48 protein-coding genes and 12 pseudogenes (1 of these 60 running past the window's edge) are annotated in these 57,671 nt (G+C 55.9%); 30 read left to right on the forward strand and 30 right to left on the reverse strand.

Translation table 11 applies throughout. The features are described 5' to 3' along the window. Positions 1-380: 380 nt before the first annotated feature. Both QF010_RS17880 and QF010_RS17885 read right to left on the reverse strand, forming a co-directional pair. Complete coding sequence (locus QF010_RS17880; protein ID WP_156363890.1) at positions 381-1,502, reverse strand: hypothetical protein; 1,122 nt, start codon at positions 1,500-1,502, stop codon at positions 381-383. Between the two features lie 85 nt (positions 1,503-1,587). Then, positions 1,588-1,821 (reverse strand): annotated as a pseudogene (locus QF010_RS17885) (Tn3 family transposase); the annotation flags it as partial. Positions 1,822-1,987: 166 nt separating this feature from the next. Between QF010_RS17885 and QF010_RS17890 the strand changes: the two are divergent. Both QF010_RS17890 and QF010_RS17895 read left to right on the forward strand, forming a co-directional pair. Next, a complete protein-coding gene (locus QF010_RS17890; RefSeq protein ID WP_156363891.1) occupies positions 1,988-3,223 on the forward strand; it encodes a hypothetical protein in 1,236 nt (411 codons plus the stop codon). Positions 3,224-3,368: 145 nt separating this feature from the next. Then, a pseudogene (locus tag QF010_RS17895) lies at positions 3,369-3,636 on the forward strand (Tn3 family transposase); the annotation flags it as partial. Between the two features lie 222 nt (positions 3,637-3,858). On the opposite strand, the pseudogene istA reads toward QF010_RS17895, so the two are convergent. The 6 genes and pseudogenes from istA to QF010_RS17925 form a co-directional block, all read right to left on the reverse strand. Continuing rightward, positions 3,859-4,711, reverse strand: a pseudogene (gene istA, locus QF010_RS17900) (IS21 family transposase); the annotation flags it as partial. 206 nt (positions 4,712-4,917) lie between these two features. Further along, a pseudogene (locus QF010_RS17905) lies at positions 4,918-5,787 on the reverse strand (AraC family transcriptional regulator). A 153-nt stretch (positions 5,788-5,940) separates the two neighbouring features. Further along, positions 5,941-6,795 (reverse strand): hypothetical protein, encoded by an 855-nt coding sequence (locus QF010_RS17910; RefSeq protein ID WP_429512123.1) that lies wholly within the window; start codon positions 6,793-6,795, stop codon positions 5,941-5,943. A 441-nt stretch (positions 6,796-7,236) separates the two neighbouring features. Continuing rightward, positions 7,237-7,437, reverse strand: coding sequence for a hypothetical protein (locus tag QF010_RS17915; RefSeq protein WP_156363892.1), 201 nt, complete (start codon positions 7,435-7,437; stop codon positions 7,237-7,239). Positions 7,438-8,013: 576 nt separating this feature from the next. After that, positions 8,014-8,169 carry a hypothetical protein gene (locus QF010_RS17920; protein ID WP_156363893.1) on the reverse strand — a complete coding sequence of 52 codons (156 nt, stop codon included), beginning with the start codon at positions 8,167-8,169 and terminating at the stop codon, positions 8,014-8,016. Between the two features lie 2 nt (positions 8,170-8,171). Beyond that, entirely contained in the window at positions 8,172-9,224 is a 1,053-nt protein-coding gene (locus tag QF010_RS17925; protein WP_033053908.1) for an NADP-dependent oxidoreductase, read from the reverse strand. 182 nt (positions 9,225-9,406) lie between these two features. Between QF010_RS17925 and QF010_RS17930 the strand changes: the two genes are divergently transcribed. Continuing rightward, positions 9,407-10,039, forward strand: a complete 633-nt coding sequence (locus tag QF010_RS17930) for a TetR/AcrR family transcriptional regulator (protein WP_033053909.1) — start codon at positions 9,407-9,409, stop codon at positions 10,037-10,039. Between the two features lie 195 nt (positions 10,040-10,234). Here the strand turns inward: QF010_RS17930 and QF010_RS17935 are convergent, their stop codons facing one another. Together QF010_RS17935 and QF010_RS17940 are read right to left on the reverse strand one after the other, a co-directional pair. Next, complete coding sequence (locus QF010_RS17935) at positions 10,235-11,260, reverse strand: MBL fold metallo-hydrolase (protein WP_033053911.1); 1,026 nt, start codon at positions 11,258-11,260, stop codon at positions 10,235-10,237. A 366-nt stretch (positions 11,261-11,626) separates the two neighbouring features. Then, on the reverse strand, positions 11,627-12,193 hold the full coding sequence (locus QF010_RS17940) for a TetR/AcrR family transcriptional regulator (RefSeq protein ID WP_033053912.1): 567 nt from the start codon (positions 12,191-12,193) through the stop codon (positions 11,627-11,629). Positions 12,194-12,786: 593 nt separating this feature from the next. Between QF010_RS17940 and QF010_RS17945 the strand changes: the two are divergent. The 4 genes and pseudogenes from QF010_RS17945 to QF010_RS17960 all read left to right on the forward strand — a co-directional run. After that, positions 12,787-13,083 (forward strand): annotated as a pseudogene (locus tag QF010_RS17945) (hypothetical protein); the annotation flags it as partial. Further along, a complete protein-coding gene (gene tnpB, locus QF010_RS17950; protein ID WP_197281700.1) occupies positions 13,080-13,343 on the forward strand; it encodes an IS66 family insertion sequence element accessory protein TnpB in 264 nt (87 codons plus the stop codon). The pseudogene QF010_RS17945 and the gene tnpB (QF010_RS17950), both read left to right, overlap by 4 nt. 133 nt (positions 13,344-13,476) lie before the next feature. After that, a pseudogene (gene tnpC, locus QF010_RS17955) lies at positions 13,477-14,448 on the forward strand (IS66 family transposase); the annotation flags it as partial. Between the two features lie 526 nt (positions 14,449-14,974). Next, positions 14,975-16,042: a hypothetical protein gene (locus QF010_RS17960; protein ID WP_429533635.1), complete on the forward strand. Its 1,068-nt coding sequence runs from the start codon at positions 14,975-14,977 to the stop codon at positions 16,040-16,042. A 969-nt stretch (positions 16,043-17,011) separates the two neighbouring features. On the opposite strand, the gene QF010_RS17965 is transcribed toward QF010_RS17960, so the two are convergent. Then, entirely contained in the window at positions 17,012-18,277 is a 1,266-nt protein-coding gene (locus QF010_RS17965; protein WP_050482854.1) for a hydroxymethylglutaryl-CoA reductase, read from the reverse strand. 974 nt (positions 18,278-19,251) lie between these two features. On the opposite strand from QF010_RS17965, the gene QF010_RS17970 reads away from it, so the two are divergent. Next, positions 19,252-20,724, forward strand: a complete 1,473-nt coding sequence (locus tag QF010_RS17970) for an anthrax toxin-like adenylyl cyclase domain-containing protein (RefSeq protein ID WP_197281776.1) — start codon at positions 19,252-19,254, stop codon at positions 20,722-20,724. Between the two features lie 314 nt (positions 20,725-21,038). On the opposite strand, the pseudogene QF010_RS17975 reads toward QF010_RS17970, so the two are convergent. Further along, positions 21,039-21,298: pseudogene (locus QF010_RS17975) on the reverse strand (IS630 family transposase); the annotation flags it as partial. 54 nt (positions 21,299-21,352) lie between these two features. On the opposite strand from QF010_RS17975, the gene QF010_RS17980 reads away from it, so the two are divergent. Then, positions 21,353-21,775 carry a hypothetical protein gene (locus QF010_RS17980; RefSeq protein WP_033060827.1) on the forward strand — a complete coding sequence of 141 codons (423 nt, stop codon included), beginning with the start codon at positions 21,353-21,355 and terminating at the stop codon, positions 21,773-21,775. Positions 21,776-21,780: 5 nt separating this feature from the next. Here QF010_RS17980 and QF010_RS17985 read toward each other — a convergent pair. Next, a pseudogene (locus tag QF010_RS17985) lies at positions 21,781-22,024 on the reverse strand (hypothetical protein); the annotation flags it as partial. 485 nt (positions 22,025-22,509) lie between these two features. Between QF010_RS17985 and tnpA the strand changes: the two are divergent. The 3 genes and pseudogenes from tnpA (at position 22,510) to tnpC (QF010_RS18000) (ending at position 24,797) form a co-directional block, all read left to right on the forward strand. After that, positions 22,510-22,836, forward strand: coding sequence for an IS66-like element accessory protein TnpA (gene tnpA / locus QF010_RS17990; protein WP_033060828.1), 327 nt, complete (start codon positions 22,510-22,512; stop codon positions 22,834-22,836). Further along, positions 22,833-23,168 carry an IS66 family insertion sequence element accessory protein TnpB gene (gene tnpB, locus QF010_RS17995; protein ID WP_033060829.1) on the forward strand — a complete coding sequence of 112 codons (336 nt, stop codon included), beginning with the start codon at positions 22,833-22,835 and terminating at the stop codon, positions 23,166-23,168. Before tnpA ends, tnpB (QF010_RS17995) begins: the two co-directional genes overlap by 4 nt. A 61-nt stretch (positions 23,169-23,229) precedes the next feature. After that, a pseudogene (tnpC, locus tag QF010_RS18000) lies at positions 23,230-24,797 on the forward strand (IS66 family transposase). On the opposite strand, the gene QF010_RS18005 reads toward tnpC (QF010_RS18000), so the two are convergent. Together QF010_RS18005 and QF010_RS18010 are read right to left on the reverse strand one after the other, a co-directional pair. After that, on the reverse strand, positions 24,794-26,125 hold the full coding sequence (locus tag QF010_RS18005; RefSeq protein ID WP_033060831.1) for a hypothetical protein: 1,332 nt from the start codon (positions 26,123-26,125) through the stop codon (positions 24,794-24,796). The pseudogene tnpC (QF010_RS18000) and the gene QF010_RS18005 sit on opposite strands and share 4 nt — an antisense overlap. 153 nt (positions 26,126-26,278) lie before the next feature. Continuing rightward, the gene (locus tag QF010_RS18010) at positions 26,279-27,178 is read right to left on the reverse strand and encodes a reverse transcriptase domain-containing protein (protein ID WP_231670581.1); all 900 of its coding nucleotides are present in this window, start codon (positions 27,176-27,178) and stop codon (positions 26,279-26,281) included. A gap of 621 nt (positions 27,179-27,799) precedes the next feature. On the opposite strand from QF010_RS18010, the pseudogene QF010_RS18015 reads away from it, so the two are divergent. Together QF010_RS18015 and tnpC (QF010_RS18020) are read left to right on the forward strand one after the other, a co-directional pair. Beyond that, positions 27,800-28,292, forward strand: a pseudogene (locus QF010_RS18015) (IS66 family transposase); the annotation flags it as partial. 1,552 nt (positions 28,293-29,844) lie between these two features. Further along, positions 29,845-30,404, forward strand: a pseudogene (gene tnpC / locus QF010_RS18020) (IS66 family transposase); the annotation flags it as partial. Between the two features lie 156 nt (positions 30,405-30,560). Here tnpC (QF010_RS18020) and QF010_RS18025 read toward each other — a convergent pair. Beyond that, positions 30,561-31,026: pseudogene (locus QF010_RS18025) on the reverse strand (transposase); the annotation flags it as partial. A 73-nt stretch (positions 31,027-31,099) separates the two neighbouring features. Beyond that, complete coding sequence (locus tag QF010_RS18030; RefSeq protein ID WP_050482856.1) at positions 31,100-32,746, reverse strand: hypothetical protein; 1,647 nt, start codon at positions 32,744-32,746, stop codon at positions 31,100-31,102. 291 nt (positions 32,747-33,037) lie between these two features. Here QF010_RS18030 and QF010_RS18035 point away from each other — a divergent pair, with 291 nt between their 5' ends. Both QF010_RS18035 and QF010_RS18040 read left to right on the forward strand, forming a co-directional pair. After that, a complete protein-coding gene (locus tag QF010_RS18035; RefSeq protein ID WP_033060835.1) occupies positions 33,038-33,535 on the forward strand; it encodes a CesT family type III secretion system chaperone in 498 nt (165 codons plus the stop codon). Beyond that, on the forward strand, positions 33,532-35,586 hold the full coding sequence (locus QF010_RS18040; RefSeq protein WP_050482857.1) for a hypothetical protein: 2,055 nt from the start codon (positions 33,532-33,534) through the stop codon (positions 35,584-35,586). Before QF010_RS18035 ends, QF010_RS18040 begins: the two co-directional genes overlap by 4 nt. Before the next feature lie 60 nt (positions 35,587-35,646). On the opposite strand, the gene QF010_RS18045 is transcribed toward QF010_RS18040, so the two are convergent. Next, positions 35,647-36,189, reverse strand: coding sequence for an RNA polymerase sigma factor (locus QF010_RS18045; RefSeq protein WP_033060836.1), 543 nt, complete (start codon positions 36,187-36,189; stop codon positions 35,647-35,649). 244 nt (positions 36,190-36,433) lie between these two features. On the opposite strand from QF010_RS18045, the gene sctW reads away from it, so the two are divergent. The 14 genes from sctW to QF010_RS18115 all read left to right on the forward strand — a co-directional run bounded on the left by sctW (position 36,434) and on the right by QF010_RS18115 (position 49,223). Next, positions 36,434-37,537, forward strand: a complete 1,104-nt coding sequence (sctW, locus tag QF010_RS18050) for a type III secretion system gatekeeper subunit SctW (RefSeq protein WP_033060838.1) — start codon at positions 36,434-36,436, stop codon at positions 37,535-37,537. Further along, a complete protein-coding gene (sctV, locus tag QF010_RS18055; protein ID WP_033060840.1) occupies positions 37,537-39,621 on the forward strand; it encodes a type III secretion system export apparatus subunit SctV in 2,085 nt (694 codons plus the stop codon). Before sctW ends, sctV begins: the two co-directional genes overlap by 1 nt. A 19-nt stretch (positions 39,622-39,640) precedes the next feature. Further along, positions 39,641-40,573 carry an FHA domain-containing protein gene (locus tag QF010_RS18060; RefSeq protein ID WP_033060841.1) on the forward strand — a complete coding sequence of 311 codons (933 nt, stop codon included), beginning with the start codon at positions 39,641-39,643 and terminating at the stop codon, positions 40,571-40,573. Beyond that, positions 40,570-41,919: a FliI/YscN family ATPase gene (locus tag QF010_RS18065; protein ID WP_033060843.1), complete on the forward strand. Its 1,350-nt coding sequence runs from the start codon at positions 40,570-40,572 to the stop codon at positions 41,917-41,919. The genes QF010_RS18060 and QF010_RS18065 overlap by 4 nt, the downstream gene beginning before the upstream one ends. Positions 41,920-41,921: 2 nt before the next feature. Then, entirely contained in the window at positions 41,922-42,368 is a 447-nt protein-coding gene (gene sctO, locus QF010_RS18070; protein ID WP_033060844.1) for a type III secretion system stalk subunit SctO, read from the forward strand. Positions 42,369-42,374: 6 nt separating this feature from the next. Beyond that, positions 42,375-42,941 carry a type III secretion system HrpP C-terminal domain-containing protein gene (locus QF010_RS18075; protein WP_033060846.1) on the forward strand — a complete coding sequence of 189 codons (567 nt, stop codon included), beginning with the start codon at positions 42,375-42,377 and terminating at the stop codon, positions 42,939-42,941. Beyond that, positions 42,938-43,660: a hypothetical protein gene (locus tag QF010_RS18080; protein WP_033060848.1), complete on the forward strand. Its 723-nt coding sequence runs from the start codon at positions 42,938-42,940 to the stop codon at positions 43,658-43,660. The genes QF010_RS18075 and QF010_RS18080 overlap by 4 nt, the downstream gene beginning before the upstream one ends. Then, positions 43,650-44,015 (forward strand): FliM/FliN family flagellar motor switch protein, encoded by a 366-nt coding sequence (locus tag QF010_RS18085; protein WP_033060849.1) that lies wholly within the window; start codon positions 43,650-43,652, stop codon positions 44,013-44,015. The genes QF010_RS18080 and QF010_RS18085 overlap by 11 nt, the downstream gene beginning before the upstream one ends. A gap of 1 nt (position 44,016) precedes the next feature. Further along, positions 44,017-44,670, forward strand: a complete 654-nt coding sequence (gene sctR, locus QF010_RS18090; RefSeq protein ID WP_033060850.1) for a type III secretion system export apparatus subunit SctR — start codon at positions 44,017-44,019, stop codon at positions 44,668-44,670. 7 nt (positions 44,671-44,677) lie between these two features. Further along, positions 44,678-44,944, forward strand: coding sequence for a type III secretion system export apparatus subunit SctS (gene sctS / locus QF010_RS18095; RefSeq protein WP_033060852.1), 267 nt, complete (start codon positions 44,678-44,680; stop codon positions 44,942-44,944). Continuing rightward, positions 44,945-45,739 carry a type III secretion system export apparatus subunit SctT gene (gene sctT, locus QF010_RS18100; protein WP_033060854.1) on the forward strand — a complete coding sequence of 265 codons (795 nt, stop codon included), beginning with the start codon at positions 44,945-44,947 and terminating at the stop codon, positions 45,737-45,739. Beyond that, complete coding sequence (gene sctU, locus QF010_RS18105; RefSeq protein WP_033060856.1) at positions 45,736-46,812, forward strand: type III secretion system export apparatus subunit SctU; 1,077 nt, start codon at positions 45,736-45,738, stop codon at positions 46,810-46,812. Before sctT ends, sctU begins: the two co-directional genes overlap by 4 nt. Before the next feature lie 66 nt (positions 46,813-46,878). Next, positions 46,879-47,814, forward strand: coding sequence for a CesT family type III secretion system chaperone (locus tag QF010_RS18110; RefSeq protein ID WP_050482858.1), 936 nt, complete (start codon positions 46,879-46,881; stop codon positions 47,812-47,814). A gap of 119 nt (positions 47,815-47,933) precedes the next feature. After that, positions 47,934-49,223 carry a hypothetical protein gene (locus tag QF010_RS18115; RefSeq protein WP_050482859.1) on the forward strand — a complete coding sequence of 430 codons (1,290 nt, stop codon included), beginning with the start codon at positions 47,934-47,936 and terminating at the stop codon, positions 49,221-49,223. On the opposite strand, the gene QF010_RS18120 is transcribed toward QF010_RS18115, so the two are convergent. The 12 genes from QF010_RS18120 to QF010_RS18175 all read right to left on the reverse strand — a co-directional run. Continuing rightward, complete coding sequence (locus QF010_RS18120) at positions 49,224-49,583, reverse strand: hypothetical protein (RefSeq protein ID WP_033060858.1); 360 nt, start codon at positions 49,581-49,583, stop codon at positions 49,224-49,226. 5 nt (positions 49,584-49,588) lie between these two features. Continuing rightward, a complete protein-coding gene (gene hrpT, locus QF010_RS18125; RefSeq protein WP_033060860.1) occupies positions 49,589-49,795 on the reverse strand; it encodes an HrpT family type III secretion system protein in 207 nt (68 codons plus the stop codon). Then, positions 49,792-51,861, reverse strand: coding sequence for a type III secretion system outer membrane ring subunit SctC (sctC, locus tag QF010_RS18130; RefSeq protein ID WP_033060862.1), 2,070 nt, complete (start codon positions 51,859-51,861; stop codon positions 49,792-49,794). Before sctC ends, hrpT begins: the two co-directional genes overlap by 4 nt. Before the next feature lies 1 nt (position 51,862). Continuing rightward, the gene (locus tag QF010_RS18135) at positions 51,863-52,285 is read right to left on the reverse strand and encodes a hypothetical protein (protein ID WP_033060864.1); all 423 of its coding nucleotides are present in this window, start codon (positions 52,283-52,285) and stop codon (positions 51,863-51,865) included. Further along, the gene (locus QF010_RS18140; RefSeq protein ID WP_033060969.1) at positions 52,272-52,496 is read right to left on the reverse strand and encodes a type III secretion protein; all 225 of its coding nucleotides are present in this window, start codon (positions 52,494-52,496) and stop codon (positions 52,272-52,274) included. Before QF010_RS18140 ends, QF010_RS18135 begins: the two co-directional genes overlap by 14 nt. Before the next feature lie 70 nt (positions 52,497-52,566). Then, positions 52,567-53,142, reverse strand: a complete 576-nt coding sequence (gene sctL / locus QF010_RS18145; protein WP_033060865.1) for a type III secretion system stator protein SctL — start codon at positions 53,140-53,142, stop codon at positions 52,567-52,569. Positions 53,143-53,164: 22 nt separating this feature from the next. Next, positions 53,165-53,707 (reverse strand): hypothetical protein, encoded by a 543-nt coding sequence (locus QF010_RS18150; RefSeq protein ID WP_033060867.1) that lies wholly within the window; start codon positions 53,705-53,707, stop codon positions 53,165-53,167. Continuing rightward, the gene (gene sctJ, locus QF010_RS18155) at positions 53,704-54,519 is read right to left on the reverse strand and encodes a type III secretion system inner membrane ring lipoprotein SctJ (protein WP_033060869.1); all 816 of its coding nucleotides are present in this window, start codon (positions 54,517-54,519) and stop codon (positions 53,704-53,706) included. Before sctJ ends, QF010_RS18150 begins: the two co-directional genes overlap by 4 nt. Positions 54,520-54,527: 8 nt before the next feature. Next, positions 54,528-54,842: a type III secretion system inner rod subunit SctI gene (sctI, locus tag QF010_RS18160; protein ID WP_419866203.1), complete on the reverse strand. Its 315-nt coding sequence runs from the start codon at positions 54,840-54,842 to the stop codon at positions 54,528-54,530. 481 nt (positions 54,843-55,323) lie between these two features. Then, positions 55,324-55,647, reverse strand: coding sequence for a type III secretion system major pilin HrpA (locus QF010_RS18165; RefSeq protein WP_033060874.1), 324 nt, complete (start codon positions 55,645-55,647; stop codon positions 55,324-55,326). Positions 55,648-55,839: 192 nt separating this feature from the next. Then, on the reverse strand, positions 55,840-56,742 hold the full coding sequence (locus QF010_RS18170) for a sigma 54-interacting transcriptional regulator (RefSeq protein ID WP_033060875.1): 903 nt from the start codon (positions 56,740-56,742) through the stop codon (positions 55,840-55,842). A gap of 83 nt (positions 56,743-56,825) precedes the next feature. Next, positions 56,826-57,671: the 3' portion of a sigma 54-interacting transcriptional regulator gene (locus QF010_RS18175; RefSeq protein ID WP_050482860.1), read on the reverse strand. 15 nt of this gene lie beyond the right edge of the window; 846 of the gene's 861 nt are visible here — the last part of the coding sequence; its start codon lies off the right edge, out of view — the gene reads right to left on this strand; it ends in the stop codon at positions 56,826-56,828.

Here is a 57,671-nt window from a genome sequence, read left to right on the forward strand (position 1 = left end):
GCGTATCGACACCTTGAGAAAAGGTTCGTGCTATAGGAATTGCCCAAGTCGTAGTAGAGATACGACTCACTGTCCTGCCGGGCGATGACGTCATGATCGATCTATACTGTCAACTTGAAGTCTTAGACCCTGTTCCGTCCATGCGCACCGATGAATTAGCTTGCTGATGTGGCATAGCCGCGAGGATGGATAGCTTTGCAGGACGGGATTTCTACCAAAACTAGCCCATGCCATTTGCAGATAATCTGATCTGAGAAATGGGATCCGAGCCCGCATGTTTTCAAACGCGAGCGACTACATCTACGCTCGCGGTTTGAGTGTCAGCGAAATCCAGGCGCACTGCAGGAAATGTACGGCACCTCCCAGCCTGATCTCGGCGATTACTGACGCACTCCGTAAAGGACAAAAGCTTGCTCCGCTGCCGGACGCGTGGCTAAGCGCAGCATAGCACCAGCGCTATGCCCCAGCGCCTGCAGGCGCGTTCCGTTGGCAAGGACAAAGGCTTGCTCCGCTGCGGGACGCGTGGCTAAGAACTGCGTCGCACCAACACTATGGCCCATTTCCTTCAGGGGCGCTCCGTTGGCAAGGACAAAGTCTTGCTCCGCTGCGGGACACGCGGCTAAGAAACGCATAACAACAGCTCTATACCCAAGCGCCTTCAGGCGCGCTCCGTTGGTAAGGACAAAGCTTTGCTGCGCTGCGGGACACGCGGCTAATTCCCGTATAGCAAAAGAGTTATGCCCCAACTCCTTCAGGCGCGCTCCGTTGGCAAGGACAAAGCCTTGCTCCGCTGCGGAACGCGTGCCTAAGAACTGCATATCAACAGCGCTATGCCCCATCGCCTCTAGGCTCTCTCCGTTCTGCACCAAAAAGCGCTGTCCGTCAGATAGCTGTCGGTCTGCTATGGCTTTCATGTGCCGATTGACGCCTCGCAGACTCACATTCACCCCGTTGTTGCGTTGGCCTGTCTGTTCGGCGATCTGTTGCAGGAGCTCGTTTGGAAGACTCAATAGAGAAGGTCGCGACCGGGCAATGCCCGCCGCCTCATCCCTCGGCTTGGGCAACGTCATCGACACCAGTTCTCCGGACGCCTTACGTAACCCCACGGCCAAAATGTCATATTCAGATTTTTCATTCAGCTTCGCCCGTACTACCAAGGTATTTTTATTTTCTTGCCTCCCATATTGAACAACGCCAGTAATACCAGTTTGTTGATGACCAGGCGATAGTTGCAAAAAATCACTCTGGATTAATTTTTTTACAAGCGTAGCAAGTTGTTTATCGCTTGCACGACCTTGACTCTCCATGGCGTTCAAAGACATAAATGAGTGATTGCTTAGATATGCAAGCGTTAGAGAACTCGCATGCAGGGATGGTGGCGTGTTCGCAGGCTCCGGTGTGCCCCCTTCAATATGGGTTGGTCCGACCTGCAAGTTAACTGAGACTCCGCCTCTAATGGGACCCATAAAATACTCCAGATGCAAAATATCAAAACGATGCATTGAGTGGCACGAATCTCCCTATCGGTTCCAATCCTGGATAAACTCTGAGTATGGGAAGGCCGCAGAATTCTGAAAAAATCGTACGCTAAGGTATTCCGGGCAACCGTAGCGGTTTGAACTTCCCGTCCTCCAGTCTGGGTTCTGCCGCCAGACGTAGTCGCCGGCCAGGTTGATGTGCTCCCCAGCCCAACCGCGACAGGTATTGCAATAGCTCGCCCTCCACCGGCCTGCCGATCTCGCTCAGGGAGTGGGTGGCGCGCTCCAGGCACATCGTATTCCACAGCACAATGGCCGCCGTTACAAGGTTGAGGCCTCTGGCGTCCGGGGAGCCGATGGCACTCGATGATCACGATACGCTTGAGCAGATACAGCGCGACCAGTGAACTGCCCACTTCGTCGTCCCAAGTGCGCTGCGATCAAATGGAACCGCGCAAGATTTCATACCACCCATGACTCAGTGTTAGCATCAATACTTGGGGAAGATAATGGATCCTATTAGAGGCTCAAGCGCCTACAATACTCAAGCCAGTTCAGCAAATCCTGCCGAAGCCGCGCAAACCGCGGCAGCACTGCATCCATCAGGGCATGCCCACCTGCTAACGTCGGCGATGTTGAGTCATCACACATTCGATGCGTTGAATGCCAAAGAGGCGCAAGGTAATAAAGAGGAACAGACCTTGGCTAGGTTTGCAAAAGAGGCTATTAGAAGTGGCCGGTTGCAGATTTCGCCCAATCAGCCCGAGAACGGGATCGCTCAATTTGGGATGCGGCGCAATCAGGATATATTAGTCATCCGAGCGAAGTTGAATGAACGGTCTGAGTATGACGTTCTGGGGGTAGGCTTTCGAAGGGGATCTGAGGCGCCTGCATCCATGACTTTGCCAAGCCCAAGCGCTGCGATGGCGCGCACGGCCCGGCAACCGTCTACCTTGTTAAGTCAGCAAGTTAGAGGCCGTCTTGAGCGCTCCGCCCACTCGCCCCATGATCAAGACGAACCTGATAGCAGTGATGACGAGCTTGTCCCAAATTTCGCAAGCCGAGTGCGGTCAAAAAATAACGCTTATCCGCCAGAACGTTGTACTACGCCAGATGAGCAGTCTTTATTAGAAAAGCAAAGGGCTTCGGATAAAAACAAAAACCCTGAAGATGCCAATAATTTCCAGGATGCTATCTTGGCCTATGTATCTGGTGACAAAGATGATGAGACGGTTGAATTTATTGCCTCCGAAATGAAAAATTTCGCAGTTGAATTATCGCCCATTCAAGGAAAGTATATTTTTCGAGGGATCGCTTGTTATGCGGAGAAAATGCCTGAGCTTACCAACTACAAAAACTGGGGCATGAATAAAAACCGAGAAGTTACGAAAGCGCTTATACACAGTGCAGAGTTTGCTCCTAATACGGCAGGTGACTACGGATTGGCTAGCATCACTACAGTCCAAGAAATTGCCAGTGAATTTGCAGCGTCTAGGCAACACGCTAACACGGACGATGGAAAAGCCTCGAACCAAGCCATCTTGAATATTTTGATTGATCCCTCTAATCCGCCAAGAGGTTACGTCTTGGACGAAAATTATCCTTTTGGGGAAAACGATATTTCTCTTCATGAAATTCAGTTATCTAAAGATAACAATGACTATCAGATTGTTAATGTAGATATTCAAGAGTCTGGCATGTCAAACATATTTATCTTGGCATCAGGTAAAAATCAAGCGGTTTAGGGTTCGATTATTTGCTACAAAATCTCATCGCGATGGGTCCCCAATCCCTGCCGACCATCTAGCCCATGAAGGCATCTTGCAGGGACAACGCATCGGTTACATCCAGGTCAGTAGCTTCGACCAGAACCCGGAACGCCAACTGGCGCTAATCGGCGGCATCCTAAACATAAGCACGTCCGCGCCCATTGGGATGACATCCTGCGCCGAGCCAGCTCGATCAAGCAGGGCACCATCACCGCCTCGCTGATGGTGCGCGAGCTCGGCAGCTATCCGCGCCAGAACGGCCTGGCCAGGGCGGTGTTCTTTAATCGCCTGGGCGAGATCAGGGATCGAAGCTTCGAGCAGCAGCGCTACCGTGCCAGCTGCCTCAACATGTAACGGCGGCGATCGTGCTGTGGAACACGGTGTACCTAAGAGCGCGCTACCCAGCGTCCTGAGCACAAAGATTGACTTAAATTCTGACCCCTAGATTTTTGGTTCATCATGGACGGTAGGCCGCCGGAAAATAGAGTTCTTTGAGCTCCGCCATAAGGTCACGCATTGCGAGCTTCCTCATCGGTCGTACCGAGCCGGTCGCAGCGTGCCCGTCACAACACGGCATCGAGCCCGGTGATGGGAACCGCAGCCAGTACCTACATCTTTACTCGGTCACCATGGGTGTGACGTATCAATCCGCGCTTGAGAAGCCGCAACGGCTTCGGCAGATTGGCAAACGGAGCGTCATTACGGCGCTCCCGGCTTGCGTTCGATCAGTGGGGAAGTGCTGCCAGTCAAAACTGACCTGATCTCGATCAAAGAGCGGCTCGTGACTGGCAATCATCGTTTCATCGGCGATCACAACCATGCGGGAGGGATACAGACGTTTCGCGCCATTCTCATCAGACAGGTGCTGGAGACGACACGGTGCGCTCGAAATAGCCGTCAAAATCAGTGGGCATTGGCATCATTTCCACCCGTTCCAGCTGACGTCCGCTACCGTCGCCCCGCTGTACTACGGACTAAGCAGCTCGCTCGAGAGCGCAAGGCAGCGTTGTCCGAGCCAGACATTCAGTTCTTCAAAGGTGTGGAACATGCAATCTTGAGCATCGAGCCAGATCCGTCGTCGGCTGTCTTGCGCGTTCTTTTCCACGATGTCTTTTTCCCAACTCAAGGCCACGTTGCAGAAGTCCGGATCGAACAGGTAGTGCGCGCAGACGACGGAAAACCGGGTATTGACCGTACGGTCGTTGCATTTGTTGAACTTATCGACAGCCGTTTTCATGTTGTCGTAGATGCCGCGAAGTGGCACTCCACCTAGCGCGCCAAACGAGCAGGTATTGCATCGAATAACATTTCGTGGCCTTGGCTGGGGTACGCAACCAACTAAAATGCACGACTAGCGCGCAGCTTCATATGGTAGATTTGGATGCGTCGGAACAGGCCGAAAATCAGAGGACCTTCTTCGCTCCAGTCGAACTGAAAGGCCTTACCGAGTGCAAACGTCAATGGCTGATGCGTTACTTGGTGCGCGCCTACAATGTGAAGCCCCATCGCAGCAAGCCGGACGCAGGAATTGAGATGACGCCTTTAAACCCAGACTTACCAGGTCGACTACGCACATCGGATTAGTATTACTGACGTAGCCGTCGAGGCTTTCGGAAAGTTAGGTGCCCTGGCCCCTATGTTCACCTTGAATAAACTGGCTGCCACCACCGCTATTGCAGCGGAATATAGATATCAGTTTGCCATTGATCCTGCGGTGTCTCGGGATAAACGCTCAGATACTCGAAGAACAACGTCTGGTCGCGACGTTCTTCCTTGCTAGCTGGAAGCCAGTCGCGGTAGATAGGATAGATAGTTTTGCCGACTTGATTCGGCGATCCCGAGTGTCGTACCACAACGCAGCGCCCGCCAGGAATGATGATCTCGCGCACACCGAACTCATTAGGCGATACTGCCTCGTGAGTCTCACCACAGATAGTGAAGCGGAATGCTTCCGGTGGCGTGATGTCCGGATTGCCATTGGGAATTCCGAAGGTTCGACTCGATGTCACGGGGGATTGTCCGCTCCACATGCGCCATTCGATGAACCTGCACACGCTCTCATCGAGAAGCCCGGCTGGGCCGCAATGTTCAAGCGCTGCGACCCGGACTTCGGGAAAGTCCACGATTCGTACCTTCATAATAATGCTCCTAGAAAAGTGAGGGGTTACGAACACCACATCACAGACCTTCCGTTTCGGTGTCAGACTGATGGCATTCGGCGTCACACCCATCGACCGTTTGAGCGCACAGCAACTGCCGAAGGACTTTCAATGCAGGCACCAGATTCGGCCCCAGAAACAAGTAATCTGTGAGATAGCCCCGGGTCATGTGCCGCCCGCTGCCGCCGCATGGATTTCACATATCCTACAATGGTCACGCCCACGTGCGTGGTGAATTACCGATGGAAGTGAATGCTGGAAAGCGCGCTACATGGCTCAACGTCTTTATCGACACAGATCACTTACGAAGTTGGCGTCGATACGGGCGAGCACGGCGTTGAAGTATTTTATGTAGCCGACGTTGCTCGACATGTCAGACACCGGGCAGAAGCTCTTGAAAATACGGTAAGCAATAAGATCGAACATGCCGGCGCGACTGACTCTAACTGCGTTTGCTCAAGGTGTGCATCATCTTTCAGATTACAATACCATTGCGAGTTAACGGTCCACTTCCGCCGCTGATCATATTTACGCTTATCCAGCGCGCTTTGGGTCATCGTCTGGCCCGAATTTTTTCGGGGCCTCCACCGTACTCCGCTTATTCAGCGCGTTTGGGTTCATCTCGCCCGAATTTCTTGGGTCCTCCACCCGCCGTGCAACGTGCCCTCGCTTATTACTCAAGTTACGGGAGATCGTCTTTCCCGGATTATCAGGGTCCGGCACCCGCTGCCGATCATACCTGCGCTTATTCAGCGTGACTTGGGTAGTCATCTTTCCGGGGTATTCCGGGTCCGGAATCTGCCCTTGACGCACTTCACTCACAGAAACATCCTGAGAATGGCTTCGACCTATCGATGCCTGCGTGAACTGACTTCGGGAGTAGAGAGCCGCCAAATGGCTAAATTGCTGATCACCACACATTCCGGATGGTTCATTGTTGCTCGTGACGGCAGGAGGAGAATCAGGCAGGTTGATGGATGCAGTTGCGCCAGATGAAGGCACATGAAAGTTGATGCCAATAATATCGTATTGGGACTGTTCGTTTAGTTTCGCGCGAACGGTTAAATTGCCAACCTGCCTCGCGCCCATTGTGCCTCTTGCGCTTGGTGCATCCACTTCTTGCTTATAGTGAGCTTCTGCTCCCTGGCTCGATTGAATTTGCAAAGCACCATCGGCGATACCATTACATACCAGCAATGCCAAAAGCTGGTCGGGTCCATTGGGCTGGGCTTCGATTTGTTTTAAAGCAAACTGAGTGTTAAGGCTCAGCCTGGCAGGCGAGAGAGCATTAGGGTGACTGTGCTCTGCCTGCGAGCCAGATGGCTCTGGCAGCTGACTGGCATTTACTGGCAGGATTCGGTACGAGGGGATACCTAAGTTAGAATTCATAGCTGCCTGTCGTGCTTTCCTGGTAATTTTGAATCGATATCAACGATCTCGATCCCTATGGGTGGTAAAAATGGCCTATAGGTTCCAAGCAGCAAAGAATTGACTTAAATTTTTGAAATAGTGCAAAGTCGAGTTAGTTGAAGATCGGTGCGAGTTTCGACTTGTAGAACCGACCGTATTGGTTTATCCAGTCCCGTAAGATAGGGTTGAAGCTGTCAGCCAACTCCTTGATCATCAACTGCGTCCACAGATGGGGCTTCCACAAGCCCGTTTTGACACCGTCTAGATTCCGTCGCGTCATCAGTCTGTTCACTGCGTTCAACTGCCTGAACCCACGTGACACTAGTTTCTCTGCTTTCCCGAATCGCTCACCACCAGCATGCTGAACATGCTCGCACCATCGAGCCGTTTGATCCGCGTGCCTGATGTTGTCCAAAATTGTCACGACGCTGGCGGATCTAATGCTTCCTGCTGCTTGGCCTTGACCTGTTTCGGATAGTCAACCGGCACCACATTGCGGTGAAGACCATTGCTCTCAAAAAATACCTGTAAAGCAGTCGTAATGATCGGCTTCGGAACAAGCGTTAATTTAGGTCCACAACTACTGTGGCGCCAGCCCTCATCAGTTAATTTAGAGCCCACTCAGCATCCAAAGCTGCTCAGGGAAATAAAGGCCAGGAGAGACCAGAGGATGGCCTTCAAGACCCAGAGCTGTAGACAACGACATCATGATGCTTAAGCCGATCAGCATGGCTTGCCGTGAATTCAATCGTCGAACGGCGCTGTCTGGGGCTAACGCTAGTCTCCCCTCAATCTCCAGGATTACCTCAGTTGAGGTGGGGCCGCCCTGCCGGCGGCTGGAAGAGACATCAATCGCAGATCAAAGCGCACGCCTTGGGCGCCTGTGGCCGCTTGGCGGGAGACAATATCATAGAGCTCGAATGCATCGGCTTTAAGCAATCGACCATCAATTGCTTCGACGCTTATCTGTGCCGAATGGCCAGCTAACTATACTCGCCGCCTCCCCCCTCGAAAGCCAGAGAGACGGAGACGCCTCCCCGCTCCATATCCCCCATTGCAGCGGGAACAAAATGCCAAGACTGGCAAGCACGACCAAGGACGCGTCAGGACGAAGAGCGAAGTGCGCAATCTCGCCACCTATTTCGACCAGCCAGTTGCCGATGCTCAAATAGGGGATGCGTGAATCTTAGGCAAAAATCATGCCATAACGACTTTCATCAGGCGTCGCCATGACGACAGATGAGACCAAAACGAAGACCCAAGCCCAAGCGTCGCAAGCGCCAATACAATGCCTTCGCGGATACCATGCAACGCTCCGGTGACCAAGCCGAGTTTATCAGTAAGCTTACTCATCATTATTCTCCTCTGCGCGTAGTGGTGTTTTTCGGGAGGATCACTCTGGCAATCAGTTTGCCGTTGTTGCGGCCATCAAAAAGTTTTAGAAAAGCGCCTGGAATGCTCTCAAATCCCTCCACAAAGTCCTCGCTATATTTGATTTTTCCTTGGGATACAAGCGGAGCAAGTTCAGCAAGGAATTCTGGGTAGCTGCCAAAATGGTTCTGGAGAGCAAAGCCACGAATCACAATAAACCGGTAGAGAAAGGCCTTTAAAAGTTCAGGAAGCCTGTTCGGTCGGTCCGATGCTTCCGGAAATGCATACTGCGCGATCGTGCCGCAGATAACGATTTGGGCTTTCATATTGAAATACGGCATCAGCGCTTCAAATAAAGAGCCACCTACATTGTCGAAGAGTATATCGAGTCCGTTGGGTAGCACACGCGCAAGCTGGGCTGCAAAATCTGGCGACTTATAGTCCACCGCGTCGTCAAGACCGAGTTCATCTTTCAGGTAACGCACTTTCGCGGCTCCGCCGGCGATGCCGACCACGCGATGCCCCTGCAACTTGGCTAGTTGCGCCGCGACCGAACCGACTGATCCAGCTGCAGCGGTGACGACGAAAGTTCCGCCCGGTTTTGGATCCAGGAATTTGTTGACGCCGACCCAAGCGGTGAGACCAGTGTGTCCAAGCACGCCAAGTGCTGTTGAAAGCGGTGCAGCTTCAGCATCGATCTTTTGAAGATCGGCACCATTGGAAAGTGCATATTCTTGCCAGCCAGACCAACTGACCACATGATCGCCAACAGCGAAGTCTTCGTTTCTGCTCTGTTCAATGACGGCTACCGTCGGGCCTGACATTGGCTGACCGATATCGATCGGCGGCAGTTCGCTGGAAGCATTTCCCATCAGACTGCGTTGATAAGGATCTAGCGAAATCAACATATTTCTAATCAATACCTCGCCTTCACCTGGCGACGGCATGGCCTGTGAAACAAGGTTGAAATCACCTCGCGTGGCGTTCCCATTGGGTCGTGTGGCAATGACGATCTGGCGATTCAGCGAATGTTTCATTGTGGCCTCTTACATTGCATTCAGGTGGATCACATGCAGATGAAAACGCTGGGCTAGCAGATATGCTGACCAGTGCCCCTGTGGTGCTATATTTATGTATCGATCGACACAAAATCTATGAGCATTGCCGTCAGATGTCAATAGAATTAATATAACAATCGACACAGAAATCAGGAGGTCCAATGAATGAGGACGCTACGCAAAAATCTCGCCTGCGCGGACGGCCACGTGCGTTCGACCGGGCCGCGGCTTTAGCGCAAGCCACCCGCTTGTTCTGGGAAAAGGGTTATGAAGCGACTTCCGTGGCTGACCTCACAGGGGTAATGGGCATAGGTTCGCCTAGCCTTTACGCCGCTTTTGGCTCGAAAAAAGCGCTTTATGGCGAAGCACTAGATTATTACCGTGACAACTATGAGGCTCTCGTCTGGGGCAAGTTCTTCTCAAAAAACACCGCTCGAGAAGCAATCGAATGCTTTTTTCTGGATTCAGCTGCGGCTCTGACTGGGTGTCTTGTCGATATTCCCCGTGGTTGCATGGTGACGCTCTCAGCTGTCGGCAGTGAAGGTCACTCAGATCTGGGTCATCTTGTGCGGTCTGCCCGTGAAGTCACATTGGCTCGCCTGACGGCACGACTCGATCGCGCCGTTGAGGAAACAGAGATTCCCGCCTCAGTTGACGTTCACACACTAGCCCGATTTATACAGACGGTACAAAGCGGCATGTCTATCTTGGCGCGAGATGGCGCGGACTGCTCCGATCTTGAGAATGTAGCCGAAGTCGCGATGCTGGCCTTTGATGCGCGTATTGGCGCCTGATTACCATTAATCCCATGCGGAGGCTCCAATGAAGATCTTATCGAAGTCCGTTTTGCGAGATACCTTTCCTTAACACTGTGTCTACGGATATCACCCGAACTACGGCGATCTCTGAACTCCCCCTCACCTCGCCCCACCATGAAGAAAGTCGACAGCGGTATTTCAATGAAAGGCGGTTCCGGAACTGTTGCGGGTTTACTTCACATTCCGCCACCACTGGCTACCGGCATGGGGATACTTCAGATCGAGTGGCTCACCCATTTCGGGCGTCGCTATCGCCACTCCGTGCAAGCTAGCCAATGCAGTGATGCGTTCGAACGGCTCCTGCCAGGGGTGCAGGCCAAGATCAAAGGTGCCGTTATGGACCGGTACCAGCCAAGCGCTTTTAAGGTCCAGAAACGCCTGTATCGTTTCCTCCGGTTGCATATGGACGTCCGCCCATTGTGTGTCATAGGCGCCAGTTTCCAGCAGTGCAATATTGAACGGCCCGTACTTGTCGCCTATTTCCTTAAATCCCTGAAAATATCCAGTGTCGCCACTGAAGAAAACCCGCAGGCTATCATGCAGTATCACCCAGGATGCCCAAAGTGTCGCGTTGCCGTCCCTGATACCGCGACCGGAAAAGTGCTGAGCTGGCGTTGCAACGAAAACTACCCCGTCAAGATTGCCTTCCTGCCACCAGTCGAACTGGCGCACCTTACTCCTGTTGACGCCCCAATCGATCAGGCGATCACCAACACCCAGAGGAGTTAAGAAATAACGGGTCTTCTTCGCCAGCGCGAGAATGGTGGCATGGTCGAGATGGTCATAATGGTCGTGTGAAAGAATCACGGCTTTAATCGGCGGCAGATCCTCAATTTTAATTGGCACCTCATGGAATCGCGCTGGTCCAGCCCACTGCACCGGCGAAGCACGCTCGGAGAACACCGGATCGGTCAAGTAAAACTCACCAGCCAGTTTGATCAACATGGTCGAATGGCCGAGGCGGTAAAGCGTACTGTCAGGTGCGCCGAGCAGCATACTCTTAGTTAATGCCCGCACAGGGATCACGCGCGCAGGAACGGTGTTGGCTGGCTTGTTGAAAGTGAAAGCCCACCCGATGCGTATCAGCTCGGCAAGGCTATGTTTTTGCATGGCGACCGGGTTGCGGAACTTACTATCTTTAAACTGCGGAGAAGACTGGCTGGCGCACGACGATGGCACGGCGGTGCTGGGAGACATGATTGATACCGTTATGAGAGAAACAGCTGAAAAATGATGAGCATCGTTAAACGGTCCGTTGATCTAATCAGATGAAACTCCCGACACCATAAACCGATGCCTGCATTGAGACTTGGAACTGAGTAGGGGTAAGCAATTAGCGTTGATCGGATTTAATGGATGCCTTTTTTTTGATCGCCACTTCCCGCAACGCCGTCTTAGCGCTAAGCAGCGATTGCTCGCATTAAGGTGGCGTAGTAATCATGTCGCCAGTGAGACGCCCTTCACTTCTGTAGCGTGAGCGGCCGAAACCGACAGTGCTATGTTTACAGTGCTATGTTTCATGCTAATAATGCTTGCCCAGTCACTCTTCTAAATGACGGAAAATTACGCAACGATACGCCACAGTGCTTCGAAACCGGTGGAAGCGTGCTTCTCCGCGTTAGCCATATCTGATGCCATATAATTAGTTGTCACATCGACCAGGGCCATAACGAGCGAGCCGACATACATCAGTGGCGCATCACGCATTGGCCCATAAGCACGACTGCGGTCTAGGAGTTCAGCGACACCACTATAGAACCGGCTTGCCGCCTCGTGGCTCGCCTGTGTCACGTCGTGAGAGACACCCAAGTACGCAATTGCCCTACGCTCCTGTGGGTGAGAAAGAGTCCAATGCAGCCATCTATTCCAAACATGAAGCATTTGATCACGCACGCTAGCCTCAGTCGGAAGATCTGTTGTTGTCGCTTTTGCCATATCTGCTTTCAACTGCAGATAAAGTTCATTCAGCAGGTCGGACTTAGTCTCGAAGTAAGTAAATAATGCGCCGTTCGAGACCCCTGCTTCCTTCGCGATCATTGCCGTTGGAGCGCTCAACCCCTTCGCGGCGATGGTCTTGATCGCCGCAGACATGATCGCGTTGCGCTTAGTATCACTTCTTGGTCGTGCCATCGGTGGTCCCCTACGTTAATAGCAACAGTATAGAAGAGTGACTGGTCGGTCAATGGAAGAAAACGCCCCTTCTAACAAAAGCAACTTCTGGTTATCGGCATATGGCCTTCCTGAAGCCACTCAATAGCTTCAAGTTTCCTGGCACCGCGAGGTAATTGAAATAACCATTCACCACCCGAGTGAGCCACGGCCCTTGAGCCCGGACGAGCCAATGCCGTCGGTGCTTCAGCTCATCCCGAATAGCCAAGCGTCGCACGCATTCGCTTCTTGACCGTCAGGCGCAGTACTTGAAAGCCGTGCCGACTGGATCAAACGCATGATCGCAGCCGCACGTTTGCAGCTGCGTAACGAGCCCGCGAATAGCCAGTTAGAATGCCCGAGAGGGCCGGATTTGATTGTCGGGTAGCCGCCTCAAGTCTTGGCTCTACAGTAGAGACTGCCTTCAGCCATCCCGTCCCTCCCGCGACCAGCCACAACGTAAGGAGCCGGCGAACACACCTTCCGAGCCCGGCCGATAAGGGCGTGTCCGCGTATTTTAAGCGGGCGCAATTACCCTTAATGCCAGGATCGCCATGCGCTAACGTAAGTCCTACCCGACCCCCTTCAAAACCAAAGTCGCCCAAGAGTGCGAACAACCCGGTGTTTCCGCGGCGGCTATTGCGATGAGGCACTGTATCACCGCCAATGTCGTTCGCCGGTGGATACCGCTTTACCGCGATCAGCAGGCAGTCGTGCTGCCAGCTTTCATTCCTTTGGAAGTCGAACCAAAACGAAAAGCTGAAGCATTGACAATCATTGAATTACCGCTTGGCCAGCAAACGTTCACGGTGAAGTTGCCATCCTCAGATCCCGAGGGATGCGCCCGCTTCATCCGAGGACTCGCTCAATGATACGCATCGATTCTATCTGGCTCGCCACCGAGCCGATGGACATGCGTGCAGGCACCGAGACCGCATTAGCCAGCGTTATCGCGGTGTTCGGTGCGGCAAAGCCGCACTGCGCCTATCTGTTCGCCAACCGCCGCGCCACTGGCATGAAAATTCTGGTGCATGACGGGTTTGGCATTTGGCTGGCGGCTCGCCGGCTGAACCAAGGCAAGTTTCACTGGCCAGGGATTCGGCATGGCTCTGAAATGGAGTTGGATGCCTAGCAACTTCAAGCCTTGGTGCTGGGCCTGCCATGGCAACGAGTGGGTTCCGACAGCGCGATCACACTGCTTTAAAAGCCACCATTAGCCTATTGGTCTATCGCTGTGAATTGCCTGCGCTGGCAAAATCCGCAGCATAACTTCTTCGCCCAATCTCAACCAAATTTCCCCCGACCAACTTCGTGCCTTTGCAGCGCATTTGCTGTCGCAGGTCGACACTATGGGCAAGAAGATCAACCGAGACCAAACGGTGATCGAGAAGCTGACCTTCGAGATCGCACAACTCAAGCGCTTAAAGTTTGCCACGCGCAGCGAGCAGTTGAATCCGCAGCAGGCCAGCTTGCTCGATGACTTAATCGATACCGATATCGCGGCGATTGAAGCAAAACTTCATGGCTTGCAAGCAGTGCCAGCGGCGACCGAAAAAAAGCAAAAACCTAAGCGCACCGCGTTGCCGGCAGAGTTGCCACGCACGTTGATCCATCACGAGCCCGACAATACTCACTGCCCGTGTGGCTGCGCAGTGAAACGCATCGGTGAAGACGTCAGCGAGAAGCTGGACTACACGCCCGGCGTATTTACAGTTGAAGGCCATGTCCGTGGCAAGTGGGTGTGCGATGACTGCGAAACGCTGATCCAGGCATCCGTTCCGGCGCAGGTCATCGACAAGGTTACCCTGAGCGCAGGGTTGCTGGCCCATGTCATGATCGCCAAGTTTGCTGACCACCTGCCTCTTTACCGCCAGGAATTGATTTTCGGTCGGGCTTGCTTGGCAACTCCGCGTTCAACCTTGGCTCAATGGGTTGGCGTTACTGGCGTGCAGTTGCAGCCTCTGGTCGATGCGCTGCGCGACGTAGTGCTCAGGCAGTTGGTCATCCACGCCAATGAAACACCGGTTCAGATGCCCGCTCCAGGCTCGAAGAAAACCCACCGCTCTTATGTTTGGGCCTACGCCACCAGCCAGTTCGGCAAAACGGCAGCGGTCCTCTACGATTTCAGCCCCAGCCGCGCCGGTGAGCATGCTCGTAACGTCCTGCAAGACTGGAAGGGTACCGTAGGTCGCGGGCGGCGATCATCTTATCATGGGTTTTCTCAGACCGGATGCTTGACAGCCTTCTAACCCTCAGTCTTAAACCTTATCTCCCTAAAACACCTTCGACGACTTAACACACAACTGAGCCGCGCAAGGTCTCAATCTGAACTGACCGCGAAGCCCCCTGCATAGGCATCCTAGTCAGATTTATATAAATGACGTTTATAACCGACAGTAACGCTATTTCATTTATTGCAGAAAATTCAAAATTTAAGTCGGTTTTTCCTGATTGGAACCTATAGGCCATTTTCACCACCCACTGGGATCGAGATCGTTGATATCGATTCAAAATTACCAGGAAAGCACGACAGGCAGCTATGAATTCTAACTTAGGTATCCCCTCGTACCGAATCCTGCCAGTAAATGCCAGTCAGCTGCCAGAGCCATCTGGCTCGCAGGCAGAGCACAGTCACCCTAATGCTCTCTCGCCTGCCAGGCTGAGCCTTAACACTCAGTTTGCTTTAAAACAAATCGAAGCCCAGCCCAATGGACCCGACCAGCTTTTGGCATTGCTGGTATGTAATGGTATCGCCGATGGTGCTTGCAAATTCAATCGAGCCAGGGAGCAGAAGCTCACTATAAGCAAGAAGTGGATGCACCAAGCGCAAGAGGCACAATGGGCGCGAGGCAGGTTGGCAATTTAACCGTTCGCGCGAAACTAAACGAACAGTCCCAATACGATATTATTGGCATCAACTTTCATGTGCCTTCATCTGGCGCAACTGCATCCATCAACCTGCCTGATTCTCCTCCTGCCGTCACGAGCAACAATGAACCATCCGGAATGTGTGGTGATCAGCAATTTAGCCATTTGGCGGCTCTCTCCTCCCGAAGTCAGTTCACGCAGGCATCGATAGGTCGAAGCAATTCTCAGGATGTTTCGCGAAAGCCCGTTCAAGCGGGGCACTTTGCCCCCTCCCCGACGTCCTTGGCGTCCTTATTGCCTTCACAGAGCTCTACTTCCTCTGTGAGTAAAGTGCGTCAAGGGCAGATTCCGGACCCGGAAAACCCCGGAAAGATGACTACCCAAGGCGCGCTGAATAAGCGCAGGTATGATCGGCAGCAGGTGCCGGACCCGGAAAATCCCGGAATGACGACTACCCAAGGCGTGCTGAATCATCGGAAATATGATCGGCCGCAGGTTCCGGACCCGGCCAATCCGGGACATACGATCTCCAAAGGAGCGCTGGATAACCGTAAGCTGGTCCCTGACCCGATAAATCTGGGACAGATGATTTCCCAAAGCATGCGGAGTCAGCGGAAGCTGGTGGAGGACCCGCAAAATCCAGGACAGATGATTTCCCGCAGTAAGCGGAGTCAGCAGACGCTGGTGGAGGACCCGCAAAATCCGGGACAGATGATTTCCCGCGGTAAGCGGAGTCGGCGGAAGCTGGTGGAAGACCCGCAAAATCCAGGACAGATGATTGCCCAAAACCTGCGGAGTCAGCAGAAGCTGGTGGAGGACCCGCAAAATCCAGGACAGATGATTTCCCAAAACGCGCGGAGTCAGCAGAAGTTGCTGCGGGACCCGGAAAATCCGGAACTGATGATTTCCCAAAGCACGAAGAGTCAGCGGAAGTATCTTCGGACGAAGAATCTGCCCAAGTAAACGGCTCAACGCCCGATTGAAGTAATTACGCAGGTGGTGCGCCTGCAACATGCAGCCGCTGCAGCCGCTGCTTCATTAATAGCATAGCGGTGGACTAGGAAGCCTGCGCAGGGGGCTTCGCGGTCAGTTCAGCATTGGGATGCTTACGCGGCTCAAGTGTGTGTTGAAGTCGTCGAAGGTGTTGTGTGGAAATAATGTTTAAGACCGCGGATTAGAAGGCTGTCAAGCATCCGGTCTGAGAGAGACCTGACATGACGGGCGATGATCGCCGTGTCGCGACCTACGGTATAGCGAGCACAAGGGCGCTTGCTATAAACGCGTTCGCGACGACTCGACCTGCCTCCGCTGAGGATGCGCTCGCCAGTGATAGCGACGTAACCAAGCATCTCGGTAATGGTTGACGATGGTTCGGGATTTCAATTCCGGACAACTCAATTATTTCATTTTCGTGTCTGGAATCCCTCTCAGAGCACACAATACTTCAGACACAAGGCCGTGAGTCAATCCACTGCAATTCTCCAGCGTCGGTGTGCCTGGCCTTCTGTACCGTAAGGAATCTATCACCAATGCTAACGCGTACTCCCTAAGTCAGCCCGCCCCACACGCTGTTGTGCCAGACACAATATCCGCCCCATTTCGACTCCAATGACATCGACACCAGAGCCACTCGAGAATCGTATAGTTCGTACCCTCCCCCGCGTTTCTTACGAACAGCGATCCTTAAGGCAAATTCGACATCGCAGAGACAGCCATCGCCAGTATTGGGTTTTGGAAGCAGTGGAATAGAAACTGCTCATCTGGTTTCACGGACTGCCCACCGATGTCATTGACCAGGTCTTGCACGCCCCCTCCGCCGGACCTATCAAGCCCTCCAGTGAGACCAGTCCGCCTGCGTGGCTGTCTTAGATGTAAGCCATAACGAAAAATGCTCCGTATCTTTCGATACGGAGCATTTCCTTTAAGCACTGCTTAAGTTTTCGGTCGGTTTCTGCCAAGACGCTCATGCGCGTTTGCAAATTCGTCCGCTGCGAGGGCAGAAAGGGTTGATAGCTCCAAGGCCAGGCAGAAACTGGCAATGACCTCGGCAAAGGCCGCCGATTTTCCTGCACCCGCACAGCCCATCAATCGTAAGCACTCATGTTGCTCTGGCAATCCAGTTCCTCCACCGACGGTGCCTATGAGCAAGCTAGGCAGGACCAACGAAGCATAAATGGAATCATCTTCGTTCAGCTCGACAAATAACTGGCCTATAGATGATTCATGGACACTGGCAATATCTTGACCAGTCGCCGTGAAGATCGCCGCCACCGCATTCGCCACATTAATGTTCATACCCACCATTCCTGCTGATAACGCGCCAGAAGCGAGTTGCCGGTATCCACGGACCAGTTGTTGCGGTGTGACCCTGAGAACCCGACGTACCATTGATGCAGGTAACAGACAGTCTGCAACTACACGACTGCCACGACCACGAATGTAGGACTGATAGGTTACCTTCTTGTCGCTCGAGAGATTCGCTTCAAGTACATATGACGTTGGGCGGATACCATGTTTTTCGGCAATCTCTTTTTGTAACCACTGCACGGCGTTCCAAGTGCAAGTGGTGGTCATGTTCTGACCTGCGGCATCGCCGGTTTCGTAGATAAACTGTACGTGCACAGACCTCCCACTCACCTGCGGTTCAATGCTGCATAATACGGCGTGTCGCGAAGAGCTTTCCGCTTGGGCTTTCAACTCAGCAAAACTCTCGTTGACGATGCGCACGAACAACAATGCCTCTGTCATCGTCTTGAATTCGAACAGCGGTGCTCGGATCATCCGCTTTCCAAGGAAGGCCGCGTTGACGCCACCGGCCATAGAGATGACCTTCGCACCTCGAGCAATAGAGGCGATCAACGCTCCCTCAGAAGTCGCGAGTGGTGCATAGTAATGGCCGTTTGCGTTCTGGCCGTTAACTATCAACGGACCGGCCACGCCAAGCGGAATTTCGACCGACCCCACCAAGGACTCACAGTTGTTGCGGAGTTGATCGGCGCTGAACCTCATCTTTGCTACTTCGCTCAATTCGGTCCCTGTTTTCTTGAATAAGTACTCGATTCGTCGCTGTCTGGCCTCCTCCGTATAAAGACCACCACCAGGTACTCGATCAATACTTTTGCCACCAGGTACTCGCTCGATACCTTTGATTGTCGCGCTGTTGATTCTGGACTCCTCGAAATACTCTTCCGACGACATATTCAGTCTCCATATTCAATTAAGCACATTTAATAAGGCCAAATCGTCCGACAATGGTTCGCTTGGAGTCAAAGCTGTTGGTTCGACCGAGGGTGAGTAAAAAAGCACTTTCCCGTAGTTCAGAATTACAGTGATCCGTTGAAGCGCCAGAGTCGCCTGAATGAGAGGGAAGCGAAGCTTGCACAGTCGAGACGGGCTAGCGTTCTGGCGGATGGATCATGGCAAAGAAAGCTTTAATTGGATTCATAATGGATGGGCTTGCCTGTCTAAGATAAAAACTGCGTGGCGTCTGGTGGGCAAACGGTTCCATAGACTCGATCGATATTGGCATTTAAAAATCATCCAGACACAGTCTAAGTCTTCAGTTGCTTACACGAGCCCCATTGCACAGTCGCAGGATGCTTTCATCTACCCGCCTCCCACGACGTGATGACCGACAAAACATAGCCAGTCTTCGAAGATTTTAATTTAGAGACCGTACCCTAAAACTCGCTGTTCGCAGGTTCGCTGTGCTGCGGTGATCTCGGACGAATACGGCCCAGTGGAACCCAATCGATATCGATCACTACAAAACTCTTACCCGAAGAAAATCATAGCGTCTGCAAAGCTGTCGCTCCCTCTTCGGGGCTGGACAGGTATTCGGACGCAGCAACTCGATGGTAAAAAAATGTCATAAGTGGAGTGAGCTGATGTAACTGGACTAATGAATTTTTTAGCTGTAATTATGGCAAGGGGCAAGATATCAACCTTGGTCCTTTCATTTTTTTAGCACGGTGACTTACTTGATTTCTATAAGCTCCTCGTATCGTCAGTCGCCCCCCCTCCCCTCTTCCCCTGCGACTTCAAATGCCGTTCAAACAGGAAGGCAGGTCTCTCACGCCACCCCGTCAGATTCGGAGTATTCGATACCCACTCCCCGATTGGGTTTACCCTCGAAAATAAAAGTAGGCGGCCTGAGTTTTGGGATAGGTGTCTTGAAAACCCGGTTAAGCTCTGATAGACGCAGGGTGCTGAATGCTGCACTGAACAATATAGTTTCTGGCCAGAAACCTGAACTGGACCAGGATCGCAGGTTTTTCTACCATGCTGATTACGATTACCCGAAGAACAATAAAATTAGCCTGAGAGTGAGCGGCGAGGTCGATCATCAGAATAATCTACGCTCGCTAAGCGCATCACCTATAGATCTGGACACCGCGCTCGCGGCCAAGCGGGAGCGGTTCACCCTCGATTCGGCGCAATTCGCCCCTAACATACCCCTCAGCGGCCACCGCGCCTTGCCAAACAAGCCTTCGGTTATTCGTTCCGCCATATTGACCCAGGCCATTGACGCAGTGCGAGACAAGACCGGCATTAGCCCCGGTCATCTAGAAAAACTGCACGATATTGCATGCAGGGAGGACTGCCTGATCCTATTTCGCCCTGTGGATCCGCACAACGCACCTCTTATAAACGACAACTACCCAACCAAAGGCCTAGAGATCAAAGGCAAAAGTGCCAATTGGGGCCCGCAGTATGGCTTCATTTGCCTTGATCAAAGCTTGAGCAAGCTGCAGGCTCAGCCCGACAAGGCAATTGCTGCCTCTTCTAAGACTCAGGCCAGCTGCACTGAAGAGAATGGTCCACAAGCTATACCTCTGGTCCTGACCCATGAACGCTTGCTCTATCTACAAAGTGCGGGATTGCTACACATGGCCCCCAATGATGGGGGTTATATTCTTGATGCCGAAGCGCCCGACGGCAGCTACCAGACTTTCGCCGCCCTTGCCGGGGCCAACGACAAAGGCTATTTAATTCAAAACGGCGACGTACCAATTCAAGTATTAGCCCCACGCCTCGCCACTTATGGCTCTCACCATGTTCAGAAGGCATATGTCGCCGATTTCGATTTATTGGCGGTAATGCCAAATATGAAGAATTTCGGCGGCCACGACCAGCGCAAGGATGTAGTAATGGACGCTCGAGGCCCTCTAAACTTTTTCCAGTCAGAGCAATATTTCTTGGCTAGCGGCCAATCCTTGCAGGCCAGCCACCGACACCCAGTCGCTGCTAGCACCGAGAGGATGATCAATCGCATCACCGAACGTGAACAGCGGATCGCCGATACTATCAACCATGAACTGCGCCCTGAATTCAACTCCACCGAACTAAGCGGCTACGCAGATGCCTGGAAGCTGGTGCATCACGGTTCCGACGAAGGAAACGTGGCCACTGAACCAGAAACAAACCTGCCGGCAACGGTCATCTGTCCCGTGCTACATGACCTCGATCCGGTGCTGGTCCTTGACAGTGAACAAGCGTTACGGCAACTGATCAGCGTCGCAAGCAGGCATGGCTACCGGCTTGCAGGTAATCCCGGTTGGACACCTGACTTGAAAAAAGACACCCTCTTCAGCCAGCGCCTGGACATGTGGGAATCTCTTGCTCGCCGCGATAGTCTTTTTTAAAGCGGCTCGCCCATCACGGCCAGGTACCATGTCGGCCACCATTCCCCCTACCCTCAGCAGCAAAGGGCCAATCAGATGATGCGCGGCTCTGATAGCAATAGCGCCACACCCAAATCAGCATGTGCAGTCAGGTCGAACTAAGCGATCAGGCGACCAAATAGCATTTACCTTGCACTGCAAACGCAGCAATCTTTGAGCTGCCAGGTCATTAATGATTTGGGTCTGCCAACCCTGAAAACGTCAGTCGATATGCGAATCGGAACTCATACACTGTGACAGCCCACTAACCTCGGTTGCCATTGGGATCTCGATGATGTGGGCATCGATAATTGATCTGGGCGTAGTGCCAGCATCGGTTGGGTGCTATCCAAAGTCGGGATTCGGTTTTTCCGTCAACCGACAACACTAAGGCATTATCCGGCGGGTTCAGAAAGAGCCCAACTACTTCCGACTACCTTGTCGGCGAAATGAAGATCGCTGCTGATTTTGAAGGTCTCCAGGCGATGGGGTTGAGGTCGGAAGCGGAACAGACCTGCCGGACCCGCCACGTAGTGACCCGCGCATACCTTCCACGCATTCGGACGGCGATGATTGGAAAATTGAAACGTTCAAACTCGGATCATTCAAGATGAAAGTCTACTTCTTTGTCAGCGTATCCTTGGCGCTAATGGGTACGGTGATATATGTATTATTCGAATGGGAAGCCGCCAAAAATCGAAAGCAGCATGCATTGTGCGAAGTAGCGCAACAGTATATGGAAGGCCTGGATGCTCAAGCGTGGTCTTCGACTACCGGGCTTTCCCTCTACGCGTACAACGAGCATAAAGAGGCTGGATTGCTCACGCCTAAAAGGATAGTTATCGTTACCGCTGGAAGCATTAGAGGCGCGGGTACTGAAGCTGTCATACCTGACTATGTGGAGCAGTTCAGTGGTTCCGATATTGACAACCAGCTCATTCGTGCGGCTGCTGGACAGTGGATACCCGATGAAATCAAACAGGAAATCAAGCGCGCCATAAAGTCGCTGAGCGCTGCTTGCAACAGGTATTGATTACGTTAAGGTGCTGATACGGAATCGGGTGAGACTTGAGGGTAGTAGCTCTCCCAGTCTGCGTCACGGGCTCGCTGTATCTTTGTTCAAAACATCCTCTCCTTTGCCGTTCCAAACTAGCGAGTCGGCTGTGCATTTCGCAGCGCCAGGAACGTAGTGATCGAACTTTCCAGCTCACGCACTGAGCTGAAGCGGCCCTCACGTAGGTACACCGCTGATGTCGCGCAAGAAGCGTTCAACCATGGTAAGCGGCTGGCTAGTCATCTAGCCGACTAGCCGGTCAAGAGCGATAAGGGCAATAGCGTCCACGATTTTTAAGCGGACGCAATCACCCTTAACGTTAGGATCCCCATTCGCCAACGACTTGCCCCCACAGATCAGGCAAAGCCTGAGACATCGGTCAGCATCGAGATACCGTACGAGCAAGGGGCCCTGACCCTGACATGGCCAGCGGCCGACCCGTCAGGGTGTGCCCGGTTTGTTCGCGGACTGACACGATGTCTCGAAGAAAGGTCGCGCAGGCAGCCGCGCTTTCCCTCGGTCGGTTCACTTTGACGGTGCCGCGTGCGTATGGGATTTCAAGGCAGATCATGGCTGGGGTGATATCTGATCGTGACGCCGACGACGGTAATGCGTAAGGGGCCGGGGAACACACCTTCCGAGCCCGAGCAATAAGGGCGATTGTGTCCGCGTATTTTTAAGCGGACGCAATTACCCTTAATGCCAGGATCGCCATGCGCCAACGTAAGTCATACCCGAAATCCTTCAAGACCCAAGTCGTTCAAGAGTGCGAGCAGCACGGTGTTTCCGTGGCAGCTATTGCGATGAGTCACGGGATTAATGCCAATGTCGTTCGCCGGTGGTTACCGCTTTACCGTGATCAGCAGGCAGTCGCGGTGCCAGCTTTCATTCCTTTGAAAGTCGCGCCGGTTGAACCAAAACATAAGACCGAAGCATCGGTGATCATTGAGCTGCCGCTTGGCGAGCAATCGCTCATCGTGAAATGGCCAACTTCCGACCCTGACGGATGCGCCCGCTTTGTCCGAGGGCTTGTCCTTTGATCCGCATCGATTCCATCTGGCTCGCCACCGAGCCGATGGACATGCGCGCCGGTACCGAGACGGCATTGGCCAGGGTGATCGCGGTGTTTGGTGCGGCGAAGCCGCACTGCGCTTATCTGTTCGCCAACCGCCGCGCCACGCGCATGAAAGTTCTGGTGCATGACGGCTTCGGGATCTGGCTGGCGGCTCGCCGTTTGAACCAAGGCAAGTTCCATTGGCCAGGCATTCGCCAAGGCTCTGAAATGGAGTTGGATACCGAACAACTCCAGGTTCTGGTGTTGGGTCTGCCATGGCAACGCGCCGGCTCCGGCGGTGCGATCACACTGGTTTAACGGCTGCCATTAGCCTATCAGTCTATCGCCGCGAACCGCTTGCTCTGGCAAAATCGGCGCCATGATTTCGATCCCCAATCTCGACCATCTTACCCCTGAACAACTGCGCGCTTTGGCTGCGCAGTTGTTACAGCGTGTCGAGACGCTCGACCATCAAGTCGACACTTTGGGTAAGACAGTCGAGACGATGGGCAAGAAGATCAACCGCGATCAAACGGTTATCGAGAAGCTCACCCACGAGATCGCCCAACTCAAGCGTTTGAAGTTTGCCAAGCGTAGCGAGCAGATGAATCCTGAGCAGGCCAGCTTGCTCTATGACCTGATCGATACCGATATCGCGGCGATTGAAGCAGAGCTTCAAGCCTTGCAACCTGTTGCGTTGCCCGCCGAGAAAAAGCAAAAGCCCAAACGCACTGCGTTGCCAGCAGCGTTTCCACGTACGTTGATCCATCACGAACCGGACAACACTCACTGCCCATGTGGCTGCGCACTCAAGCGTATCGGTGAAGACGTCAGCGAGAAGCTGGACTACACGCCCGGCGTGTTTACCGTTGAGCGCCATGTCCGTGGCAAGTGGGTCTGTGATGACTGCGAAACGCTGATCCAGGCGCCGGTTCCGGCGCAGGTCATCGATAAGGGAATCCCGACTGCCGGTTACTTGCCCACGTCATGATCGCGAAGTTTGCTGACCATCTGCCTCTTTACCGTCAGGAATCGATTTTCGGTCGTGCCGGCCTGGCGATTCCACGTTCAACTTTGGCTCAATGGGTGGGTGTGACTGGGGTGCAGCTGCAACCTCTGGTCGATGCACTGCGCGACGTAGTGCTTGGGCAGCAGGTTATTCATGCCGATGAAACACCCGTGCAGATGCTCGTGCCGGGCTCAAAGAAAACCCATCGCTCTTATGTTTGGGCTTACGCCACCAGCCAATTCTGCGAAACAGCGGCAGTCGTTTACGACTTCAGCCCCAGCCGAGCCGGTGAGCATGCTCGCAACTTCCTGCAAGACTGGAAGGGCAAGCTGGTCTGTGACGATTTTGGCGGCTACAAGGCCAGCTTCGCACTCGGCGTGACCGAGATCGGATGCATGGCCCATGTGCGACGCAAGTTCTTCGAACTGCACGCGACCAACAAGAGCATGCTCGCCGAACAGGCCCTGCGCTACATCCAGTGGCTGTACGAAATCGAGCGTGAAGTGCGCGACCTGGAGCCGGATTTACGGCGCCGAATACGGCAAGAAAAAGCCGTACCGGTGATGGATATGCTGCATGCGTGGATGATGGCCCAGCGCGATCTCGTGCCTGAAGGTTCAGCCATCAGCAGAGCGCTGGATTACAGCCTTAAACGCTGGGCAGCGCTGTCGCGCTACCTCGATGACGGGGCCGTACCCATTGACAATAATTGGGCGGAGAACCAGATCCGGCCGTGGGCTCTTGGACGCAAGAACTGGCTCTTTGCAGGATCGTTGCGCAGCGGCAAACGGGCGGCGGCGATTATGAGTTTGATCCAGTCTGCGCGGCTGAATGGCCATGATCCGTACGCGTATCTAAAAGATGTCATCACGCGCCTGCCGACGCAGCGCGCGAGTGAAATCGATCAGTTGCTGCCGCATAGGTGGCAGCCGGTTTAATCACGCAAGGCGTGATGCCCGGACGCATACAAATAGTTAGCGCGTATGCTGGAATTGATTGCTTGCAAACGATGAAGACTGAGCGTTTGCAGAGGCTCATCTCCGGCTTGCTCGGCAATTTGAGCCAATAGCTTTTGCCTAAACATCACTATCTTTTGATCATCCAGATATTGGGCTTTTTCGCCGTTTTGGCCTTTTATCCGCACGATTAGATTTGCAGGCAACTCGACCTCTTTTATAGCGCACCCAAGACACAAGGTGGCAAAGTCAGCCAGACTTCGCACTTCCACTTCTTTCAGCTTGCCGCCATTTTCTGAACTCCCGGACAGCGGATGCTCGGTATTCTGATAGGAATATTGCTTGATCTTGGAAGAGTAGTGGATACGGTGCGTGGACAGATTGTTTATTTTCTCGAAGCCAAAAACCAATGGGACGATGCCTCCCTTGTTCAGCAAGCCCAGATAAGGGGCTTTGCCATCCTCTAGAGAGCGCTGCAACTCACTTGCCGCCTGATGATAAAAGCGGTTCAGGTCTTCAACTCGCAGCTCGTTTACCTGCCCGCCAGATTTCAAAGCAAGAGATCCAGGCAGTTTCAGGGAGTCCAGATGCTCATCCAGAGGGGCGCCGATGAATTTCCGACCCCCAATATTTTTGATGTAACTGGCATGCAGTAAACGCTGTAGCCATGCTGCACCTTCGATCTGCGGTTGCTTTGGGTTGGCGACTTCGATCGATGGCGAAGCAGTGGAGGTCGAGAGTGTTTTTCCGTTGTCCAGCGCATGCAGGATGACTTGCGCCATGCGGTGTTGTAGCGCTCGCGAGTAAGCGTTACTGGGATGAAGACCTTCGCCAGCAGAATAGTCTCGAGGCTTCCTGCGCAAGTCAGGCCGAGTGGTCTGATCGGTCGTACTCTCAGGGGTGCGGTCAGAGAAAAATACTTTGCCCTCGAGGGATTGGGTTCCGCCCTTGGGATCGTTGACGCCACCCTTGAGAGCCCCTGATTGCAGGATTTCAAGCCCCCACGCCGTTCCATGCAGCGCCTCCGGTTTGGTATAGCCCAAGGGCGCTGTCGGGTTGAGTGATTGCAGTAAAGCCATGTGTAGACTGGAGCGACTGCGCTCGTCAATATCGCGCATGTTCTCGAGCGCGTCCAAGGGGGAGCGGCCTTCTACATTTAAAGTATTGGCGCGCAAACCTTCATTGCGTAGACGCGCCACAGCCTCGCTGTCTCGTTTGACTACCGCCGCGTGCAGCGACGTACTGGAGGTTTCAATACCTGGCGAAGGGATAGGCGGGACGGAAGACTGGGAAGACCGGATGGGCGTCATGAGTGGGTCTCATAGCTGAAAAACGTGAGTGGCATTAGCGCCCGTAGTGGTTCCATGGCGGGTGGATGTCCACGGGAGGGAAGCAAATCGCCGGGATGCCCCTGCCCCCATGGAACCTGTAGGCATGATCGGTAGGCTTATCCGAAGGACGTGCTAACTCGTCAACGCAAGGTTTGTTCCCCGTTCGCTTACTCGCTTCCTACGATTTCTCGCAGCAAAACGAGCAAACTCAATTAGTCGTGTCTTCGAAGCGTTGAGCGATAAACCGAACCTGGCTAGCCGTTCCCGCAATTGCACCAGGAACTGCTGTGATTGCGTCTTGAAACCCACCACGCTGTCGTCCGCGTAACGCACGATAATTACATCGCCACGGGCATACCGCTGTCGCCACTGCCTTGCCCATAAGTCCAGCACGTAGTGAAGGTAGATATTCGCCCGCAATGGCGATATCACCGCACCTTGGGGAGTTCCCTTGGTCGCAGCCACCCTACGGCCATCCTCCATAACGCCCGCTTGAAGCCATTTGCAGATAAGTCCGAGCAGGCGTCGGTCTGCATTCCGGTGTCCCAGAAACATCAGCATCCATTCATGGTCGATCTCATCAAAGAACGACGTGATATCCGCATCCAATATCCAGTTCACCTTCTGGCCCTTCAGCGCGACCGTCAACACGTTTAGCGCATCGTGCTGGCTGCGCCCCGGTCGAAACCCGTACGAGAAGCCCAGGAAGTCCTCTTTATAGATCGCATTCAGAACGGTAACGACCGCCTGCTGTACGATCATATCCTCCAGAGAGGCAATGCCCAGCAGACGCTGCCTGCCGTCGGCTTTGGGGATATAGACCCGCCGCGACGGCGTTGCCCGATAGGCTCCACTGTGGAGCCTTGCGTGCAAATCGGTCACCCGCTGGAGAAGACCTTCCTCATATTCTCGCCACGACATGCCGTCCACGCCCACCGCTGCATCGCGGCGCAGGGCATAGAAGCTCTGCGCCAATAACCGCGGTGTGATGTGCCGTGAACTGCATACCCTTGTCCCTTCAGGCTGCTTCACGTACACCTTCAAGTCCCACCGACGCACAACTGATCCGGCTCAGTGTCCGGGGCGCGGGGGGCTGTCGGTGTTTCCCTTGGCTACGTCCCTTTCCTCCACTATCTCCGCAGGGCCAGGCCCTTTGTTCGATGGCTTCAGGTACTACGGACGTATCCGACTTCTCAGCGGCGTGGGCAGCAGGGTTACGGCTTTTGGCCTTTCCTGCTCCGCACCGGGCACCGCTGAGATCTCCCAGTTTCTGTGCGAAGGACTTCCCGACGTGCACAGGGCCTCCGACCGCGCTGGATCAGAGCATGACTGGCGTATGACGCCATGCTCCGTATTGCCTTCTGCTTCGCTTAACAGCATCGGCATGCCGGATTCCTGATTACGCGGCTCAATGGCTGGCCCATCGGTTTCCCCTGTCAACGCTTTACCCTGCACCTCGCGGTGCAGTATGCATGACTCGGGGTCTGGTTAATTCGCCATTTCTTACCAGTATCGAACTTTTATCGACGATCCTCCGCCAGCTTTAACTGGCGCACTAAGCGTCCGGAGAAAGTCACCCACCCGATCTCTGCAATAAGGGCGATGTTCTCCACTTAAAAATACGTGGACACCATCGCCCTTACCGTCAGGATTAAAAGCCAGTTAGCCGAACAGACACTTTACTCGATTGGCGGCTTGTACGAAGTTGAATGGCAAGCGCGGGACATGAGTGATGAAGACCGCTGGCGAATACGACAGGAAAAAGCAGCTCCGATAATCGCAACGCTGCATGACTAGATGTTGGCCCAGCTAGACCTCGTGTCCAAAGGATCGGTAACGGCCAAAGCTCTGGATTACAGCCTTAAACGCTGGATTGCGCTGACGCGCTACCTTGACGACGGGGCTTTGCCCATCGACAACAATCAAGTAGAGAACCAGATCCGGCCGTGGGCACGTAGACGCTCAAATTGTTTGTTTGCCGGATCGCTACGCAGCGGGCAGCGGGCAGCGGGCAGCGGCGATCATGAGTTCGATCCAGTCTGCGCGCATGAACGGGCATGATCCGTATGCTTATCGGAAGGAAGTGCTGACTCGTCTGCCGACGCAGCGGGCAAGTGAGATTACGCAGTTGCTGCCTGCCGCATAAGTGGACGCTCGTTTAACTACGCAAGGCGTGTTTGCCGGACGCTTACACTCTAGCTTGGTGTGGTACCTGCAAAATGCACCAAGGCGCTGAGCATGGTTCGCCAAGGCCGGGCTATGTGTTTAGCGCTTGGGGGGTTTTCTACCGCTGAAACCTCGAAGCTCTAATCCATATACATTATTGGCGACCGCTCGGAGCACCTCGGTGGCTTCCTGATTACGTATCGCGTCGTTAATAGCGTTTTCGAGTGGAATCGGTCTGGTAACTCCATCGTCACCCCTAAGCTGCATCCAGTCTTGCCCCTTACTTTCCAGGGCTCGCCAATATGTTATAAGCTGCGAGCGATACGCACCTTTCACAGTTATTGGCAGTGCGCTTTCCATCTGCTTATGTATTGGAGACTTTAGAAACTCTAATTCTCCTGCCGGAGTCACCGGATGAGCGTTAACAGCAGAGGGGGACGCCAAAGCTCCCGCCGTTGCAACCTGCGGGGTTTGAAAAAACGTACGCACTGAATGCCGATGATCTAGCGTTCGAGTGCTTTCGCGGCGTGACGAAGGCCCGCTTGAGCCCAAGGATGTGGGATAAGGTTCCACGCGGGCTGTAGGAGCGGCTTGATGCCGGATAGGACCAGGGGTGCCCGTACTGGCGGCCGTCGGGTCGTAATGCGAAGATGGCATGTATTGGGGAGCGAACGATCCGATTGAAGGCAGAGGGGGGCCCGAAAAATTCTGATTTTCACGAAATCTTGACGCTGCCAACTGGCCTCGCGAATGTTGTGCGTCTATGTGATTCGATACCAATGACGATTGTTGATGCACTGGAGGTGAAGTTTCGTCGTGCGCGGGGGCTGGAGGGCGACAAGACAGCTTGATAGATACAGGCGCGCTCAATGACGTGCCATCTAAATCTATTCCAATGATGTCATATTGAGAATGATCGTTTAACTGCGTTTTAATCGTTAGATCAGAACTGATTAAATTAGCAAAGTTCATGGGATTAGCATCAGCGGGCAGGTTAACTGATGCCTGATAGGTCGCTTCTATCTGATCGTTAGACTGAAGACGCAAAGCCCCGTCCTGTAGCGCATTGCATACTAACGATGCCACGCGTTGATGATCGACATTGGACTGGGTTGCGAGTTGATCTAGAGCTAATTGAGCGTTACGGCTAAGTTTGGCCGGTGGCAGCTTGGTAGGGTGAGAATGCTGGGCTCCTGAGCCAGGTAACGCCGATGGCTGACTGACATTGGTTGAAGTCGCGTAGTGTTGTGCTGGAATACCTGAATTAATAGGATTCATTGCAATATTAAACCCGGGGTTAGACGAAGAGATTGGCTTGCTCTAGTTGAGCAAACTTCGCCCTAGTAGGTGGTCAGGAGGGGGTTGGGGGTTCCCACGGCTGTGGGTATAGTCGCCGTGCTTCGCGCAACTCGCCCCATGGGCCTTAACCAGCGCTTAGGTCAGTCCGACCGCCTGGAAGCACTGTGACAACATCAGCGGCTCGCCCAGGACCGGTAAGCCGGGTGCTGAACCGGGCATAGTAGTTTTTCGTACTGACCGAAATCAGCTGCATGGCTCATGCCCGCCGCAAGCTTTTTGATCTGCACGTCGCGAATAAAAGCCAGTTGGCCGAACAGGCACTTCACTCGATTGGCGGCTTGTATGAAGTTGAACGGCAAGCGCGGGACATGAGTGAAGAAGAACGCTGGCGAATACGACAGAAAAAGCAGCTCCGATAATCGCAACGCTGCATGACTGGATGTTAGCCCAGCTAGATCTCGTGCCCAAAGGATCGGCAACGGCCAAAGCTCTGGATTACAGCCTTAAACGCTGGATAGCGCTGACGCGCTACCTTGACGACGGGGCTGTGTCCATCGACAACAATCAAGTAGAGAACAAGATCCGGCAGTGGGCGCTTGGACGCTCGAACTGGTTGTTTGCCGGATCGCTACGCAGCGGAAAGTGGGTAGCGACGATCATGAGTTTGATCAAATCTGCGCGCATGAACGGGCATGATCCGTAGGCTTATCTGAAGGACGTGCTGATTCATCTGCCGCCGCACCGGGCGAGTGAGATTACGCAGTCGCTGCCGCACAAGTGGGCGCCCGTTTAACAACAAGACGTGTGTGCCGGACGCTTACGTAGGAACGGCGTCGTGGCTGCATGAAATACCCGCTTAAAAGGCTAGAACTGGTGCCCACTCAAATTTAAGTGCACACCATGCCTTGGCAATGCGGGGCTGGGTAGATGACTTAGCCGGACGCATACCAACCATTTTCATCCACGAGCTGGAGGTCGGGGTGAAGTGCATGTGAAAGCGCTTGTGCTTCTCAAGCCATGCCTTCACTTTAGGGTGATTATGCGTGGCATAGTTGTCCACGATCAGATGCAGCTGAAGATGCTTGGGCGTTTCGCGATTGATCTTTTTGAGAAGTCCCAACCACTCCTGATGCCGGCGACTCGCGCCATGCTTCAGCATGCTCCAGCGAGGCTGGCCAATACGTGGTTGAACCACTTGCTCAAACACTCGGATTAGCGCCTCTGGTGGCAAGGAGGACTCGCCCGCGCCCGCGCCTTGGCATGTCGTTCAAACCGTCTAGTCGCAGCTCTTGAAAACGCTGACACAAGAGTGGCTGAGCGCAGCGAAAACCCAACCAAGCGGGCTATTGCAACCCGCGAACAACCTTGAGCGGCCAGCAGGATCACCGGGCGCGACGACCGTCACGTTGACTGATCACCTAAAACCCCGGTTACAGGAGTTCAAAAGCGGACACTTCCCTATCCCTATCCTCGAACTGGAACATCGACTTATTCAATAACACCCATGGGGATGTCCTCGCCCGTATTGCCCGTATTGCCTGTACTGGCGACCTGGTCCCCACCTGCTGCTTCGACATCCGGTCGACGGCGGCGACTTGTCATCTCGTTATAACGACGATTCAGATTTGCGCCCGTGACTCTTGCATAGTCAGCACCTTGAGCGGCCAGCCTAACCCCTTCTTCGATACCCGCCTTGCCTGCGTCAATACCCGCTTTACCCACTTTCATACCGACGTCGACACCCGCTTTACCTACTTTCATACCGACGTCGACACCCGCTTTACCTACTTTCATACCCACCTTCGCGACTGTGGCTGGCGCGCCCTTTACATCATTCTTGAGCAACTTCTCGGCCTTATCGACTACCGAGTCGGTTACGATGCTTAGCGCAGCCCAACCTACGAAAACGCCGGCGGACAAGACTGTATTGGTCGTTTGGCTAACGGCCTCCTTGGCTACCGGGTGCGATACAAGGCCCACAAGTGCTCCCTGAGACACACCGACAGCGGCGAATCCAGCGGACAATCCAATTCCGTTTTGAGCAAGAGCGGAAGGCGTAGCGAGATTTCTAATTGCGCTTAAACCGTCGGTTAAAACGTCGACGGGCAGGCCTGCCACACGTTTCGCAGCATTGAACGCCAGGCTGGATACACTGGCGTCCTTGAGGGCCTTGTAAGCGTCAAGCCACTCGGTTTCATCGGCCATATCTTCTTTTGGTTGAGTATCCTTGCGACCAAACAGAAAGGCCGCCCCTCTAAGCGAATCTCGCTGTTCCGTTGTGTGCACTTGGTTGCCATAGACCGCGCCGGCCGCCATCCCTCCCAACGCGGCGACACTGATGTCCACCGCGCCTTTGGCCAATGGCGCGGTGACCTCCATGATCGTGCCCAGGCCGATACGGGCCGCATTGCGCACCGAGTAGCCCTGAATGGCTATGCCGTGGTCCAGGATCTTTTGCTTCTTCCCGGGATCATTGTTCTCGAGCGAATGCGTCATGGCGTCATGCAACTGGGCCGGCGACGCTTTGAGGTAATGGGCATTGCCCGTCACCTGGTTCATCACGCCGGTCCCAACGGTATCCATGACCCCGACAACTGCCCCCGAGATAAAGGGTGCCAGAGGTTGCAGGGCGGTGGGTAGCCACTTGCCTTCATTGATGTGCGGTTTCATGTATTGCAGTACCGACGCCGCCGCAAAGGGCATGCTACGAAAAGCGCTCGAAGCGGTGGTCGAGACCCGGTCCAATGTGCCCGCCTTGCTCAGCATGGCCCTGATGTCGGCGGGGGTTTCGCCCATCTCCTGCAGTTTTGCAGCACGGCTATCGATCAGGCTGTCGATTTGCGCGTTGTGCTTCTCAACGCCTTTGTTGAGTTCGGTGATGCGCTGAAACTCTGCTGGTGTTGCGGGGGATCCAAGGGGGGCGTGAGGGGTGAGCAACTGTCTATGACTATCAAACACCTCTTTCATGACGACCTTGATGTCCGCAAGTTGACTGGTCGCCTGTACCTGTCCAACCGATGTGGCCGAAGAAGTCCCATGGAGACGGCCCGCGGCGGAGGTTTCAGCGGTTGAAGGAGAATCCTCTTGCCCCTGGAGGCGCAGCAAAGAGGGGTTCGGTTGAATGGTCATAGACATAAGAAATCCCTTTTTAAATAGTAAAAATGGATGGGCACCGGCGCCCCTCAGGCAACGACAGCAAACAGAAAGTTTTCGTGTTTTGCCGCCAAGGTGGATGCTCGAAGTGATCGCTTTCCGTGAATGACGGATGCAACTGTGTGGTCCCAAGCGAAGGTCGGTTCCCTGAGTGGAGAGTGCTTGGCTGTCGGGTGGAAAGGATCGGGAACCCATGGTTCGTTCACGACCACGCAGTCAACCGAATATGCCCCTAGAGCAGTTCACTCACACCCTTGGCGAGAGACAATAATAATGACCACGGACCGCTACCGATTACTAATCGACGAGATCTGCATCCTCAGCCTGATTCCTCATTCGCCGGATTTTCATGAAGCCGCGAATTTTACGGTCCACAAAGTCGACTTCAGCCTGCAGCATCGCACACTGGAACAAGGTGACCAGGTGGCCATCTATGCCGACATAGGTCCACTACCGTCGGGCAATCGTGACGCCGTGTTATTATCGTTACTGGAAATCAATTTTCACCTCTTCCACAGCGGCCAATCTCCGGTGTTCTCCTGCAATCACGAGACAAAACGGGTGTTGTTGATGGGATCGGTCGAACTGGCAGACGCCACTGCGCCGATACTGTTGCTGACGATGAAAGCCTTCGCACAACTGGCTGGCGAATGGCGCAGGAGCGCCTTTCAACAGGCGGCGTCGCAAGCGTCGTCGACACCGGTCAACCAGACACACCGAGACACGACACACTCAAGCGATGCCTCGCAGCGAACCAGGAGATTTCAATGATGACGCCGATCAGCTCGCGGCCACAAACATCCAATGCGTCTGACATCCAGAAAGTCGCGCGCTCCGGCGCGATTACAGACGCTGTTTCTCCTGCGACGAGCACGCCATCGCTTCAGGTTGAAGCTTCTCGCCAATCGGTCATCCCCCGCCCACCTCCCAATACACCGACGACCCACTCGGCTTACGCGCCTGCCTTCCCCGCACGTTTTGCAAAAGTACTGTCGCATCTGTCCCTCAAAGCACCTTCACTCCAGGCACTTGAGCTGAAACTCAGGCTTGCGCCAACGACTGATTGGGCACAAAGCGCGAAGCTTCAGAGCCAAGCATTCACCGAACACGTGCAACAACTGACCGAACATCTGGCATTGCTTCATCTTGAGCACGAAGAAGACGCCCTGGAAAACCGCCCCACCGATGCCGCTGGCATCCAGGCGCTGGCAGCCAGCCGGCGTAGCCTGGCCGAGTACGCCAACCAGAGCAGCACGGCAATCTCTGGCGCCCTGAACACCTTCATCGGCAACCTGGAGGAGAAGGTCAAAAAGCTGCAGCCCCCTGAAGGGGCAACGATTCAGGCAGCCATCAATACCTTGCAGGAGATCCTCAAAAAGTCGTCCAAATCGCTGGACGCTGTACTCAAACACACTGGCCTGAACACCACAATCGAGGATCTCAACACCGCTCACCAATCACTTGGCTTTTCCGGTTGGGCAGGCCCGATAGCCGCCGCGAGCATTCCTCAATTCATCGCTTCCATGACCCATTTGGGCTATGCGCGCTCCGCCATCGACCAAGCTGCGGACAGCCGTTACCCCGACGACGCTGCACTCCTCACGCGCTCGGCAATCGTCGGCACGGTCGCCGGAATTGCGCACGAAAGTGTTAACGCCGTGGTGAAGCCCGCGTTCCAGGCATTTTTTCAAGCCACTTCCCTTGCGGAGAAGGCAAACATAGTCGGGCTCAAACCCGTGGACGCGAACACCCTGATCCCCGACCCGCTACCGTTCAAAAAAGTAGACGGCCGTCTGGCGAGCAAAAATGAGGCTGAACTCACTCAAGAGCTCAGCTCGGTTAAGGAACAAAGGACCAGGCTCGCGGATAAAAAGGCACTCGGCACATCGACGCACGTTCTTGGGGAGATGGTCCCCTATACGTCATTCGGCGGTGCCCAGGCGGTGCGGCAACTTCTCAATGACCTGACCCGGATCAATGGCACGACCTTGACCGCCAGGGCACTGGCCTCCGGGGCAGCAGGTGCAATGTCGGCCGGCGCGCAGGCTGCTATCCAACTGGGCACCACCTTCACCGATAACAAGAACCGTACCTTCCCGGTGTATGCACCGGACCGCGCGCCGAAGAACTTTTCTAGTGAACTTGGCAAGGGGCTGGATCTGCGGGAAAGCAAGGTACGCACGGCGTTCTACAGCAAAAGTATTTCTGGCATACAGAGCGCTATCTTTAACGGAAGTTTGCCCTCCGTCGCCCAACCAACACCCACCGCTGCCGAACATGTTGCTCCATCTCCATTGACCCGTTCGCAGATTGTGAAAAATGCCTTGCTCGCCGCTGCCGGGTCGATCAGCTATTTGTCGACCCTCTATTCCAGTCAAGCCAGCGCCGGCGAGACCGCTGCACGCAAGGCAGCGCAACCTTCTGCCCCGCGGATATTCGATCGCACCGAAACCGCCAGGCGGAATGTCTTCGCCCCCGGTCGGCCGGATTTACCTCACATGTCCTCAAAGGCAGCCCTGGGTGGCGGGTTGCACGCATTGGAAAACGCGACTCACATGGGGCGAGGTGTGCTACAGATCGCACCGCAGGTCCTGGTGGACATTACCAAAGCGCTGGACGCAGGCGCAGTCAAGGGTGGCGAAGCCTACTCCAGAGCGACGACCTCGCGCACTCGGCCGTCGACGGTCGCAACTGACAAACCTGTCCCGATGCAGGTTCTGTCTTCGGCCATAGAGTCCGCGGGGATGGAAGACGAAACCCAAAGGCTCAGAGCAGCCGAAGAAGGCCAAGCTGGCCCCAGCGGTACGAATAGCAACCCATAGGTCATGAACGCTTGAACGTCCCCCCGTGCTGGGCCTGCCCCGGCCACAGGAGGATTGGGCTCACGCAAAAGGATCTATCTGACGCTTCAACTGCTCGCGTGCCCGTGACAGGCGCGAGCGCACCGTACCGATGGGCACGCCCAGTGACGTCGCCGTTTGCTGGTAATTCCCGTCCATTTCCAGAGCCACCTCGATCACCTGCTGCATATTCGAGGACAAGGAGCCTATAGCCTCGACGGCCCGCACCAACTGCCGGTGGTCGTCGACCTGATGACCAATGTCGCCTTCACCCTGGCTGCTGATATCGGAGTGTATGTGGTCGTCCCAGCTTTCCTGATAGGGCTGGCGGTACATACGTCGAAAGTAACTACGGATAAGGTTCAGTGCGATACCGCACAACCAGGTCTGCGGCTTACTGGCGTGTTGGAACTTGTGCTCGCAGCGCAGCGCTTCAAGGAAAGTGCCTTGCAGGATATCGTCAACATCGTTCGGGTTCATCACGCGCTTGGAAATAAACGCTCGCAGCATCTGCATCTGGTCACTCGTGAGTTGACGAATGCCGGCTGGCGGCGTGGGGGTGGATGTCGAGTCGTTGGGGAACATGGGGGCTTACTCTTACTTAGAAGTGTGCAAGTCCCATAGCGATATGTATGCCAGCTAAAAAAAACCGTAATTTATTGATTTTAAAAGATTAAAAAAACCCCAAACCACCCTTCTGTGCAAGAACTTGCATAAAGCACTCCACGGCACGACGGCGATTGGCACAAATACCAAGACCGTCAGAGGCATGGAACCAGAACACCACCGTGGCCCACCCAGAGCACATGACAATGCTCAGAACCGCCTTATGAAAATCGCCGCCCCCACCTCGGTTTATCCGCTGCAAATGCCCGTGGTCGCGCCGACGAAGACCGCACTTGCCCCCTTGCAAACACCCACACTTACGCCCTCCCCTGCTGGTGGGACTACGGCTCAACAGGTAGCGCGATTCGCCACGGCGCTGGTTCAGCAAAGCAAGACCTTGAGCCAACGCGATCTGCTCGCCAGCAGCAATTTGTTGCAATCGCATGCGGTCAAATTGAGTGAGCTGTACCAACAGCTGACGGGTGCACACGAACAAAGCCTCGCCGGCGCAGCACGAGCGCTGCGCAAACAATTGCAAAGCCAGATTCCGAGCCTGGCAATGGTGATGGCCTTCGCCGGCGATGACGCCGCCAAAGCCCATGTAATGTTGCAGGCTGCAGCCAAACAGGCGCGAAACGAAGGTGCGACGGGGGAGCACGTGACGCTTGCGCAGCAGTTGAACCTGCTGCGCGCAAAGTTCGGCAGGCACAGCCGCGCCGGTATCAACAGCGCCAAAGCCTTCGCCCGTTCGAACCTGAATACGCGTCGCCGAGGCACCCTGCGCTCGCTCTACAGCAGCGCGGTGGCGGGTCAACAAAACATTGTCGGGTTGATCGATGCGCTGATGAGCGAGCAAGAAGAACCTGGCCAGTTCGAACTGACGTTGCGCGACATGCGCAGCGCCATCGCCGATGACCTGGCCGCACTGACGCCGTCGGCCTCGCAGCAACAACTGCGCACGCTCATGCACGGCCTCAACACCGCACGGCATGTCGCCACCTTGCTGCATGGCTGCGAGCATTTATTGGGACGCATGCGCCGCAAGAATCCCGAGTTGAATGTCAACCCGCCGGCGTTCCTCAAGCAGCTGCTGGCGCTATCCGGCAAGGGCATGAGCCTGAACGAAACACTGCAATTGAGCCAACACATCGGCGGTAAACAACTCAAGCATCAGCTCGCGTTTCTCAACGGTCTGCGGCCAATGCTGCAGCAACTGCCGATGCTGCTCTGGCGTGACATCAAAAGCCGACAGAACGCCCTGAGCAACCTGCTCATGCTTATGGCCCAACTCACGCAGCAGGAACAGAACCAGAGGGGCATTGCCTGATGGACAAAATCATCAATCTGCTGAATCAGCTCGCCCTGGCCGCCATGCGTCGCTCGGAAGTAGTGGGCGCGTTTGTGGTAATCGCCATCGTGTTCATGATGATCACCCCGCTGCCCACATGGCTGGTGGATGTACTGATCGCCATCAACATCTGCATCTCTTGCCTGCTGATCATGCTGGCCATGCACCTTCCCCGACCGCTGGCTTTCTCCACCTTTCCGGCGGTGCTGCTGCTGACCACCATGTTCCGCCTGGCATTGTCGATCTCCACCACGCGTCTGATCTTGCTCGACCAGGACGCCGGACACATCGTCGAAGCCTTCGGGCAGTTCGTGGTTGGCGGCAATCTGGCGGTGGGTCTGGTGATCTTTCTGATCCTCACCGTGGTGAACTTTATGGTCATCACCAAAGGTTCGGAGCGCGTGGCCGAGGTGGGTGCACGTTTTACCCTGGACGCCATGCCCGGCAAGCAGATGTCCATCGACAGCGACCTGCGTGCCAACCTGATCACGGTCAACGAAGCCCGTACACGACGGGCTGAACTGGGCAAGGAAAGTCAGCTGTTCGGCGCCATGGATGGTGCCATGAAATTCGTCAACGGCGACGCCATCGCCAGCCTGATCATCGTTGCTATCAACATGATCGGCGGTATCGCCATCGGCGTAATGCAGCACGGCATGACCGGTGGTGACGCCCTGCAGCTGTACACGGTACTGACCATTGGCGACGGCCTCATTGCCCAGATTCCCGCACTGCTGATTTCAGTGACCTGCGGCATGATCATCACCCGCGTGCCCAGCGGCGATCCCGTGCAAGCCAACATCGGCCGGGAGATCGCTGAGCAAATCACCAGCCAACCCAAAGCCTGGATCATGGCAGCGATGGCCATGCTCGGTTTCGCTGCGCTACCGGGCATGCCCACGGCGGTGTTCCTGGTGATTGCGTTCATTTGCGGCTTTGGCGGCCTGCTGCAACTGCAACGCGCCAAGCCTAAGACGGATCAGGAGCAGCCTGTCGCAGTCTCGCCGGAAATGAATGGTCGCGAAGATTTGCGCACCATCCTGCCGAGCCGCCAGTTCGTCCTACAGTTCCATCCCGGGCAGGACAACGATCAGGTGGAAGCGCTGGTCAGCGAAATACGCCAGCGACGCAACCGCCTGGTGGTGCATTTCGGTTTGACCCTGCCCTCCTTCATCATCGAGCGCGCCGCCGACCTGGAATATGACGAGTTCCGCTTCTCGGTCTACGAGGTTCCGCTGCTCAAGGCCACGTTCACTCAGACCCATGTTGCCGTCGACGTTCGGGCGCTGTCTGAATCAGCTGTACCCGGCAGCGCCGACCGCCAGGAAAGTCAGTGGGTTTGGATGCCCAGCGATTCCCCGCTCCTTCTGGAAAACGACATTGAGTCGGTTAGTGCCATGACCCTGATCATCGAGCGCATGGAGCGGGTACTGCAGGCCTGTGGCCCGCAGTTCATTGGCCTGCAGGAAACCAAAGCGATTCTCGGCTGGCTGGAAACCGAGCAACCGGAACTTGCCCAGGAAATGCAGCGTGTGCTGCCCCTGGCGCGCTTCTCCGCGGTACTTCAACGCCTGGCCTCCGAATGCATACCGCTGCGAGCCGTCCGCGTGATTGCCGAATGCCTGATCGAGCACGGTCAGCATGAGCGGGAAATCACCGTTCTGACCGACTACGTGCGCATCGCCCTCAAGTCTCAGATCTTTCATCAATACTGCGGCCCCGAGGGCTTACTGGTGTGGCTGCTGACGCCGGAAAGCGAAGGCATTCTGCGCGACGGTCTGCGTCAGACGCAGAGCGAGACTTTCTTCGCACTGGAGCACGGAACCAGCCAGCTACTGATGGAGCAACTGTACATAGCCTTCCCCCTGCGCTCGTTGGACAAGGCCGTGCTACTCGTCGCCCAGGACCTGCGCAGCCCGCTGAGGACATTGTTGCAGGAAGAATTCCACCATGTCCCCGTGCTGTCATTCGCCGAGGTAAGCAACACCGCCCAGGTCAAGGTCATGGGTCGTTTTGATCTGGATGACGACGAGCAACCCTTTGATAACGAGTACGCCGCTTGATTCACCTGGAGAAGACCGGATGTTTGAATTACGGGTATTGAGCGGACTGCATCAGGGGGCTGCGTTGCCACTGATTGGCGAGCAATGGCTGATCGGTGCCGATGCGGCACAGGATCTGGCGCTGTTTGACCCCGGCATGGCGAGCCTGCACTGCCGCCTGCAGCGGGTCGGTGACGACTGGACCCTGAGCGCAGAGGACGGCGTTGTATGCGACGAGCAAGGGCATGCGCACCCGGTGACGGTGTTGACACTCAACCGTAATTTCACGTTGGGCTCGGTATGGCTGTGCTTGGCCGCGGCCGAGGATGCCTGGCCAGCAGTACCCGCACCCACCGCCGCCAACACGCAGACCGATACCCCGGCACAGCCGTCGTCCGGCACCTTGCCGCGTGAGAAGATCGCCATCCGCTCACGGGTTTTCAATCGCGTCAGCGGGGTGATCATGGGCCTGCTGATCGGCATTGTCGGCAGCGCCTGGACCTTGACTCGCACGCCTTCCTCAACGCTCGAACCGGTTGCAATTTCAGACGCCACCAAAACGGTCTTCTCCGGCAAGCGCATTTCTCTGGTAGACGCCGAGGATGCGCGGCGCCAGCTCAGCACCATGCTCAGCGAGCGCATGCTCAATGACATCAGCGTGCAACAGACGCCTGAAGGCATGACGATCAGCGGCAACCTCAAGGCAGAATCGCTGGAGGTGTACCAGCGGATGCTCCAACGCTTCAAGGATCGCTACGATTCCCCCGTGCCATTGATCGATAACGTTGCCACCTCCAGCACTGGCCTGCCGTTCGTGATCGTGCAGATCATATCGGGCCCGCGCGCGCATCTGGTGACCGCCGATGGCCACCGGTTGTACATCGGTGACGAGTTGCAAGGGTTGCGCCTGACGCGCATCGATGATCAGCGCGTCGAGTTCGATGGCGACCGTCATTATGAGTTGCGCTGGTGAACGCGGCATTGGCGCAATGGAAAGCCGGGCATGTCGCCAGGCTGGAAAATTTTTCTGCGGCGACCATCAGCGGCCGGGTCAGCGCCGTCAGCGGCATTTTGCTGGAGTGCCAGATTCCCGCGGCGAGAATCGGTGACCTGTGCGAAGTGAGCAAGGCCGACGGCAGTGTGATGCTGGCCGAGATCGTCGGTTTCACCACGCAATGCACGTTGCTCAGCGCCCTAGGCACCCCGGACGGTATTCAAGTGGGCGCCCACATCCGCCCGTTGGGCATCGCCCATCGCATCGGCGTGGACGATAGTCTGCTGGGCAGCGTACTCGATGGTTTCGGTCGTCCGCTCTCGGGTGACGCTACCGGCGCCTTTGCCGGCCTCCATGACCGTCGTGTCACCCGGCCGGTGATCGCCGATGCCCTGCCAGCCACAGAACGCCCACGCATCACTTGTGCGTTGCCCACCGGCATCAGGGCCATCGACAGCGCCATGCTCTTGGGCGAAGGCCAGCGTGTCGGGCTGTTTGCCGGTGCCGGCTGTGGCAAGACCACATTGATGGCCGAATTGGCCCGCAACATGGGGTGCGATGTCATCGTGTTCGGGCTGATCGGTGAACGAGGTCGTGAGCTGCGCGAGTTTCTCGATCATGAGCTGGACGAGACCCTGCGCCGACGTTCGGTGTTGATCTGCGCCACCTCCGACCGTTCAAGCATGGAGCGCGCCCGAGCCGCATTCACCGCTACCGCCATCGCCGAGGCCTTCCGGGCCAAAGGCCGCAAAGTGCTGCTGTTGATTGACTCCCTGACCCGCTTCGCCCGTGCGCAACGGGAAATCGGTATTGCTGCCGGCGAACCCCTGGGCCGCGGCGGCCTGCCGCCATCGGTGTACACTCTGCTGCCGCGCCTGGTAGAGCGCGCAGGCATGAGCGAAACCGGCTCGATCACAGCGCTGTACACCGTGTTGATCGAGCAGGACTCGATGAATGACCCGGTGGCAGATGAAGTGCGCTCGCTGTTGGACGGCCACATCGTGCTGTCGCGCAAACTGGCCGAACGCGGGCATTACCCCGCCATCGATGTGCAGGCCAGCATCAGCCGAGTCCTGGGCAACGTCAGCAGTCGCGAGCATCAGCGGGCCAACAACCGGTTGCGCCGCCTGATGGCGTCGTATCGCCAGGTTGAAATGCTGCTGCGCCTGGGCGAATACCACCCCGGCAGCGACCCGGTCACTGACTGCGCGGTTCAACTCAATGACGCCATCAACGCCTTTCTGCAACAAGACCTGCGCGAACCGGTGCCGTTACAAAACACCCTCGAAGCCCTCACGCACCTGACGTCGCAATTGCCGGAGTAGCCATGGATGAAGAACTGGAAATCGATCCGCAACACGCCGAGCTGGAAAGGTTGATCGGTGTACTGACACCCTTGCGCCAGCATCGTCAGGCCAGAGCCGAGCGCGCTCAGAGCCGGGCTCAGGCGGAACTGGCAACGATGCACGATCAATTGACCCAGGCCCAAGCAACGTTGGGCCAGGAACGAATCAATCAGCGCGAGCGCCGTCAAGGCCTAGCCGACATTCACCTGCAACAAACTCTGACAATGACTGAGGTCGATCGCTGGCACGACAAAGAGCGCCGGATGCTCGACCGTCTAGCCGAAGTCCGTCAGGAGGTCGATCAGCAATGCCTGCAAATTAATGCGCAACAGGCTCTGCTCGAACAAGCTCGCCAGAATGCCAAGGCACGCCAGCGCGCGGTGGAAAAACTGTCCTGTCTGAAAGAAGCCATCCATGAAGAAGGTTAAGCCGTCATGAGCGCACCCATCAAATCCACCCCGCCACCGACGCCGCAACCCAAACCTGCGCCGCGTGTCGCCCCGCCCGCCGACCGTCCGGGGCCCAGCGAATCACGCCCTGCCTCACCGTCGACGGCTAAGCGCGGGGAAACCGAGCGCGGTCGTGTTACGTGGCAGCATCAGGCAGCCGACACCCCGATGGCCGCCGACGGCTTGTTTTTTTCACAGCTGCTGATACCGCCGGTAAGCGAAGAGCCCAGCCATTCAGGATTCGCAGGGGGCAGCAATTTCAGCATGCCGTTGCCCGCCGAGGGTGTGCCCACACAATTGATCGACGAATTGGCCCAACAACTGCCTTCGCAGGCCGGGCAGCCCTTCAGCGTTACGCTTTTGATGCCCAATCTGGGCAAGGTGCACGTCAAGGCCAATAAGCGCGACAGCCATTGGGAGATTGAGTTGGGTTTCGCCCGCCCCGACGTATTGGCGCGCCTGCAATCTCGCCAGGACGCGTGCGAGGAAGCACTGAGTCAGGCGCTTGGGCATGACGTTCAGTTGTCACTGCATGACGACTTCTACTCATGAATCCGTTGTCCTTGCGTCGAATCGACCAACGGTTGGCCCAGGCCACACGCCAACTGGGTCAGGGCCTGACACTGGGCTTCAGCGCCCAGGGCCTGATGGGCGAGTTGACGCTGCGTCCGGTGACGTACGGCACTTTTGCGAGCAACGACGGGGTATGGCTGCGCAGTGCAATCGGGCTCTTGCGCCTGAGCGATGCCAGCGCGGTACTCAGTCTGCTGGGTGACGTGCCCGCGGTGCTGCAAGGCACCCACCAACCTTGGTATTGGCAATTTCTGAACCAACAACTGAGCGCTCCGATCGCCGCGCTGCTGGCGCCGATCCAACCCGTCGAAGAGGACAGTTGCAAGCTTGCCGCCGAGGTGCAATGCCGACTTCATGTGCGCCTGGGTACTGAGTCCGTCCACGCGCTACTTGCCACTGACCCAGACACCCTGCTTCGCCTATTGACCGGCGCGCCCTGGCAGGCACATCAATCGCCAATGGGTGATGACTGGCAAATCTCCCATCCACTAGTCATCGGCCAACTTTCCCTGACCCTGGAGCAGTTGGCGTCCTTGCGCCCGGGCGACGTGGTGTTGCCCGGCCACTGCCATTTCGACAGTGAGGGCAATGGCCGCCTGGACCTGGCGGGCCGAATCTGGGAGGCGGGCATAGAGGCCCATGCCCAACGACTTACTTTGCGACTGAGCCATGAGGAAGACTTTAAAAATGGGCGATGACGATCTGTATCAGGACAAGGTTGAGCTGTTATCCGAAGAAAGTGACGGAGAAGAATTGGAGTACGAGTACGACAAGGAACAGGACACCGCCGACCATGAGTCCGAGCTTCCGGAATCCGACACCCCTGCACCGGATCCGTTGGAGCAGTTGCCTATGGAGCTCACCCTGCGCTGTGGCAACCTGACCCTGACCCTGGGCCAATTGCGGTGCCTGGCTTCAGGCATGGTTCTGGAGGTGTCCGGTATCACACCGGGACATGCCACGTTGTGTCACGGCGAGCGAGTGGTCGCTGAGGGTGAGCTGGTGGATGTAGACGGGCGCCTCGGCCTGCAGATCACGCGGATGGCCTCCTGACATGGTCATGGAAGGCATTAACCCCGTTGTACTTGCGCTGTTTCTCGGCTCGTTGTCGCTGGTTCCATTTTTGCTGATCGTCTGCACCGCGTTCTTGAAAATATCCATGACCTTGCTGATCACCCGCAATGCCATCGGTGTGCAGCAAGTGCCGCCGAACATGGCCCTGTACGGTATCGCCCTGGCGGCGACGATGTTCGTTATGGCGCCGGTTGCCCATGAGATACAGCAACGCGTGCACGACCGTCCGCTGGAGCTGGGCAGCACTGAAAAACTCCAGGCCAGCGCCGACACGGTTATCGCACCGCTGCAGCGTTTCATGAGCCGCAACACTGACCCAGAGGTGATCGCTCATTTGCTCGACAACACCCGGCGCATGTGGCCCAAGGAAATGGCCGACAAGGCGACCAAGGACGACTTGATGCTGGTGATTCCAGCGTTCGTACTGTCCGAATTGCAGGCCGGTTTCGAGATCGGTTTTCTGATCTACATCCCCTTCATCGTCATTGACCTGATTGTCTCCAACCTGTTGCTGGCGCTGGGTATGCAGATGGTGTCACCAATGACCATTTCACTGCCGCTCAAGCTACTGCTCTTCGTCTTGGTGCAAGGTTGGACCCGCCTGCTCGACAGCCTTTTTTATTCGTACATGTGAGGTTGCCATGGAAGCGTTGGCATTGTTCAAGCAAGGCATGTTTCTGGTGCTGATTCTCACTGCCCCGCCTCTTGGCGTAGCGGTGCTGGTGGGCGTGGTGACCTCGCTGCTGCAAGCACTGCTGCAGATTCAGGACCAGACCTTGCCATTTGGGGTCAAGCTGGCGGCAGTAGGCCTGACGCTTGCCGCGACCGGGCGCTGGATCGGCGTGGAATTGATCCAGTTCATCAACATGGCGTTTGACCTGATCGCCCGGACCGGAGGCGCGCACTAAATGCCCTTCGACGCCCAAGGCCTCTTTGAACTGCTGCTGGGTATGGGCCTGGGCATGGCACGCCTGCTGCCGTGCATGGTCCTGGTGCCAGCGTTCTGTTTCAAATACCTGAAGGGGCCGGTGCGCTATGCCGTGGTGGCCGTGGTGGCGATGGTGCCGGCACCCTCGATCGGCCACGCGTTGACGATCCACGGTGATGCCTGGCTTGAGATCGCCGGTCTGCTGATCAAAGAGGTCGTGCTGGGCACCCTGCTCGGCCTTCTGCTGTATGCCCCGTTCTGGATGTTCGCCTCGGTGGGCGCCTTGTTCGACAGCCAGCGCGGGGCACTCAGTGGTGGGCAGATCAACCCGGCGCTGGGGCCCGATGCCACGCCAATGGGCGAGGCATTCCAGGAGATGCTGGTCATGCTGGTAATCCTGTCCGGTGGTCTGTCGCTGATCACTCAGGTGATTTGGGACAGTTACATCGTGTGGCCACCCACCGCATGGCTGCCAGGCATGACCGTGGAGGGTCTCGACACGTTCCTCGAACAACTCAACCAGACGCTGCAACACGTCATGTTGTATGCAGCGCCTTTTATCGGTCTGCTGTTATTGATCGAGGCTGCGTTGGCGATCATTGGTCTCTACGCGCAACAGCTCAACGTCTCGATACTGGCCATGCCCGCCAAGAGCATCGCGGGCCTGGCCTTTCTGCTGATCTATTTGCCCACGCTGCTTGAACTGGGCAATGGGCAATTGCAACAGCTGTTGGATCTCAAGCACTTGATGCGGCATTTGGTGCAGGTACCATGAGCGAAAAAACACAAAAGGCTACCCCCAAGCAGGTTCGCGATGCCAGGGAGAAGGGTGACGTCGGTAAAAGCCAGGACTTGAGCAAACTGCTGGTGCTGCTGGCGGTCAGCGAAGTCACCCTGAGTCTGGCGGATGAAAGCATGGTGCGTTTGCAATACCTGCTGTCACTGTCGCTAAATCAAGTGGGTAAGCCCTTCCTCCATTCGCTCGCACAAATCGGCAGCGAGGGAATCACCGTGTTGATCGGCTTCATCCTCAGCAGTGTGGGTGTGGCGATGTTGACGCATCTGGTCGGCAGCTGGATGCAGTTCGGTTTTCTGTTCGCCCCCAAAGCCCTGAAACTGGACCTCGCCAAGCTTAATCCGTTTGCCCATGCCAAGCAGATGCTGTCCGGGCAGAACATCACCAACCTGCTGCTGAGCATCCTCAAGGCCACGGCGATCGCGACGGTACTGTACGTGCAGATCAAGCCTTCACTAAATACCTTGATCCTGCTGGCAGACTCGGATCTGACCACCTATTGGCACGCACTGGCGCAAGTATTCCGGCATATATTGCGTGTCACCCTGGGCCTGCTGCTGGCCATGGGTATTGTCGATTTCGCTCTGCAAAAATATTTCCACGCTAAAAAACTGCGCATGAGCCATGACGATATCAAGAAGGAATACAAACAGGCCGAGGGCGACCCTCACGTTAAGGGTCATCGCCGCCAGTTGGCTAAAGAGCTCTTGAATCAGGCTCCCACGACGCCACGCAAGCCTGTGGAAGACGCCGACATGCTGGTGGTCAACCCTACCCACTATGCGGTGGCCTTGTATTACCGACCCGGTGTAACGCCCTTACCAGTGATTCATTGCAAAGGTCAGGACGACGATGCCCTGTCCCTGATCGAGCGCGCTAAACGCGCAAAAATTCCGGTCGTCCAGAGCGTGTGGCTGGCGCGCACGCTGTACAAGGTCGGTGACGGCCGGCACATCCCGCGCACCACTTTGCTGGCCGTGGCGCACATCTATCAGGTGGTTCGCCAACTCGACGAAATCACCGATGAGGTGATCCGAGTAGAGGCGCCCTGACTTCAGTCATGAAACTGTCACCGAAAGGCGGTTAACTGGTTTCAAAACCGCCACGGAAGCCGAACCATGAATTTACCTTTTCGGCCGTCCTTGGACACGCCGGTAAAATCGCCGATCGATCCGCTGGCACGGCCCTGGCTGCAGAGTGCAGCGTTGCATTTGGGGCTCAGCGCCGCAGAGGCAAAAAACTTCGCCAATTGCGGCCTGTTGCAACTGCCTGGCCTGGCCATCCAATTGCAACCCTGGCGCGACGCCCCGCAGCCACAATGGCTGGCACTCGGCTTGCTGTCGCGCCCGAACGATGTGCCACCGTTGCTTTGGAACGAATTGCTGTTGCGCAGTAACTGCGCCATGAGTGCCATAAGCACGTGCGCCGCCGCCATCGACGAACAGGGCCAAGGGCTGCTGCTCAATCGACTCAGCATGCAAGCCTATTCCGATACCGAACAGTTGGGCGAAGCGCTCGCTGTGCTGATTGCTTTAGCCGAGAGCCTGATCGCCGGAGCGACCGCGCTCAGCACCAGACCCACCCATTCCGAGACCCTGGCCGAGCCGCCCTCCACGCCCACCCGGCCAGCGTCCGGCAAGGATGCAATAGCCCACAGCTGGCATCGTTCCTTTCTCGTTCAGGCGTTGCAACACCTGGGCAACACCACGCCGGCTCAGACCATCGACACCATCGGGGTCATTCGTATCGGCAAGCAATCCCTGGAAATCATTGCAGACGGTGACGAGCGTCACCTGCTGATCAGTACCGCTATCAACAGCCCCTTGCATAGCAGCAGCCAACGCACGCTCGCCCTGCGCGCCAACCTGGAGTTGATGACCCTGACCGGCTGCGCGGTAGCGCTTGCACCTCATGGTGCCTGTCTGCAGGCACGGTGGGATTCCAAGGGCTTGGACGGCATTGCCTTGGGCGACTGGCTGGGTGATTTCGCCCAATTGGCAGGCGCTATGGGCAGCCGTCCAGCGGCGTCGTCCGTCACCAGGTCCAGGCTATGAGTGATCGGATACCCCGGCCTCCTGCGGCCACGTTTCACCCATCCTCCATTGAAATGAGCGACCGTGCCGGCCAAGCCTCCGCTCTGGAGCAAGGCCTGCAGCCCCGAGCAAGACCGGGCATGCAAGCGCGTGCCACCCAGGCGTTCGCCGGTTTGAACCAACGCTTTCACCGCGACTACCTCGACCCGACCCTGCAATCGGTCGCCCGCCACAGTGGCCAACTGCGTGATCAAACAGTCCAAATCGGCAGCGCTGCGGGCCGGAGCCTGAAGCACCGCGCGCTGCAAAGCTGGAGCGACAGCGTTGCCAATCTGCCCTCCGGGCGCGCTACCCTGGCAGCGGTCGGCCAAACCTTGCAACAGGTGGCCAACTGCGGCCTGCCCACGCTGGCAGCGGAGGTGGTCTTCATGCACACCTACAGTCTTCTGGCCAACAGCATCGCGCAGAAAAATCCGCAGGCCGCGCTAGGGTTGCAGGCAGTGGTTTCCATGGCGAGCATTGCCAGCCATGTGTACGTGCGTCATCCACGCATGGATCGGCTGGGTGCCGATTCCACGGTGGCGGTGCGCGGCCACTTTGGCTTGAGCACTCAAGACTGGAACGCGAAATCACCCGCAGAGCGCGATACGCTGAGTCACCGACAACAGCAGGACTCACGCAACGTCACACGCAACCAGGTGGTTGCCGAAGTGATGTATCTGGGCATCGCTTCCCTGGGCGCCGCACGAGGCGATGGCGCCCTCAGCGCTCGGGTGATCGCAACCCAATTGCGTCATTTCACGTACGCAGTTTCACGCGAAACCCTGCAGGCCAGCCTCAGCATGACCGGCATCCTTGGTGGTAAAGAAACCAGCGGGGTCAACGAAGACAACATGGCAACCTTGGGCTGGATCTACAGCGCCATGACGCTGGCCATGGGGTTTGTCCAGGACTCAGTTAATCAGGGCATCTTGCCGGCGGGCCAAACCTTATCCAGTCCGGACCTGACCGATGCCCATCAACAGCCCTTGCGGGGTGAGACATTGGCCAAATCGATCTTGTTGCTGGCAGCAACGCGCTCGGGTTTCAACACCCTCGTCTCGATCATGGATGGGCATGTGTCCAGGCATCTGGACGCTGAACAATCGGGTGTTTCGCAGAGTTTCCAGCCCAGCCTTCCTCTCAAGGATTATGGACGCGTACTCGATCAGTCATTGGCCCGCATGAGCTGGAGCAGCCTTGCCAGTGCAGCCAACATGGCTATGGGTGAGCTGGTGGCACGAGATCGTGTGTCACCCATGCTGGCGAGCTTTCTGGGCAATGGGGCCACGGCGGCCGCAATGGGATTGGCCTACCGCACGATCAACCAGACCTTCCAGGCTCATGCCGCGGTGCGCAACGCCGTCGACGACCCTCCGGCGCCGGACTGATCAGAGGCTAATGTCGTTCAAGTGATCGAGACCTACCAGCATCAATTGATGCTGGCGGATATAGTCCAGCGTTACCAGCGAACCCGTCACACCGGGCGCTGCATGCCAGACAACGAAATCGCGTTGCACATCGAGAAACAGGAAATAGTCGCTGAACAACTCCGCCTGCGAGAAACGACGCTGCAAGGCGTCGCGCAACTGCTCGGGCCGCAACGTCCAGCCCTCCAGGTGCAGGGCAATACCCCAATTGTGATGCTCGGCGCGACTGACGAACGTTACGCCAGTGGCCACCGGCCAGACCGCGGACCGCTGTGCCTTGACGTGAGAATAAAAAGCATCCTTTTGTGTAACCTGAATCATGTGACTCAATCCTTTAACTGCACGACGGTGAAATCCAGCTCATGGTCCCGGTCATCCAGGCCCTGACGCATATCCGGTGGCCACCAGATAACCAGCTCGTGATCGGAAGAATCCGGTCGTTTGCAGGCATCCGGCGAACAGCCTGAATGAATAGCGCAGCCCGACAGCACAGCCAGCAGCGCAAAAAAGGTCACGTACAGACGGGTTGTCATTGGCTTACGCTCTTGAGTAGCGAAGGCCTGGCCTTCGTCGCTTGATTTGATACCTGAGGCTGGCGCAACGCGATATACACCTCGCTTTCCTCACCGGGTTGCAGCCAGGCATGTGGCCAGGCACTTACGCCCATGACCCAACGACCACCGCAACGACCTTCGTCGATTCGCAGCGGCTTGAGTGTAGTGTTACGGGCCACCACCACCGCGACGCCCCAATCCTTTTGCGCAAACCATTGTGAACGCTGGCCGTCCAGGGTCAGGCCGTTATTCGGATCGCACAGGCTCTCGGCTGCGAATGGCAACGGCGCACCGGGAGTGAACCCGACGGGCATGACGCCATCGAGCAACTGCGTGAAGACCTGCTCGATATCACCCCGTGTCGGTTGGACAAAGCCATCGCGGCGGGCGGCGATTTTTTTCATTTGGGCATCCAGGTCATGAGGATTACCGTTCTCCACGTAACGCGAAGGATTGACCTGGTCGCCTATCAGGCGCGGCGTGAGGATAAACAGACGTTCACGCTGGGCCAGCTCGCGGTTTCGCGATTGAAACAACAGCTTGCCAAGCCAGGGAATATCCCCAAGTAACGGAATCTTGTTGACCTTGTCGTTGGCCTCCAGTCCATGGAAACCACCAATGACCAGCGAGCCATGTTCGGCGATCACCGCCTGAGTGCTGACATTGCCCTTGCGCACGCTTGGCTGCGCTGCGTTGATTTTCGACATATCAATTTGACCATCCTCGATATCGACGATCAATTGCACTTGGGACCTGCCATTACTGTCAATCGAGCGCGGTATGACCTGCAAGCTGGTGCCCGCAGTAATGGGTTCGATTGTGGCTACCCGCTCCGACGTCGCAGTCAAATATTCGGTGCGGCTGAAGTCGATCACCGCAGGCTGGTTCTCCAGGGTCAGGATCGAAGGGTTACCAATCACCGATGCTGAACCGTTGCCCTCCAGCGCTTTGATATCGGCGGAAAACTTGCCGGCGTCCTGAATGAATAGCGTCGAGTTGCCGCCTTGCAGCAGATCTGCGCCGCCACTCACGCTGCCTGATTTGAAATTCCAACGGCTTGCCAAATCGGCCAATTGATTGCGATCGATATCCAGAATGACCGCGTCGATCTCGATCAGGTTGCGCGGCACATCCAGTTGCTTGACCAGCTCTTTGTACAGCTCTTTGCGCTTGGGCAAGTCATAGATCAGCACTGCGTTGTTGCGCACATCGGCGCTCACTCGAATGCGCGATCTATCCGATTTGGAACCGCTGGATTTTTTACCGCCGCCCCCCAGCACTCGATCCAGCCCTTGTTGCAGGCTACCGGTGTCCAGTCCGCCGTAGGACAGGCCCGTCGAACTAGGCCCGGAGCCCGCGCTACCTTGCGCCTGCATCAAGTTGACGCCATTGATCGATTCGCCACGCGAGCGGCTTTCCAGCAGTTCCTGAAGAATGCTGGCAACCCCGGCCACTGACAGCTGCTGGTCACGGTAACGAATGGTCCGGTCGGCCGCATTGGCATACTTGAGAGGGAACGTCAGGATCACCTGCTTTTCGGCCTTTTCAGGCGCTTCGATTTTCTTGCTGTAGCCGCGCACGAACTCCACGTACTTGGCCGGCCCGCGCACCAACACCACGCCTTCGTCCGGCAAAGCGCCCCAGCCAAATCTAGGGTCGAGCAGGCCGACATCAGTCAAGGCACTCTGCAAGTCATCCACCGCATCGGGTGACACCTCCAGCCGTGCCGAAGTCTGCTGGTTGGTGGGGCTCACATACAGCGTTTCGTTGTAGACGAACCACTGAAAGTGATGTTCCTGTCCGAGGCGATCAAGGAACTCCTGAGGGTTTTGGGCGCGGATACGACCGTCGAGCGTGCCCTCCATAACGGGCATGTCCAGGCCTAATCCGAACTCCTTGGCGAAACTGCCCAAGACCGTCGCCAGGTCAGTCTGCTGCGCATCGTAGGCGTAGGCCGTGTGCGTCCAAGCCTTGGGTACTGCGGCCCACACCGGGGCAATCATTCCTATCAACAACAAAGGCAACCACTTGTAGGCCTTGCGCATTTCACACTCCAGGTTGCCAGGTATTCATTGTCGTGCGCCCCGCCACTGTGCCGCGCCTGGAAGCTTGCAGCAGGCTGAGCATGGCCGCGCGCTGGTTGGCCAGGCTTTCCAGGCAATTCAAGAGATCGGCAGGGCTACACGGATTTGGCAGCCAACTGAGCAGGACCACGCACTGTGTGTCGGGATCAATACCCAGCGCGCCGTCGCAGGCACAGGCAATACTGGCGCCGCCTTGGCTCAGCAAGGCGCTGACCTGTTGCGCATCGCTGCCATCGTAGGGGTCGAGTACGTCGATGCTGCAACGCACGCCCCCCTCGACCGAGGCCAGGCGTGCATTGGCCTCCTCGATCCAGCAATCCAGTGGAATCGCCGGGCGCAACTGACACCAGTGGGCGAGCACCTCGCAAAATTCACTGAAATCCATCGATGATTGCTTTGGTGATGCCGTGCTGGGCGCGCAACCCTTCATTCATCAGAGTCGTCGCGGTGGCGACCTTTTGTGAGGCATCGTTGAATGCCTGCATGTCTTCAGGCGATGCACTTTCCGACGCATCCATCGCGGCGTCGTCCATCTCGTCATGGGCTCGGGCAAACGAGCGATCAAGATGATGTTCCAAGGATTTGAATTCGATCATGTCAAGACGCCCCATCAGAAGGATTCAATACTGTGTGGAACGAAGCGCCCGTACGGTTCCATCATCGACGTCAATCGTCTTGGGGGAGCAGCCCTCGACGCAGGTTTTGCCAATCGATATCGAACGCTCCGTTGACGTGACTCAAGCGCAAGGCATCAATGGGCATCGACGTGTCCCCCTTGAGTTGCCAATGGTCAGCGAAGCGACTTTCGGCCAACCATTCAGCCAAAGGCTCGAGTAATTGCGGGTGACAACTCAGAGTGGCTGCGCGCTCGTCCACCTGATTGGTCGCGAGATTGCGCACCAGCGCACGGATGCGTTCGACCAAGGAGGTTTCGTCCAGCAACCGCCCCAGCGCCAGGTTGAGCAGCTCTTCGGCCGACACCACCGCTTCGTGCCGAGACGCCAGGCGTTGCTCTTCAAGCGATTGCAGAAATCCATTGGCAGTGTCCCAAAACTCGGCTAGCGCCTGATCGAGCACACCTTGGGCGTGCGCCTGCGCTTGGGCCAACAGTTGGTCGGCCTGAAGACGCGCCGTGGCGAGCATTTCATGAGCCAGTTGGGCGTTGGCCAGATCCTCGCGGCGCACTATAGGCTCGGCGAGGACGGGGGCCGAGCTTAGCGAAAGTCGGCGTTTGACTAGCATAGGTGTGATTCCTGCCGCGAGGTCATGGTGCGGCGACCCTCCACAGGATGGCCTGCCACAATGTCTGGAGTTTGTTGTCGGGCATGTCGCCAAACGACTCGGCGACCTCTGCGGGTGGCCACATCAACCGCAGCCGCAACCAACACGCCTGCCCCAGCCAGGCACCGAGCAACGGCCGCACGTCTGTCACCAATGGATCCAGCCAGAGTCCGGGACGCAGTGCCTTGGCCAGCCGTTGGCACCAGAGAGTGTCAAAGTCATCAGTGCGCGGTGACAGATCAAGGGGCGCAAAACAAATCCGCCGCGCCAAAGACAACGCCCGTTCACGCTGTATCGGGCTAAGCGCCAGCCAATGCATCAGATGTTCGCACGGCTCCGGCGGCTGGCTGGGCACTATGCCAACACTGCGCAGAAAGTCGCCGTGTCGGCTTCGCATCAAAGCTTCAAAGTCGTCGGGTGTCAGCCCGCTGGTCGCGGCAAATTGTACCTTCCAGTCGGTATGTGCCCACTGCCATGCCGAACACCACCACCGCACCCATTCTTCGCGATCATCTAGCGATGTCATGTCCGTGCCGGCAGTGTCGAACCTTTGCCAAATCGCTGCCGGATTTGTTGCCGGATTCGCTGCAACAGCGCCTCTCGCCAGTCAGCACGCAAACCCAAAGTCAGCGCCGTGATCAGCAACAACAGCACAATAGGCATCACCCAGGTCACGCCTCTCCAGAAGCCAAGGTTCTTGCTGTCGAGCAGAAAAGGACCGAAATTCACCAGCCGCTCGGTGTCCTGAAATTCAACAGCGGGGACGAACACAATGGAAAGCTTTTTCGAGTCCTGAGATTCCCCGGACATACCCGGAATACTGCTGGCCACCATTTGCCGGATCCGGCCACGCACACTGTCAGGATCAAGCGCCGTCGTATGTTTGATGAACACCGCGGCCGATGCCGGCTGCACCGGCTCACCGGGTGCAATGCGTTCGGGCAATACCACATGAACCCGGGCCACTATCACCCCGTCGATCTGCGACAAGGTCGCTTCCACTTCTTGAGACAGTGCATAGATGTAGCGCGCACGCTCTTCAAGCGGAGTGGAAATCACCCCTTCCTTCTTGAAGATTTCACCCAGACTGGTTCGCGAATGTCTGGGCAGCCCGGCCGCATCAAGCACGCGCACCGCGCGATTGATGTCGCTGGTGGCCACGACAACGGCTACGCCGGTTTTTTCCGAGCGTTTGTGAGCAGCAATATGCTGATCGGCAAGCTTGGCCACCACATCATTGGAGTCTTGCTCGGACAGGCCGCCGAACAGATCAGTCTCATCGCTGCAACCACTGAGTAGCAGAACGCAGAGCAACAGGCTCGTGCCAATAATTTTCACGAAAACCTCTACTGCAGATTGGTCAGCTTATCGATCGCCTGAGCACTCTTGCTCACCACCTTGGTGGTCAAGGCCATTTGCAGCGAGTATTGCGACATCGAGCGGCTCATTTGGGCCATGTCCATCGGGTCGCCGGTGGCCGACATCGCTTTCATGCTGCGCATCGTTTGCTGCGACAGCTTATCGGTGGATTCGAGGCGCTCTGACACCGCCCCCGCAACCTCATCGCTCAGACTGGACGCTGGCGCGTCATCGAAACGCATGGCGGAACTGAAAAGGTCGACATCCGCTTGGGAAGAACTTGTCACCAGACTCTGCTCCATGTCCAGCGACGGGACTTTAACGGCATTGACAGTGGAAATGCTCATATGAACTCTCCGGAAGGCTGTGTCGATTCAGATGCGATAAGGCATCAAGCAAGGGCGTTGCTGCTGGAACCTGGCGTCAGGGACCGATGAGACTGCTGTCTGTGTCTGTGTCTATGTCTGTGTCTGTGGCGCTGCTGAGCAGATCGCGTGGAACAAGCTGAGGCTCCAACCGGAAAACCAGATAGGCCAAACCATTGCCCTGCTCTCCGGAACCGCCCCTGGGTCACCCCAAGGCCTTTTTTTTGCGCAAGGCCACTCAAGAATTGCGCGAGATCCGAGGGATTGTCGCCATCCATTGCAGCAGCGGGCGAGCCCGCACCATTAGCCGCGCGGCTACCGGACAGATCGCAGTCTTATGGAGTGTCAACGTTCAAAAAAACCATGACACCTCCAAGACAAGATGTGTGCCCCCTTGCAAAGCAAAGGGGGGGAAACATCAGTAGTTGATGCCTGTCGCGTTCTTCGCTAGCGCACTCAGTTCCTTGTTAGTAGTATCCATTTGCATGGAGTTGATAGCGTTCATTGTCGACTGCTGTTGGTTCGCAATGGTCGCGTCAGACATCAACTTGGTCATTTCCGCACCGTTCTTATCTTGGTCCCTATTGGCTTCGCGCTGAGCATCCACGGACTTAGCGGTTCCGGCGGAGCGGGTTAACTCCGCTTGCGTTTCGACAGTCCCTGCGACGTTAGCGGCGCCCTTAGAGACGCTGCCGACCTGCTGGAGGAAGGTGCTCGCGATGGTAGTTGGAGTGATAGCCATGATAATTCCCTTGATTGAAAGCCCGCATTATTGCGTGGTGAGGATAGGTGGTCCCGACGGGCTTTTCGGTTCCGTCCCGTAGCGGATTAAAAAATCGAGTTAAACGGCAGACGAGTGAAAACCTTGCCAAAAATGCTCAGGGATCTACGAAGGGCTATTTGCGAACACTAACGAGAGACCTATGGATACGACTTAAACGTCAAGGTCCTTCATGCGGTGATAGAGGGTACGCCGGGGGATACCTAGTTCTTGACTGACCGCCTCGATGCTATTTTTATGTCGCCTGAGTGACTCCTGAATCAACACCTTTTCGATCGCCCGCAATTGAGACTTGAGACCGGAAGAGTAGTAGTAGTCATCGATTTGATCGATACCTAACAAGTCAAATCCCAGCACGAAACGTTTCGCCGCTGATTTCAACTCGCGAATGTTGCCAGGCCAGTTATGGTTCTGCAGGACCTGACACAAGACAGGACTCATGCTTTTGGCATCATGACCCAATTCCTGCGCTAAGGCTGCGACGAACCGACTGAACAAAGGAACGATTCTGGCCGGGTGTTCGCGCAAGGCGGGCAAGTGCAGGGTAAAGACATTAATGCGAAAATACAGGTCGCGACGAAACATCCCCAACTCCACCAGCTCATCGAGCTTACGCTGCGAGGAAGCGATCACGCATAGGTCGAGGTGGATTGCCGTCGTGGAGCCCAAGCGCTCCAGGCTGCGGGTTTCAAGCACTCTGAGCAGCTTGGCCTGTAGACTTAATGGCATGCTGTCGATTTCGTCGAGATACAGTGTGCCACCCTGAGCCGCCTCGATGTATCCCATGCGTGAACTGTCAGCCCCGGTATAGGCGCCGCTGACCACACCAAACAGCTCGCTTTCGGCGAGAGATTCAGGGATAGCAGCGCTGTTCATCGCCACCAACCGGCCCTTTCTTCCAGACAAGGTATGGATTCGCATAGCGAGGGTGTCCTTGCCAGTCCCGGTTTCTCCCCAGAGCAGCACATCAATACCCAACTGCGAAATATTCTGGGCAATGCTCTCGAGGTTAGGCCCGTCGTTATCTTCGTACCGTTGATAATCGAATATATCCATCCACGACCTCTAATGCACTGGAGTTGCCAGAGGACGGCAATTCGCTACGTCAAGAATGAAACCAGGGTGCAGGCGGTGCGGACTCAAACGCCCAATTCCTTCATGCGGTGATACAAGGTGCGTCTTGGAAGATCGAGTTCCTGACCTACCGCCTCGAGGCTGTGCTTGTGCCGTTTGAGCGCATCCTCGATCAACATTTTCTCGATCACCTTCAACTGCGTCCTCAGGCCAGACACTGGAACTTGCTTCTCGATCAGATGAGCTCCCAATATCGGGAAGCCGAGCACATAACGTTTTGCGGCGGACTTCAGCTCACGGATATTGCCGGACCAGTCATGACTCAGCAGCACCTGTACCATGTGGCTGTCCAGCACCGGAACTGGCCGTTCGAAGTGAGCGGCCACGGAATGGGTGAATTGGTCGAACAGGGGCAAAATCTGCTCGCGACGCTTGCGCAAGGCGGGCAACTGGATCGTCAGCACATTGAGCCGAAAAAACAGATCGCGTCGGAAAAGTCCCTGTTCCACCAATTCATCCAATGGCCGTTGCGCCGAAGCGATCACGCGAAAATCCAAGGGTACGAAGGTGGTCGAACCCAAGCGTTCAATGCCACGTGTTTCAAGGATGCGCAGCAGCTTGGCCTGCAAGGCCAATGGCATGCTGTCAATTTCATCGAGATACAGCGTACCGCCCTGCGCCGCCTCGATGTAGCCCATTCTTGAGCGGTTGACCCCGGTATAGGCCCCGTTCACAACGCCGAAGAGCTGACTTTCAGCAAGTGTTTCAGGGATCGCGGCACAGTTTATGCCCACGTAAGAACCTTTCCGATCAGACAAGTGGTGAATATGTTTGGCCAGGGAATCCTTGCCGGTCCCCGTTTCCCCACACAAGAGCAAATCCAGTTTTACATGTGCGGCGCTCATCGCAAT

The organism is Pseudomonas silensiensis, from assembly GCF_050434865.1.
GTDB lineage: Bacteria > Pseudomonadota > Gammaproteobacteria > Pseudomonadales > Pseudomonadaceae > Aquipseudomonas > Aquipseudomonas fluorescens_W.

Bases quoted from the DNA above. Each gene is read 5' to 3' on its own strand.
- QF010_RS17880 (WP_156363890.1), bottom strand. From the start codon at position 1,502: ATGCATCGTTTTGATATTTTGCATCTGGAGTATTTTATGGGTCCCATT.
- QF010_RS17890 (WP_156363891.1), top strand. From the start codon at position 1,988: ATGGATCCTATTAGAGGCTCAAGCGCCTACAATACTCAAGCCAGTTCA.
- QF010_RS17910 (WP_429512123.1), bottom strand. From the start codon at position 6,795: ATGAATTCTAACTTAGGTATCCCCTCGTACCGAATCCTGCCAGTAAAT.
- QF010_RS17920 (WP_156363893.1), bottom strand. From the start codon at position 8,169: ATGAGTAAGCTTACTGATAAACTCGGCTTGGTCACCGGAGCGTTGCAT.
- QF010_RS17925 (WP_033053908.1), bottom strand. From the start codon at position 9,224: ATGAAACATTCGCTGAATCGCCAGATCGTCATTGCCACACGACCCAAT.
- QF010_RS17930 (WP_033053909.1), top strand. From the start codon at position 9,407: ATGAATGAGGACGCTACGCAAAAATCTCGCCTGCGCGGACGGCCACGT.
- QF010_RS17935 (WP_033053911.1), bottom strand. From the start codon at position 11,260: ATGTCTCCCAGCACCGCCGTGCCATCGTCGTGCGCCAGCCAGTCTTCT.
- QF010_RS17940 (WP_033053912.1), bottom strand. From the start codon at position 12,193: ATGGCACGACCAAGAAGTGATACTAAGCGCAACGCGATCATGTCTGCG.
- tnpB (WP_197281700.1), top strand. From the start codon at position 13,080: ATGATACGCATCGATTCTATCTGGCTCGCCACCGAGCCGATGGACATG.
- QF010_RS17965 (WP_050482854.1), bottom strand. From the start codon at position 18,277: ATGTCGTCGGAAGAGTATTTCGAGGAGTCCAGAATCAACAGCGCGACA.
- QF010_RS17980 (WP_033060827.1), top strand. From the start codon at position 21,353: ATGAAAGTCTACTTCTTTGTCAGCGTATCCTTGGCGCTAATGGGTACG.
- tnpA (WP_033060828.1), top strand. From the start codon at position 22,510: ATGCGCCAACGTAAGTCATACCCGAAATCCTTCAAGACCCAAGTCGTT.
- QF010_RS18005 (WP_033060831.1), bottom strand. From the start codon at position 26,125: ATGACGCCCATCCGGTCTTCCCAGTCTTCCGTCCCGCCTATCCCTTCG.
- QF010_RS18030 (WP_050482856.1), bottom strand. From the start codon at position 32,746: ATGTCTATGACCATTCAACCGAACCCCTCTTTGCTGCGCCTCCAGGGG.
- QF010_RS18035 (WP_033060835.1), top strand. From the start codon at position 33,038: ATGACCACGGACCGCTACCGATTACTAATCGACGAGATCTGCATCCTC.
- QF010_RS18040 (WP_050482857.1), top strand. From the start codon at position 33,532: ATGATGACGCCGATCAGCTCGCGGCCACAAACATCCAATGCGTCTGAC.
- QF010_RS18045 (WP_033060836.1), bottom strand. From the start codon at position 36,189: ATGTTCCCCAACGACTCGACATCCACCCCCACGCCGCCAGCCGGCATT.
- sctW (WP_033060838.1), top strand. From the start codon at position 36,434: ATGAAAATCGCCGCCCCCACCTCGGTTTATCCGCTGCAAATGCCCGTG.
- sctV (WP_033060840.1), top strand. From the start codon at position 37,537: ATGGACAAAATCATCAATCTGCTGAATCAGCTCGCCCTGGCCGCCATG.
- QF010_RS18060 (WP_033060841.1), top strand. From the start codon at position 39,641: ATGTTTGAATTACGGGTATTGAGCGGACTGCATCAGGGGGCTGCGTTG.
- sctO (WP_033060844.1), top strand. From the start codon at position 41,922: ATGGATGAAGAACTGGAAATCGATCCGCAACACGCCGAGCTGGAAAGG.
- QF010_RS18075 (WP_033060846.1), top strand. From the start codon at position 42,375: ATGAGCGCACCCATCAAATCCACCCCGCCACCGACGCCGCAACCCAAA.
- QF010_RS18080 (WP_033060848.1), top strand. From the start codon at position 42,938: ATGAATCCGTTGTCCTTGCGTCGAATCGACCAACGGTTGGCCCAGGCC.
- QF010_RS18085 (WP_033060849.1), top strand. From the start codon at position 43,650: ATGGGCGATGACGATCTGTATCAGGACAAGGTTGAGCTGTTATCCGAA.
- sctR (WP_033060850.1), top strand. From the start codon at position 44,017: ATGGTCATGGAAGGCATTAACCCCGTTGTACTTGCGCTGTTTCTCGGC.
- sctS (WP_033060852.1), top strand. From the start codon at position 44,678: ATGGAAGCGTTGGCATTGTTCAAGCAAGGCATGTTTCTGGTGCTGATT.
- sctT (WP_033060854.1), top strand. From the start codon at position 44,945: ATGCCCTTCGACGCCCAAGGCCTCTTTGAACTGCTGCTGGGTATGGGC.
- sctU (WP_033060856.1), top strand. From the start codon at position 45,736: ATGAGCGAAAAAACACAAAAGGCTACCCCCAAGCAGGTTCGCGATGCC.
- QF010_RS18110 (WP_050482858.1), top strand. From the start codon at position 46,879: ATGAATTTACCTTTTCGGCCGTCCTTGGACACGCCGGTAAAATCGCCG.
- QF010_RS18115 (WP_050482859.1), top strand. From the start codon at position 47,934: ATGCAAGCGCGTGCCACCCAGGCGTTCGCCGGTTTGAACCAACGCTTT.
- QF010_RS18120 (WP_033060858.1), bottom strand. From the start codon at position 49,583: ATGATTCAGGTTACACAAAAGGATGCTTTTTATTCTCACGTCAAGGCA.
- hrpT (WP_033060860.1), bottom strand. From the start codon at position 49,795: ATGACAACCCGTCTGTACGTGACCTTTTTTGCGCTGCTGGCTGTGCTG.
- sctC (WP_033060862.1), bottom strand. From the start codon at position 51,861: ATGCGCAAGGCCTACAAGTGGTTGCCTTTGTTGTTGATAGGAATGATT.
- QF010_RS18135 (WP_033060864.1), bottom strand. From the start codon at position 52,285: ATGGATTTCAGTGAATTTTGCGAGGTGCTCGCCCACTGGTGTCAGTTG.
- QF010_RS18140 (WP_033060969.1), bottom strand. From the start codon at position 52,496: ATGATCGAATTCAAATCCTTGGAACATCATCTTGATCGCTCGTTTGCC.
- sctL (WP_033060865.1), bottom strand. From the start codon at position 53,142: ATGCTAGTCAAACGCCGACTTTCGCTAAGCTCGGCCCCCGTCCTCGCC.
- QF010_RS18150 (WP_033060867.1), bottom strand. From the start codon at position 53,707: ATGACATCGCTAGATGATCGCGAAGAATGGGTGCGGTGGTGGTGTTCG.
- sctI (WP_419866203.1), bottom strand. From the start codon at position 54,842: ATGGAGCAGAGTCTGGTGACAAGTTCTTCCCAAGCGGATGTCGACCTT.
- QF010_RS18165 (WP_033060874.1), bottom strand. From the start codon at position 55,647: ATGGCTATCACTCCAACTACCATCGCGAGCACCTTCCTCCAGCAGGTC.
- QF010_RS18170 (WP_033060875.1), bottom strand. From the start codon at position 56,742: ATGGATATATTCGATTATCAACGGTACGAAGATAACGACGGGCCTAAC.